The following is a 40596-nucleotide window of genomic DNA, read 5'->3' on the forward strand; positions in this document are numbered from 1 at the left end:
ATACTGATTTTAAATTTTGATTGCGTATTTATATTTTTGTTTTATGGACTACGCAACAGCAATATCAGAAAGCCCCGACACATTAAAAGAGTTGATGGGCAAACAAAAACTAACGATTCATCGGGATCGCTTGCAGTATCTCTATGCTCTGAAGACGCAAGAAGTAAAATCTCAAAAGTCAGCAGGAGCATTAATAGGTCTGAAAGAACGTCAGAGCCAAAATTTATGGCAATTATACAGACAAGGAGGGCTTACCCTTCTTCTGGATTTGAGTCGTCAAACCTATTTCGGCAAACTCAGTAGTGTTCAAATGAGTCTTTTACGAACTTATTTAAAGACTGACCAAGCCAATAGTTTAGCCGATATTCAAGAGTGGCTTGAAAATAACCTGCAAGTAACTTACACCCTTGGTGGTATCAGTTTACTGTGCAAAAGGCTCAAAATCAAACTAAAAACAGGTCGTCCTAGCAATGTCCGTCAAGACAAAGAAGGCATGGAAGCTTTTAAAAAAACTTCCATGAACTGACCAGTGATTATAAACAAGCCGTGTTTTTTGAGGACGAAATGCGATTTGGCACTCGTACCGAAAACAAACGAAAATGGACACCACAAGGGCATCGGCCGCAGGCCCCCGTGAAAATAGGTTATGAGTTTTCATATCTTTATTTAGCCCTCAAGCCATATACGGGAGAGGTTTTTGCGATGATTTTGCCTTACATGAACATGGAATGTTTTGCCCTATTTATCAAAGAATTTAACCAATGCCTTAACCGAACTACTTTGTTGATTGCTGACAGAGCAACAACCCATCAAAGCAAAGTAACAAAAGATACTTTAGTAGTTTTACAACACTTGCCTACGGCCTGTCCCGAGTTGAACCCTGTTGAAAGGTTTTTTCAAGAGATGAGAAAAGAACTTGCTAACAAAGTTTTTGACACTATCCAACAAGCACAAGAGCGTGTCTGTGAGGCCCTAATGAAGGTTGCTGACAACTTAGAAAATGTAATTAAACTTACTAAATACCCTTACATCAAAATACGCAATTAATCTTTAAAATTAGTATTATGTTTTTATTACCCATTTAATTAGTTATGAAGGCGGGGGAATTAGTATTCTTAATACTCATAGGTAAAATATTACTTCCCAAACAATCCTTTGAAAAAACTTTTTAAAGGTTCTATTTTACTATTTATTATACTGTTTTGTGTATTCAAATACTGTCTTAAACGCTGTCCACCTTGACGTGAGGCGTAGAGTGCTTGAGGGCATCCTTTAAGTTTTACCGTTTGCTCCCCATGGTCATACGTTTGTAAATAATCAAGATTGATACACAAGCTATTACTGATTGAAAAAAAGCGTGCATCGTTTTGAAGAATATCGACATACTGCCCTAGATTTCTGTTGGCCACTACAGCATGAGTATTTGAAGCCAACCAAAAGTTGGTCATACTCGCTTTCGCTTCCAAATAAAGTATATCCGAAAGCTCTATCATCTGAATCTTACCCCCAATGAGCGTAATTGCGATTCGTTCTGAGTTTTTTTGGGGGGAGTTGAGAAAATCTATTAAAAGACTTAATTGTTCATAATTTTGGATGGGCTCTTTCTGCTTTGCCACTTTTACCACTGCTGCTTGTAATTCTTTTGCGCTAAAAGGTTTTACTAAGAAATCAACCGCAGCATATTTAAAGGCCTGAGTGGCATTATTGAAGTCATAATGTCCAGTCATAAAAATAATACTTAGTGAATCTAGTTGGTTTTTATGACGCAATTGTTCCAACAATTGATAACATGAACCTCCCGTAATCTGCACATCTGTCAGTAATAAATCTGGATTTGTCTCAACGACTACCCTAATAGCTTCGTTCATCTCAGAAGCTACACCAACAACCTCTACATTAGGGCATAATTGTGTTAAAAACGATAAAACATTGTCTCGTTCAGCAGAATTATCTTCAACAATGACAGTTCGTAACATACGAAGTTCTTCCGAATTAGGGGACTCATTTAATAGTAACTCTATATTCATGAGTGGATGCTGTTTAGACATGATTTATACGAATAGTCACAATCGTGCCTGAACTTTTTATTGCATCTTCGGTATGTATTTCAATCTGATAGCCCAAAAGATTCAACAAATGTGCACGCTGCATAGTAAGTGTAGTAGAAACAGAGTTTTTTTGTTGAGGTTTAATCTTCTGAAGTTCAGCCGCCGCTTGACGGCCTATCCCATTATCCTCTACTTTGCAAATAATGGTTTCATCAGGAAGAGTAAAGAAATTAACTTTTAACATTCCCAAACGTGAACTGTTCAGAAGTCCATGAACAATGGCATTTTCGATATAGGGCTGGATTAGAAAAGGAGGCAAACGGTAATTATCTGTATTGACCGAACCTTCTATTTCAAATCGAGTTTCAAAACGTCCTTCGTACTGTAATTGCATTAGTTGGATGTACATTTTCAGCAATTCAATTTCTCGTGAAAGCGAAATTTCTTTTGCAAACGGGGTAGTTTCATCTTTGAAAAGTGAATCTTCTAGGTAAGCGCGTGTAAGCCTACCCATTTTTATTAAATTATCGCTTGCTTTTTCTGCATCATGGCTTAAGATCAACTTTTGAATGGCTGCAAGCGTGTTAGAAGTAAAATGTGGATTCATCTGCGATTGAATCGTCTGAGCTTGAAGCAATCGCATTTGTCGTTCCCGTTCTTCCACTTGTTTTTGTTTAATAAAAAGCTGATTCGATTTTCGAGTATCTCTCCACCATAATATGCCAAGTATAGCCGTCAAAAAAAGTCCAACCAAACTAGCGTACCAATAAAAATTGGGAGATTTCCAAAAATAAACCGAAGTTGTGAACTGAACGCTACTGATGCTTGATTGAGTTGACTCTAAAGTTCCTGTACACGAGCGAACTTGTAAGGTGTGCGTACCATTAGGTAGGTTTGTTAAATTGATTTCATCATTTTCTGTCCAGGGCGACCACGTTTCGTTTTCTCCCAGTAAACGATAGCTAAATCGCGAGCGGAAGGGCCTATCTTCCCCAATAGATTCCACTTTTACCCTTACATCGTTTTCACCAAAGGCAAGTTTGATAGGAGCATTATTTTGATTAAAAGAGACTCTCTCGTCGTTAACATGAGTAATGAACGTTCGTAAGGGTTTTATGGTTAAATCCAATTTTGTTGGATCAAAAAACGATAAAACAGAACTTGAGGTAATCCAAATACGTCCACGAGAATCTCGGTAACTACCCAGCTGACCTGGCTCTAAGCCCATAAACCCATTATGATGATTGAAGCATTTCATTATCACACGACCTTCTTGGTTAAATCGTTTTAAATCTAATACATATAAATTATACGCATCGGCTATCATCAAGTGGTCATTATCAATTTGTTCAATACATTGTATAAGTTTGGAAAAATACCCTTCTAGCACCAATTCAAAGGCATCGGTTTTGGGGTTATAACGGCAAACTTTACCTCGTCCCCCTAACCAAACTGTCCCTTGCCAATCCGTGTACAACACTCCACCGCCCTTTACAGGGAGCTTACTATTGGCTTTGGTGTACGCTTTAAACTCTTTCTTTTCAGGGTTATAACGCTCGACTCCTAACCCAGAAAACCAATAGTCCCCATCTGTAGAAACCGTTGAACTCATCACAAGGTCATCAAACAAGGGGGATTGTCCTCTAAGCGAATCCGTGCGGAAAGGGGGAGTCGTCTCTATCGTATATACATGTTTGTTACTTGCCGCAATTATCTTCCCTCGTTTTTTGTCCTCGCTAAGGCAAAATGCAATACTATTAATTTTACTTGGTCGAAAAAATAACCATTTTGTTCCGTCATACCGAAAAACTCCATTAGCTTCTGGCAACCACAAAGCACCCTTTTCATCCCTGATTGCCCGATAGTACCATTGGTTTTTGAAGTGAAAAAGAGATTGGTAAGGTTTGGGAAGAGTTTTTCGGTGTCGTTCTACAAGATTCATCAAAGGGGTAGAAGAAAGATTGACCAGTGTGTCTCCATCGTATTTTTGAATTCCTAATTCATAATTTAAAAAGAACAGGTTTTTCTGACCATCTTCTACTACACTCCAAGCATTGGGTACCTGCTGATTCGTAAAACTCCGAAACCCATTGATTGATATTAATTTCCACAACCCTTTCTCGGTAGGCAAATAATAGGGCACCGTGTTGTACTGATTAAGAAATGACAAATTATGAGCTAAAGGTGGGTTTTTCCCCATATTAAGTACCTGCTTACTGTTTGCTGGAATATAATACAGTGTTTCTTGGTGAGTAAAAAAATAAGGGAATTGAAGCGTGTTTTGAATGTTTATTCCTTTGGAATCGATTCGTAAAAAGGGAACAACTTTGTGCTGACTGTCCCAGTAACTATGGACTTGTTGATTAGTAGATTGATTAATAATAATGACTTGATTATTTAAAAGATCAAATGCTAGTGCCATTTCAGGCTTTGGCGTGAACTGATTAAGTTTTCCATGACGATATTGATATAAAATATTATTTATATCAAGTAGATAGCTCTGACTTTTAGAATGATACAACGCTCCTAATAATGATCCTTTGGGTAAATTAGGAAGTCTAACAGGGAGTATTGTATCACCTTCTACTTGATGTAATTGATGATTGATAACCATTTGTATCGCACCTTTAGGCCCTTTAATAATCGTCCCCAACCCATCTGAAGAAGGCAATAACCACTTCTTGAACGTTTTTCCGTCAAAACGTGCCAAATGTGTCCCTGCACTTACCCAAAGGTATCCTTTCTCATCTTCATCAATATCAAAAACAGGCCCATTCCAAAAACCTTCTTTCTCGGTGTAGTTTTCAAAAGTTTCGCCGTTGAACTTACTTAGTCCAAACCACGTACCACACCATATATACCCTCTACTGTCTTTGTGTAAGCACAAGACCTGATTTTGTAATAGACCTTCATGGGTAGTATATTTTACAATAGGGAAGTCTTGAGCGAGGCATTGCCCCACCCAAGTAAAACCTAACCCAAACATCCACAATAAATTAATGATAAATTTCATCTTTTTTGCCTATGTATAGCAAGAGTAAATATTTTTCGTTTAATCTTTAATTATGACCTTTATTTTGGTTTGTTTTTCGCATCATTTGTAGGGAATATCGTATTCAAAGTAATTAGTAGAGAACTGAAAATAACCTAAAATGTGCAGTTTATTCGAAATATCTGCCATCTGTCTGACAAAACCAATTTAGTACTTCTTTTACTTTGTATGTTTAGGTCGTTATTCTTTTTTGACCTATACAAGATGACTGCCCAGCCAGAAACTCGACCACTTTCTTCCGATACTTATCTACAGTTATGTAGGCTTTCTATAGCTATTACCCAAATTGTTTTTTTACGAGGATGTAAAAATTACACATTCTGTCATCTTATTGATGGTCAGATACTACTCTTAAGCAAAACTCTCAAGTACTATGAACAGTTACTGACTCATCAAGGTTTTGTACGACCCAACAAGTCATACCTGCTTAACACTAGATATGTTTTGGAATATACTCCCATTGAGATTGTTATGTGTACCCACGAGCGCGTGGGAATTTCGAGGCGAAAGCGTAATCGAAACAGTGATTTTTATACAGTACTACAAACAAAAATAGTCTAATGGTAAAAGAAGCAAATCCTATTGCAACAAACAAGCATAATTATGTCTTTTTACAACGATTTTTATAGCACCAAGAAAAGAGAAAAAACTAGCTATGTTAGCCCGTTCTATAAAATGCCAAGGAATTGGTTTCACGCAAATATTTGAGACAACAGGTCTCCAACCAGAAATTATTCAAAGTCTGTAAACACGTTAACTGCATGAATATGAGAATTTTATTTTTTGTACTAGTACTCTTTATGGGGAGCCTAAATGCAATGGGTCAGAACTCCTCTATTTGTGGAGTAAACGAATTTAGTAGGTTAGAAGCAAACGCGCGTAAGATGGCTGCTACTCAATTTTCTGCCGCCGACCCTAACACTGTATTTACTTTGCCCGTTGTATTTGTGGTATATCATTTAGGTGAATCAGTTGGTACGGGTTCTAATCTTTCAGATACCAAACTCAACGACGAACTGGCTAAACTCAACGATGCGTTTCGAGCAAGAGGGGCTTTTACAGGGCTGAACGATACCAAAATCCAGTTTGAACTCGCCAAATACGATGCTAATTGTAGTTCTACCTCTGGAATTGTGCGCGTTAATGCCAGTGGTGTAGCTGGGTATGCGGCCAATGGCTTGAATAACAGTGACAATACAACGCTCCAAGCTTTACGGGCGCTTCACTCTTGGAACAACCGCGATGAATACATCACTATTGAACTGGTGCATAAACTCAACGGCGCAGCAGCATACGCTGGGTATTTGAGCGGTTACTTAGTAATAGATGCCCAAGCCTATTGGTATGGGTTGACTGCACACGAAATGGGGCACTGTTTGAATCTAAGGCATACCTTTGAAGGAGACAACGGCGGGACTCAGTGTCCTCCCAATACCGACCCCGATACACAAGGGGATTTAATCAGCGATACCGACCCTCATAAATCAACAACCTTTTGTTTGAATGCTGCCAATTCCGAAACGAGCATCAACGAGTGCTCGGGCGTAGCATTCGGTAAACTATTGCGAAATTTTATGTCCTACAATGGTCCTTGCTGGGACCGATTCACACCTAAGCAGATAGAACGGATGCGTAATTCATTGGTGAGCTATCGCTCCCAATGGCTTGCCTCCAAAGCTTTAACGGGACTTACCTCGCCCCCTGTTGTTAATGCCGTGGAGCGCTGTGGGTCTGGAGTGGTTACATTTACCGCTTCTTCCTGTTCTGGTACTTACAATTGGTATTCGTCAGCAAGCGGGGGGAGTTCGTTGGGGACATCTGCCACTTATACGACTCCATCACTTACTACCACCACCAACTATTACGTCACTTGCACTACTACTACCTGCGGCGAAAGCCCGCGCCAAGCCGTAACGGCTACGATTCGCCCTGCTGTGGTAAGCCAAACCGCCTGCACACCCACGGCTACCAATGGATTGAGTGTTTACTTCGGAATTTCGGAGTTTTCGTTTGCGAGTCTCAATCGGACAGGTGGACAATCTACCAATGCGATTGGAAGTAATTACGGTGATTACACCTGTTCAGTAGCCGTAGTAAATCTACAAGCGGGAAACAGTTACCCGTTTACCATTAAATCTTTGTATAACAACACCGTACAAGCCCGTATTTACATTGACTTTAATAATAACGGCCTATTTACCGACGCGGGGGAATTGGTCTATAATGGTACTTCTTTTTTAGCAACTCATACAGGTAGTATTGTTATTCCTACCACTGCCACCACCAATACGGGCTTGAGAATGAGGGTAATGATTGACCAGGTGGGCATTTCTCCTTGTAGTCTTACGGGTTCTGTACAATACGGTTCAGGGAGAGCCGAAGATTTTGCCGTGCTGATTGCTCCGTCGTCTTGTACTCCACCTGCTGCGCCTACTATCAACTCGGTCAGTATCAACAGTGGCCAAACTGCTACACTGACGGCGAGCAATTGCAGTGGCAGTGTCAAGTGGTACGATGCCACCACGGGAGGAACACTGCTCTTCACAGGTAACCCCTATGTGACGGTAGCTTTGAGTACCTCCACCACACACTATGCAAGTTGTACGCTCAATAATTGCGAAAGTACGACACGCGGAATCTGTACGGTGACGGTTTCGACGGGTACTTGTACTACACCTACAGGAATGCAATGGAGCAATAGAACTACGCAATCCTTTCAGCCTCGTTGGCAGGGTATAGCAGGGTATAATTATGTAGTGCGTTATCGAATTCAGGGCAGTACCGCTTGGACAGAAACCGCCGTCATTCCCTGCACTTTTACAGGAGTTTTATCAACAACACTCCTCAACCTCGTTACAGGCAGTACCTACGAATGGCAAGTGAAGGCAATATGTAGTACTGGGAATGAAAGTGCTTATTCGGTTTCTACACTTTCAACCATTGATACCGCCAGCCCTCCTTGTGCATCTACCCTTACCCACAGCACTGCTACGCTTCCCGCAGGAGTTTATCAGGCATCACAAATTATTGCAAGCCAAGCCAATGTGGTGAATAATACGAAATACTTTGCAGGGCGGGCGGTCTTGTTACAACCTGGATTTAAAGTAAACAGCACTCAGCCTTTTACAATAACAATAGAAGGCTGCCCTAGTCAAGCCCCCGCATTACAGTTTACGGGGACATCGAATTTTACGGCCAATGGCCAAAACTATACCTCCTATGGTTTGAGTGTTTCCAATCATTCCGTTTTTCCTAATTCGTTGTTTGCTGCTGCGCCAAGTTTGCCCCTTTGCGGAACGGCTACCAATACCGCCCGAACTTGGGTGTATGTCTATGATGCGACTACAGGGCAGCAGTTGAGCTATTTCTGTACACTTTCAAACGCAGCCTCAATGACTGGTCTTGCTTTTTCAAGAGTTACTGGGATATCCGCCCCCGCATCCGTGTATGTTGACGTATATGATAGGCTATTAAATCTGCGCTATGTTTCTAATGCGGTGACGATTCCTTAGAGGGAGATAATTGAGATGGTCTAATAAATCGGCACAGTGAACTTGCTTAACTTGCAAGATCATGCAATCTAAAAGACAATCCCTCAAACGTCGTAAATACGACGCAGATTTTAAGGCAGAAGTCCTTAAAATGATTACCAACGGCCAGAGTGTGGCCTATGTATCTCAGGCTTTGGGTATAAGTGAAGCACTGATATACAAATGGAAACAACGTACCAAAGGGGAAGAAAAACAACTCCTGCTCGGACAGATTTCCGACACACTTCTGGAGAATCAACGTCTTCAACAACGTGTTCGGCAGTTAGAAGTTGAACGTGATATCTTAAAAAAAGCCTTGAGCATTTTCAGTCAACAGACTTGAGACAACGATATGAGCTGGTAAAATGTCTGGCTGGGGACTTCAGCGTTGAAACTCTTTGCTTAGTCTTGGGCTTAAGCCGCACAGCTTACTATCGGTATCTGCGGGGTGCCAGCTATCAATTAAATGCTGAAAAAGAAAACAATCAGCAACTGGTGGAACAAGTTTTTGCAAAGCATAAACGACGATATGGCAGTAGGCGAATTATAGCCGAGCTGAAAGACAAAGGGTACTTAATTGGCCGTTATCAAGTAAGGGTAATAATGAAACGGGTTGGTTTACAGGCTATTCAGCCAAAATCGTTTGTGCCGCGGACAACTGATAGCAGGCATGGAAAAGGTTACTGGCCAAATTTGCTTTTAGGGCAAACGTTGCCCACAGCTCCTAACTTGGTTTGGGTCAGTGACATCACTTATTTGCCACTGATTAACGGTTAGTGGGCATACTTAGCAACCTGGATGGATCTTTTTTCGCGCAAAGTAGTAGGATGGCGAGTGGGTCAAACCATGGAAGATGAACTGGTTATTACTCCGCTGCGCAGTGCTTTACAAATGCGACAGCCTTTAGCAGGATTAATCATTCATTCAGACCGAGGTGGGCAATATGTATCTACTGAGTTAAAAGAATTGATAAGTTTGTGGCATATTAGGCCCAGTATGAGCCGGGTCGACGATCCTTACGACAATGCTTTTGCCGAGTCGTTATGGAGCCGCTTAAAGGCGGAATTATTGGAGGGTGGAGCATTTTTAAGTGTCCATGATGCACACACAGAAATCTTCGACTACATGGAAATATACTATAATCGGATAAGAAAGCATTCCTCGCTGGGATACAAAAGCCCTGAACAATTTGAAAATGAGCATTATAAAAACCTGACAAATTCACTGTGCCGCTAAATTGAACCACCTCAGACATGAAAAATTTAACTCAAAATAAGACAAAAATCTGTGCTTGAAGTCTCTAACTTTCTATCATTTACGTGTCCAATAATTAGCGGTTAGCACAGTATTTGGCAAGTTGGCAATTCTATTAAGAAGCTTGAAGTGGCTCTCAAATGACAGAGACTGTGAAATCTAGTCCGCTAAAAAGTTATACCCTAATTTGTGTCCAACTTTTAGCGGGCTGGAAAGTTTCAAGATAACTCTGACAAAGCCTTTCGGATGTATGACGACAGAGGTTGTTATGTTTGGGCAAATCGACGAAAAGCAGTTCAAGTGCTATAAGAATAATTTTATTACTTATGATAAGGTTTAATTATCATAGATAATCTGTAATTTTGAAAAAAACTAAAAATTATGACCCGAGAAGAACTTGAAAAGCTTATCTATGTAAAACACCCCTCCTTGCAGATACGAGAGAATCAAATAGATTCCTTATTATCAAAGGGTGATGATAATTTCGATTTTTGGCTGCTGTCTATGAATTTCGGGAATGCTTGCTATCGTTATATGAGCCTTGCCAGGGGTGAAGAGACGATAGAAGATTTTGAAGAATGGCTTGAAGGGCTTCCCGAAAATATAAGAAAACATTTTGAAGAGCAAGGATTTGAAGCATCTAAATCCGCTTGGCCTTTTCGCCGTCATGTGATGGAACGGCGTGATATTGGGATGGATGAATATATCAAAGGCTTATTACATCCAGCAGATTGGGAAAAATGGAATGGGTACAAAAAAAGTGATGGTGATGAACAGTGAGGTATTGAAAACTGAGAAAGGCTTACCTTTGCACGTCGGGGAGGTGCTTTCCCAAAAAATGGCTGACTACGCCCGTAAGGGTTTAGAGGGGTCTGCCAACACCCAACGCGCATATCAATCTGATTTAAAGTATTTTAGGATATGGTGTTCGGAGAATGGTCAAGTTGAAATGCCTGCCTCTGCGGCTACCTTGGCCGCTTATGCGTCACATTTAGCTGATACTCATAAGTGGGCAAGTATCAACCGAAAATTGGCGGCAATTCGTAAACTTCATGAATTGAGCAACTATGATTTACCAACCAAAGACAGGGCTTTTCGAGCAGTAATGGAAGGAATCAAGCGAACGAATGGTGTGCGCCAGAAGCAAGCTCCTGCGTTTAAGATGAGAGAGCTCAAAAATATTTTACGCGAAATTGATACCACGACCAATGCAGGGCTACGGGATAAGTCCTTGATTTTGTTGGGATTTGCTGGGGCCTATCGACGTTCAGAGTTGGTAAGTCTGAATATTGAGGACATACATTTTAGTGACGATGGCGCGGTTATTTCTTTATCTAAAAGTAAAACGAATCAATATGGGGAGGCCGAAGAAAAAGCTTTTTTCTTTAGCCCAGAAGCCGATTTTTGCCCCATTCGAACGTTAAAAAACTGGATAAGTCGTTTAGAATACACAACTGGTCCTTTGTTTGTGAGGGTGCGTAAAGGCGATAAAATTACAGACAAACGTTTAAACGATATGACTGTTTATGAGACAGTTAAGAAGTATTTTGGAGAACGTTACTCTGCTCATTCGCTGCGAGCATCTTTTATCACGATTGCCAAAATCAACGGGGCAGATGATTCGGAAATCATGCGGCAAAGTAAACACAAAACGAGTTTGATGATTCAACGATACACCCGGATCGAAGACATAAAACAACACAATGCAGCAACGAAATTGGGACTTTAAAGGGAAAGCGAATTAGTTGAAAGCAGGAAAATTTAATTTAGACAGTTCTACATATATATCATCTTCAGTGTTAAATATGCCGCCTGTTTTGTTCTTTCGAATTCGGTAAATCTGGTCAACCTTCATCTTAATTTCATCAATTTGATAAAGATTGTCAGGATTTAATCTAACTCCCAAGCTGATACTGTCTTCATCAATAAACACATTGGCAACTGCATTTTTGTGAATATAGATGTTGGCTAAATACCAACGTTCGTTAGCTTTTTCTGTTGAGGTATGTTCATAATAATTGGCCATGAGCATATAATGATTTGATTCATCGCCCAAATCATTAAGCATCTTTTGGAGTATGGCTTGTAATTTTAAGTCAGTCATATTCAAAAAGCGAGCGCGTATCTTTTTTACAAAGTACGCAGATTTATTTCAACATGATGAACATTTTTTTATTTCTTCAATAATTTTCCCTTTAATTGCTCATTTTCAAGGACGTACCGTTGCAATTGTCCTTTCAGGTACGCATTTTCGGAAAGCAGAGCTGAAATTATCTTTTCGGTTTCGTCGTATGGAACGGCTTCTTCTGATTGTTTGGTTTGATTGGCATATCCCCGACAGGTACCGCAGCAATACTTAGCAGTAGAACAACTGGCAAAGTAAACACAAAACCAGTTTGATGATTCAACGTTATACCCGAATTGAGGACATCAAACAACACAATGCTGTAACAAAACTGGGGCTTTGAAGGCCTTCAGAATTGATTATTCAACTGGGACTCACGATTTAGCTTGTTTTATTGAATTCTCAGTGGCTTCTAAAGTCCACTCCGTAGCACGCTCAGAACTGCAAGATTATTTGCCATTCATCCCACTTTAGTATTAAACGTGTATAAAAAATGCTACTTTTTATACACGTTTGACAGTTCATGTATAAAAAAATCGTAAATTTATACATGAAATAAACAGGTTGAAATGAGCTATCGAATCAAAGAGCTGCCGAATATCGGAGAGATAGAAACAAAAAAGGTACTAAAAAAGTCGTTGCAAGCCAATAAAGCTTTGGCCGAGCTTAAGGGGATATTGGCTACCATTCCTGACCAAAATATACTAATCAACACCTTATCATTGCAGGAAGCCAAAGACAGTTCGGCCATCGAAAATGTCATAACCACTCATGACGAGCTCTTCAAAGCGTCACTTGATTTACAGGTTTCGGCTGCCGCCAAAGAAGTACAGTCCTATGCGTCCGCACTCAAAAGAGGCCATGATCTGGTGCGACAATACGGCTTTTTGAGCACCAAACATTTATTGCATATTTTGGATATTCTCGAACCGAACAACGGTGCTATCCGACGTTTGCCAGGAACAGTACTGAAAAACCAACAAACTGGTGAGGTAGTTTATATGCCTCCACAGGACTATGACGAAATCATTCGCCTCATGTCCAATTTAGAGCAATTTATAAATAATGATGAATTGGCTGATTGGGATTCTCTGGTTAAGATGGCCATTATTCATTTTCAATTTGAAAGCATCCACCCTTTTTATGATGGGAATGGTCGTACAGGACGGATTATCAACTTATTATATCTCGTGCTTAAAGACTTGTTAGATGTTCCAGTGCTATATCTCAGTCGTTATATTGTTCGCTATAAAGGGCAATATTATCAAAAACTCCAGGCTGTTCGAGATGATGACGACTGGGAAAGTTGGATATGTTTTATGTTGGAGGCGGTTGAAAATACGGCTCTTTATACCATTGATTTAATCAAAGCGATTCGGGTATTATTGGAAGAAACAAAAGTCTGGTGTCAGGAATCACATCCTAAAATTTACAGTAGAGAATTGCTGGATAATCTCTTCAAACATCCCTACACAAAAATTGAGTTTGTGATGCAGGATTGTCAGGTTACCAGACTTACAGCTGCCAAATATTTAGAGATTTTCGCGGAAAACAATTTACTGACGAAAGTAAAACTAGGCAAAACCAATTACTTCATTAATCAAAGGTTAGTAGAGTTATTAATGCAACAATAAAACAGTAAATGGTCATTTCAACGAATCACACATTTGTGGCTAAGATTGACTATTTATTTTTTGAAGCTGCTTTCTTAATTGGTCATTTTCAGTTACATACCTTTGGAGCTGACCTTTGAGATAGGCATTTTCAGAAAGCAAAGCGGAAATCATTTTTTCAGTCTCGTCATATGGAACAGCCTCTTCCGATTGTTTAGCTTGATTGGCATATCCCCTACAAGTTCCACAACAATATTTAGCCGTAGATCGACTAGCAAAAAAAGGTGTTCCACACCAAAGGCAGGTTTTCTCAAAAACTTTGGCGTTGTATTTGAAATCAGAGCGGTCTAGTTTTGGCATGAGATATAACGATTATATATATGTAAATATAAGATTGAATTTTTTGTTTTCAAAATTATATCGTTATAATTTCGTTATTAAATCAATATAATACAACAACTACAAATGATAACTTTCTCCTAAAATGAAAAAAATAAAGTGGTCGAATTTCTGATTTTCCCAATCACCTTTTTAGTAAAAATTGAAGAGACTACCGTTAGATAACTTTCATTACCGCTTAATAAATTATTATGTCTTTTTAGATAAATATCACTTAGCTTGAGGTTACATTTCATTTATACCCGCAAGCAATCATGAGTGAAAACCAAAAGCAGGGGGAAAGGCAAGAGAAGGCCAATGTAGTAAGTACGTTGTCACAAGAGCGTTCTACAAAGTCAAATGCCATAGAAATACCTCAGATAACGCTGCCCAAAGGCGGGGGAGCATTGAAAGGTATTGATGAGAAATTTCAGGTAAATGCGGCTAATGGAACGGCCTCTTTTGCCATTCCCTTGCCTTTGTCTCCTAATCGCAATGGTTTCACTCCGCAGCTTTCGCTGTCCTACAATTCGGGGGTAGGCAATGGCCTGTTTGGCATTGGTTGGGAGTTAGATTTGCCCTCCATCCAACGTCGAACCGATAAAAAGCTACCTCGTTATTTTGATAGTAATGATATACAAAAAATCGCAGCTGAAGATAGTTTTATGTTTTCGGGGGCAGAGGAATTAGTGCCTTTGCTGGAGTTAGATGGAGGGCAATGGAAAGTAAAACAATTTTCAGATGACACTACTAACTGTATTATTCGTCAATATCGCCCCCGAATTGAAGGCGGTTTTTCAAGGATTGAACGTATTTTTGAAAAGAACTCCAATACCTATTATTGGAAAGTAACTACCAAAGAAAACATCACTACCTTTTTGGGGCTAAGTACTGCTTGCCGCATTGCCGACCCCACTGATGAGTCAAGCGTCTTTCAGTGGCTACCAGAATTTGCTTACGATGATAAGGGCTCTTGGGTATGGTATGAATACAAAGAGGAGGATTTGGTAAATGTAGCAAACGAAGTGAATGAGAAAAACCGCTTTGAGGGCATTGCGAAGTTTACAAACCGCCACCTAAAGCGCGTAAAATACGGTAACACCGTTGCCAAATACGTGGAGGATTCTCCTTATAAACCTGCTCTGCCTGTAGGTGAAAGCTACTTTTTTGACTTAGTTTTTGATTATGGTGAACACAACGAAACTTTTCCTAAGGTAGAAGGGTCAGAAAAATGGGGTGCTCGGAACGATGCTTTTTCGTCATATCGGAGTGGTTTCGAGCTGCGTACCTATCGCTTATGTAAGCGGGTGCTCATGTTTCATCATTTTTCGGAATTAGGCAATGAACCTACATTGGTACGTTCTTTAGATTTGGAATACAAAAAGTCGCGTATTTATGGTGGCATAGCACAAGAAGAGACCGAAGTAACTTACCTCAAAGCCTTAGAACAGTGTGGGTACGTTAAAAATGGGGCAGCTACATACAGCAAAAAGTCATTGCCTAAACTGACATTTGACTACCAAGAACTGAACTGGAACAAGGACGTAAAAACCGTAAACGATGAAAGCCTGATTCACGCTCCAAGCGGCCTGTCGGGGAATTACCAATGGGTGGACCTGTACAACGAGGGAATCAATGGTCTATTGACCGAACAGGCCAATGCCTGGTTTTATAAGTCAAATTTGGGGATTGTCGAAACAGACGAATTGCATTTTTCGCAAGCTCAGTTGGTGATGTCTAAGCCTTCCTTTTTGGGTTTAGGCAATGGTTCGCTCCAACTACAAGACCTAAATGCTAATGGTGAAAAACAGCTGGTGGTGAACAGTGGCGGCATACAAGGCTATTTTGAACTGAAAAACGATGGCGAATGGCAACCGTTTCGTACTTTTTTGAAAAATCTAAATTTGGACTTAAAAAATCCCAATGTCAGAATGTTAGATGTCAATGGCGACGGCAAACCCGAAGTGGTTCTGTCTGACGAAGGCGCATTTTGGTTTTGGGAAAATGAAGGCAAAATCGGCTACGATGCCCCCGAATTAGCCACAAAGCCCTACGATGAAGAACAGGGTGCTGCTGTTGTCTTTGCCGACCAAGAACAGCGCATTTTTCTGGCCGATATGACGGGCGATGGTATGACCGATATCGTGCGTATTCGCAATGGCGAGGTGTGTTATTGGGCCAACAAGGGATATGGCCGTTTTGCTCCCAAAGTGACGATGCGCAATTCGCCTGTTTTTGATCATTCAGACTTATTCAACCCCGCTTACATTCAACTTGCGGATATTAGCGGAACAGGGGCGACGGATATTATTTATCAGGGGAAAAACACCTTTAAAGCATACTTGAATTGCAGTGGAAATGCTTGGACTAACGGCGAATCCATTGAGCCTTTTTTCCCGACCGAACAACCGAATCGGATAACCATCACGGATTTGCTGGGCAACGGAACAGCCTGTATTGTGTGGTCGTCGGAAATGCCTGCGTATGTCAATGCACCTATGCGCTACATGGACTTGATGGGGGGCAACAAACCACACCTCATGAAAAGTCATGCCAATGGCCTAGGCAAAACGACCACCGTAGCCTATAAAAGCTCTACCTTTTTTTATTTAAAAGATAAACTGAACGGCACTCCCTGGGCCACTAAACTGGCTTTCCCTGTGCAAGTGGTTGCCAAAACGATTGTAACGGATAGCGTTACGAATGTCCGCTTTTCTGCTGAATATTCGTATCATCATGGCTATTATGACCATGCCGAAAGAGAGTTTAGGGGGTTTGGTAGGGTAGAGCAGCGCGATACGGAGGAGTTTGAAGTAACCGACTTTACCAATTTAACGACAAGTGAGCATCATCAACCGCCTGTTTTGACAAAAACGTGGTTTCACACAGGAGCATTTGTAGATAGAGAGAGAATTTTAAACCAATTCAAACAGGAGTATTGGTATAAAAATGACGCATTGGCGTTGGCTGGCGTTCCAGAACATGAACTGCCCGATGCCGTTTTGTTGGCAGCCGATAATTTAGGAGGTTTTGGCATCAATACCATCAGTTCCGAGGAATGGCGCGAAGCCTTGCGTGCTTGCAAAGGCATGACACTGCGTCAAGAAGTGTTTGGTTTAGACGCTAAAAAACGCATTACAGACGAGCAAAAAGCCAAAAACTACATAGATGGCAACGCTGATTTTGAGATATTTAAAAAAGAGGCCGTCCAAAAAGAGTTAATTCCTTACCATGTAGCCACGCACAATTGTGAGATACAGTTGTTACAAGCACGAGGAAGAAGTCGCTACGCATCGTTTATTGTCAAAGAAAGTGAGGCCATTACGTTTACCTATGAGCGTGACCACGAAGACCCGCGCATTGCCCACACTTTGAACCTAGAAACGGATGAGCTGGGTAATTTGCTGGAAAGTGTAAGCATCGTTTATCCAAGAAAAAAAGAAGAACCACTTTTACAAAATGCACCAAGTGACAATGATGCCGCAAGACGTGCTAAACAGCACGGCAAAGACGGACAGAAAAAGACTTGGATTACGTTTGCTAAACATGATTTTACCAACGATATCATAGCACCTGCCAATTACTATCTTCGTAAAAATTGGCAAACACAGACCTACGAATTAACAGGAGTAAAGCCACAGGCGGTTTATTTTAAAATTGCTGATTTTAAGAACAAAGTCAACGGTTTTCAAGAGATTGAATATCAGCAAATTGCATTAGGAGCATTTCCTCAAAAACGTTTGATTGAACACATCAAAACCAAATTTTATGATGCAGATTTGAACCTACCTTTGGCCGATGGGCAAATGGCGACACGTGCCGTACCTTATGAAGCGTATCAGTTGGCTTTTACCCCCAATTTAATCAATGACATTTTTACGCCAAGTGCATCGTCAGCCCAATTTGAAGTAACAGAAACGGATTTGTTGGCGGCAAAATACTTGTCACTCGATGCGAAATGGTGGATACAATCAGGCACAGTCATTCATAAACGCAATGGAGAAAATCTTAACGATTTAAAAAATCGCTTTTTTGCTCCTGTGGGCTACATTGACCCTTTTGATAGCAAAACCGCCGTTGAGTACGATACCCGTCACCTTTTTATGCAAAGGTCTCTGGCGTACATTGATAAAACTACCAACATTTTCAATGAAATAAAGGTTTTACGTTTCAATTACCGCACGTTGTCGCCTGATGTTATGCAAGACATCAATGATAACATCAGTTCGGTCATCGTTGATGAACTCGGTTTGGTAAAAGCAACTGCCATAGAAGGCAAAGACACAAACAACGACCAACAAGGCGAAGAAGCAGACAACCTCAACGGCTTCAAAGAACATACCGACCAAACGGAAACGGATTTAATCAAAGCCTTCTTTGCGAAAGCAAAAGTTGCGCTACCCAATATTTGTGCTTACAATGACATGCAAGCGTTGGCGTGGCAATTACTCGGCTCGGCTTCGGCTCGTATGGTTTATGATTTTTCAGCGCAGCCTACGGTTGTGGCGAGTATTATCAGAGAGCAACATGCCAACGTTAATGTGCAAAGCCCTTTGCAAATCAGTTTTGAATACACCGATGGCATGGGCAAGGTGGCGATGAAAAAAGTACAAGCCGAGTCTGGTATCGTCAAGCTACCCAATGGCACAGAGATTAATACCGACAATCAACTTCGTTGGATTGGTAACGGGCGTACGGTATTGAACAACAAAGGAAATCCTATCAAACAATACGAACCGTATTTCTCGACGACACCTGCTTATGAAACTAACCCTCTACTGGTAGAGCAAGGCGTTTCGCCAATCTTATACTATGATGGGGCAGGGCGAAACGTAAGAACGGAGCTGCCCAACGGCACATTTACCAAAGTCGTTTTTGATGCGTGGAAACAATTGACTTACGATGCCAATGACACCATAGAGGAAAGCATTTGGAAAAATGACCCCAACAATGCCACAGCTTATGCCAAAAGCAAGAGTCATGCAAATACGCCTTCATGTATTATTTTGGATAGTTTGGGCAGACCAACGCTCGGAATTGGCCACAATAAGTGGCTTGACTCCAATGGGAATCCTAAAGAGGAAAAATACTTTACCTATTCTACTATTGACATAGAAGGCAATGCACTTTCGGTCACCGATGCACGGGACAATACGGTCATGGCATGGCGTTATGATATGCTGGGTCATAGAGTGATGCAAACAAGTATGGATGCAGGTAAGCGTTGGATGCTCAACGATGCGGCAGGGAAACCAATCCGTGCTTGGGACGAACGAGGACATCAGTTTATTTTTGAATACGACAATGCGCATCGCCCTACCAACCACTTTTTGGTAGAAAATGGCGTTACCAAACTCATTTCACAAACCGAATACGGCGAAAATGCCCTTGACAATAAGCGTCATAATTTACGAGGTACTGCTATCAAACATTGCGATGGCAGCGGCGAGACGCGCACCATTAGTTGTGATTTTAAGGGCAATGCTTTGAAGGCACAAAAACAAGTGCTACAAGAGGCTAAAACCAAAACAATAGACTGGAACACCGCTACGCTTGAATCAACGGTTTATACCCAAATCACCGAATACGACGCCCTCAACCGTATGCAGCGGCTATACAACTGGCATTACGACAGCCGAGTAACCGTGTATGAACCCACTTACAGCCCTCGTGGTGTGTTGCAGAGTGAAGATTTGATTGTAAATGCCTCAAAAAATACCTCAGGTTATACAGGAGGTACAAGGCAAACGGTGGTAAAAGACATCGTTTATGATGCCAAAGGGCAACGGATGCGAATGCGCTACGGCAATGGGACAACCACTGACTACAGCTACGAACCACTCACTTTTAGGTTGTCTAATCTAAAAACAGTAGCCCCTTCATTGGGGGCGGGGCTGCTTCAAGACCTTGCTTACACCTATGACCCCGTAGGCAATATTGCCGAAATACAAGATAATGCTTACAAACCCGTGTTTTTTAGCGGCGCGAAAGTACTGCCTCAAAACTCTTATACGTATGATGCGCTTTACCGACTAATAACGGCTACGGGTCGTGAACAGGCTAACTTGGGCTTACCACAACAAAAAGACTCAGTTTGGCAAGCCCGTACATTTGCCATTAGCGACAGCACCTTGCAAGGTTATGAACAACTTTATGAATACGACAGCGTAGGTAATATTTTGAAAATGAGGCACATTGCTGGCCTTGGCTCATGGACCCGCAACTACCAATATGCTCTTAATAGCAATCGTCTTTTGGCTACCGAAATGGGGAGCGCATTGAGGTACGACTCGTATGTAGATGTACCCACGCTTTCGGATAAATATGAGTATGACCCACACGGCAGCATCACAAAAATAGGCGGTGGGCTCGGCAACCGCATGACCTGGGATTATCGAGGCATGATACAACAGTATGACCTCATCGGCGGTGGTACTGCTTTTTATCAATACAGTGACCAAAAAGAACGTAGCCGAAAATTAATAGAAAACGGCAACATCATCGAAGAACGCCTCTACCTCGGAGGCATGGAACGCTACCGCCGTTGGCGCAGTGGTGCACTCGAAGAAGAGATAGAAACACTTCACGTTTTTGAAGGCCAACAGCGAATCTTGATCATAGAAAATGTATTGCAAACCAATAACAACCGCCTCAACACAGGCGTGTTAAAGAGATATCAATACAGCAATCATTTAGGCTCGGCTTCCTTAGAACTGAACGAGACAGCAGACATCGTTTCTTATGAAGAATACCATCCTTACGGCACTACTGCCTACCAAGTCAAAAACGCTGCTGTAAGGGCCGCCGCCAAACGCTACCGCTACACGGGCATGGAGCGGGATGAAGAAAGTGGCTTTTCGTACCATACGGCAAGGTATTATTTGCCGTGGCTGGGGAGGTGGGCAAGTGCTGACCCGATTGGAGTGGGCGATGGGGTGAATGTATATGGGTATTGCAAAAGCAATCCTGTTAATTACATTGATACAAATGGAAAGGACGGAATCAAACTAAGAACACCTATCGGATACAAAACAGTTAGAATTACTGAAGATGAATATACAAATGCAAGGTCGGCTGGAATTAATGAAAGAAAAAATCCAGACGGTTCATATTCCGCAGATATGCCTATATATGCCTCAGAGGATACCCCTTCTAAGCCAAAAATTCAGCCTAAGCCAAAAACAGAACCAAAGCAAGAAAAAAAAGAAGATACTTGTATGTTAGGCTGTTCAGTTACTTTGGATGAAGCTTTTAACCACTCTAAATCAAAAGAACTTTTAGAAGAGGTGTTTGAAGGAGATTTCTATGATGGAGAGCCTACCTTATTAGGGGTATTTGCAAATGTCGTGATTGGTTTAATACCATATGCTGGGCAAGTAGCAGATGCAAGAGATACCGCTGCTGCGACTAATAATGTTACAAAAACACCAAAATCGGGCGGGTCTTGGGCTATGTTAGGGGTTGCTGGTATTGCATGGGTACCTGGTATAGGAGATGCGGCAAAAGGTTCTAGTAAGTTAGCAAAATGGGCGGCTCATGTTGCGAAGTGGACTAGTAAATGGGGAGATGAGGGTGCTGAAATAATTGGGAAGGCAATAAAAGATAGAAGTAAATTAAGAGCTGCAATGAAAATTGGAAAAGGGGTTGAAAAAGAAGCTCATCATTTAATCCCAATTCAAGCACTCAAAGAAAGTGAGGTTGTTCAAGCCGCTCTACTAAAGGGATTTGACATAAATGGTGTTTTGAATGGTGTTGAATTAGCTAAAGATACACACTTGGCAGGGCATGGTGAATGGAACCAACTAGTAATACAACAATTGGATCATTGGGCAAAGGAACACCCAAACTTTACAGGAGAACAAGCAAAAGGATTTTTAGAGAACACTTTACTTCCAAGATTAAGACAAGAATGGAAAGACGTGAATAAACTTTAAAGGTATTTCGCCTTGCGTGGCATTCCCGTTGAAAGTAAATCTACTGCCTTGCGTTGGTGTTTGCTCGCACCAACACAAGGCATAACTAAAAAAATGGAATAACTATCAGAAAATATCAATCTCTCTATCTTAAAGATATTCAATACTTGATTACGACAGCAAATCTTAAACCCTCAACATCATGCCAAGTACATCAAACAACCCCTTGCCCCCTTTTTTGTGGCCGATTTGAAATCAGCCACAAAGAAGGGGGGCAGGCGTATCGGGCAAATTGGGAATTGCAGAATAAGACGGAGATAACACATGTATTCACTTATAATTTCCCGCAAGATGCTGAAATAGCATTTGTAGAAAAATATGAGGCATATCGAAAAGAACTGGAAATAGAAGGTTCACTTAACTGAAATCGAATTTAAAAACATTCAAAAAAGATAATTCATCATTCTTAAAACTAGACCATTATGCCTGAAAATCCAATCATCAAAGCTTTGCATATCAATATGCAGGGCGAAGAAGTTAAAAAAATGCAAAATGACTTAGCTAGGATAGCTAAGGTAACAATACCCACAGCGGAGAGTGACACGGGATTTTTTGGTATCGAGACTACTAAGGCCGTTTTAGAGTTTCAAAAAGTCCATAACTTAGCTACTACAGGAGTAGTAGATGCCATCACACAACAAAAAATAACTGAAGTAGCCAATGGCGATAACCTCAGAAAAGTAACAGGGGCTATTGCTTTGGGTGCAGGCGTAGCTACTCAAGGGCTAAAAGTAGTCGCTTACGATAAAAGCATCGGTGGGCAGGCTGTGCCTTTGGGCGAAGCAACTCTCAATCCCGACGGTACTTATATCCTCCCCTATACCGCAGACAAGTTAGGATCAGGCAAAACACAGGCAGATATTGAAATCAGGCTAGTAGATGTTGCCAATGCGGGCAACGTTTATGCCAGCTCGGGAATCTTGTACAACAGTGGCAAAGAGGCCGCCATAAATATGGCTATACCCAGCGCAAAACTCCCTCAATTATCAGAATACCAACAACTGACTCAGGAACTGCAGCAGCAACTCGGTGCGGCTTCGCTCAAAGATATGATAGAGGATGAGCAGCGTCAGGATATTTCTTACCTTGCCAACAAAACAGGCTGGGATGCTCGCATGGTAGCCATGGCGGTACAAGCTCAAAAAGAAAGTGCCGCTACGGGGCTTCCTGCCGAGTACTATTATGCAATGTACCGTACGGGTATCTCCTTAGACAGTGCTGCCTTACACCAAGTACAAAACAATAACGCAGAGGCCATTTGGAAAAAAGCCATAGATGCCAACATCATACAGGCCACTCCCGCAGAACTAATTAAAAGTAAAGAGACATTTAGCAATGCTTCAATAACGTATTATTTAGACAAAAACCCCACTATCGGTGTATCATCCTTCAAAGATATTTTAAAAACAACGGCGGTTTCGGAAGGAAAACAAGTAGAATTTGCCCAGTTTTATTACGAATATGGTACAGATAGAACCAAATTTTGGGACGATGCTAAAATGAAATTTGGAGACTTTTCCGATAAAATTCAGCTACATTCAAAACTGGCTTTTCTAACACTCAACAATGCTCCATTGATAGAACGCCTAAATACGGAAGTCCAAAATTTAGGCTCTCCAGTCGATTTAGTAAAAAATGGTTTTTATAAGCCCCAGAAATGGGAGAGCATCGTGGCCGACAACATACTCCCTAAAGACGTAAGCAAAGCAGACTATGCCAATATGATGGCAAACGAATTACGTTTGGCTTATCCCACGGCTGTTTTTGCCGAACAAATAAAGGAAGAAGTTTTTAACCTACGCAATAAAGCCAACAAACAAGCCACCTATCAGTTTTTATCGGACAACCATGAGAAATTTATCATAGGGGTAGATAGCGTAAAATCGTTTGAACAGGACCACGGTACGATAGCAGATGCAGAGGTAAGAAAAGAGTTAAAGCACTTGACTACCCTCTACCAAGTGAGCCCCAACGATAAGGTAATGGAGGTACTGGCAGCCCATAAGCTCAACTCTGCTCGCCTGATTGTCCAATACAGCAAAGCAGAGTTTGTAGCAAAATTTGCGGAGCCAATGGGAGGCAAAGCTATTGCCGAACTAACCCATAGCAAAGCCCAATCTATTACGAGCCTGCTGAGCAATGTACATACGACTATCTTGAAAGAGCAGGCGACCATACCATTAACGGCAACCACTGCACCATCTATGCTTTTTGAAGACCCGATTGCGAAGAGTATTCGAGAGAGTATTACGATGGAGGAATTATTTGGAAGCTTAGATTTTTGCGATTGCGAATCGTGTCAATCAATCTTTAGTCCTGCGGCTTATCTGGTAGATATTCTGAAATTTTTAGACTTAAAAAAAATAGATAGCGATGGAAACGAGGTCTTACCTCGCACTTACAATTTAGAAAACCCGATTGATGTATTATTGGAACGCCGCCCCGATATTGAACATTTAGAACTAACATGCGAAAATACCAATACAGTATTGCCTTACCTGGACATTGTAAACGAAATATTGGAGTATTGGGTAGCCAAGAATCACGATGTTCCCACTAATCAGGTCTTGACACATCTAAAAGATTTTAAGGGAAATAATACAGTAGAGGGTGAAACTATGGAAGAGCTTTTGGCAAAGCCCAAGTTTGTCGATAGTATGGTTTATGATACCATTCTTTCCAAGCCTGTATATCCAAGTCCATTGCCTTTTAATTTCCCTTTGGTAGCATTACGTCAATATTACGATAATTTCAAGATTCCCTTAGCCAAAGCAATGGAAGCTTTGCGTAAAGACGATTCTCCCACAACTTGGGAGGCTGTCTATACCGAACAACTTGGAATTTCGCCTGAAACCCATAAAATACTAACTGATCATAATGCCCATAAGCTTGGTGTTTTATTTGGTGAGGCAGAGGATATTACTATCGCCGAATTTAACGCCAAAATAGCCAATGCCCGTTCTTTTACCAGAAAAATGGGTATTTCTTTCAGCGATTTGGTTACTATACTCAAATCAACATTTATTAATCCCGCTGCAAAACTGATACCCCTCTTAGAAAAATTGGATATCAATTTTGAACAGATGAAGGCATTAAAAGAAGGGAGTATTACGTTCGGCACACTCAATATTACTGCCGATGTTACGCTATATGGTGGCGATATTGAGAAATGGCTAAAAGATAACTACGATGCCACTATGAGCTTGATACTTCTGACGGGTACAGACAAAGATTTTGGAAAATTAGAACTTAAATATGCGTTACCAGATACGACTAAAAACGCCTTGAAAGAAGATGACTATGTACGGTTGTATCGCTTCATCCGAGTTTGGAAAATAACAGGTTGGACGGTACAAGAGGCTGATGTGGTGTTTAGTGCATTTTATGACGCAACAAAGACATTGGATGAAGGCATAAAAGAAATCATTATTCACATTGCTCAAATCAAGAGATTGCAGGAACTATTGAAACTTAGAGGAAAAGCAGCCCTGAGCGAATTAGTAAAGCTATTGAGTCCTGATTCTGGTATTTTGGCAAAAAAAACGCTTTTAGCCAAACAACTCAAGCTAAAAGAAGAAGAGTTAGATACTTGGATAACTTTTACAGGCATCGATCCATTTGCCAAATTGGGAATTGTTACCCCTCCCATGGCTGACTTTGTAAACCTGCTACAGCTTTTCAAACAAAACAATATCAAATTAGACCTTTTAAAATACCTTCTGAAACATGAAGACACCGTAGGTAAATGGGGATTAAAGGCGGATAAAGTGGCCAGTATTTGTAGAGAGCTAAAGGGGACTCTATCAAAAATAGAATTAGAAAACACCTTGCGGGGCAATATTGATGAGAATCAATTTGTCGAAAGAATGAAGATTGCTTATGGCGATGTGCTTACCAACAGGTTTATTAATTTAATAAAAAATAAAAAACGTACATTTTCAACCGAATATGACCAAGCCGACGACAATTTAGTAGCTGGTTTAACGGGATTGTTGTATAATCCTGCTCAAAAAACGCTTAGCTGGGCGGGGTTCATGAGCAATGCTCAAAAAACTACACTCGACAATGCCGCCAATAGGGTTGTGGAGGCGGCACAGAAAACTAAACTTAAAGATGCAATCCAATTGCTCTTTGATTTATCAACAACAGAGCAAGCAGAATTTGAAAAAGAACAGACTGCTTTTGAAAAAGAAAATGCTTTCTTGAAAAGCGCATTGCAAAATATGCAAAATGCAGCCAAGCTTTTTGAACCCGACGATACAACAGCTACTTCAACCCTAGCAGCAATTAGTGTAGATATAAAAAAAGTGCTTAAAAAGAGAGCTATTCAGCAGTGGCTGATGACTTCATTGGGTATAGACGCTGAGATAGCAACCTTATTATTGGAAGATAAAGACATAGCAAACGCTGCTAATCAAACTGCCTTGGAGGTAGTTCAGTCCATAGAAAACCTTGAATTAGGAACAGCTAATGACCTTCTCGAATTTTATATGGAAGTACCCCAAAATGATAGTTATAATTTCTACATTAAAGGAGGGCAGGGCAAAATCATCATTAACCAACTAGAACACCTAACTGAAGACAGTGGTAATGGTTTTGTTTACAATAGTGATAAAATTGATTTGAAAGCGGGACAACTTTACCACTTTCAAGTAGCCGTAACCGCAGGGGAAAAAGCTAAACTTTTTTGGAGTAGTATGAACATGGCAAAGGTAGAGATCCCTGCAAATGCACTCTATGCCCCTTCAACTGTGGGCGCTATCGAAGCCATTTACACTAAGCTTTTTAAAGTCAATCGACTCATTAATACATTATCTCTTAGTGCCACCGAAGTTTCTTTCTTTGCCAAAGAGACCATTTATCTAGATAGCAATAAAAGTATTTTCAATGCTTTAGAAGATAAAGCATTAGCAACAGCTGTAATAAGTAAATACTTAAAAAATCTTAGAAAAGTAATTGTTTACCAAGAGATTAAAAGGGCTTGTAAAATCAATGATGATGAGTTGGTACGATTGATGAAACACCCTGATGAAACGGCTGAGAATAGCTCTGTGCCTTTACTTACTCAAAAAATGGCTTGGCTAAAATCAGAAAAAGATACCTTGTTGACCTATTTTGGGAAAGGGAATAATGACCTAAAAGATAGTATACTATGGTCCCAACTGCACCAAGTCATGCAGCTACAGAAAGAAAGCAGTATTTCCATTTCTAACCTGATAAGTTGGACAAAGACCAACCCTAAAGTAGCCGAAATAGATACCATAAGTGATACGTTGGAAAAAACCTATGAAGCAAATGATTGGTTAGACACGCTCAAGCCCATCAATGATGGGCTGCGGATGGCAAAACGAGATGCCTTGGTTGCGTTTATTTTACAAAAATTAAGCACAAGGCAGGAAACAAAACATATCAATAGTGCGAACAAACTATTTGAGTTTTTCTTGATTGATGTTGAAATGTCATCTTGTATGAAAACCTCTCGTTTGCGCCAAGCTATTTCCACAGTGCAATTGTTTGTGCAGCGTTGTTTGATGAATTTAGAAAAAAAAGTATCTCCAGATTCCATTAATACAAAACGCTGGGAATGGATGCGACGCTATCGCTTGTGGGAAGCCAATCGAAAAATTTACATCTATCCCGAAAATTGGCTCGAACCCGAACTACGCTTAGACAAATCATCTATATTCCGAGACTTGGAGGGTTCTTTACTACAAGCTGATATCAACGATGAAATGGCCGAAAAAGCACTTTATACCTACTTAGAAGAATTAGATCATATCGCTAAGTTGGAAATTGTAGGAATGTACATGGAGGAACAAGATCCTAATACTCAGAACGACGATATTATTCATGTCATTGGGCGTACCAATGGCGAGTCACGTAGATACTATTACCGCCGCTACGAATATGGATATTGGACTGCCTGGGAAATAATCAATCTAGATATTGAAAATACACCAGTGTTACCTGTTATTTGGCGAAATCGCTTATTCTTATTTTGGCTCAATGTTATCCCTAAAGGCGAAGATGGGAAGCCAGTAAAAGTAGATGGTGGTAAAGTAGATGGCTCTGTTATCCTTGAAGCAAAATCTACCATAGAAATAAACCTTTCATGGAGCGAATATTATAAAGGGAAATGGCAGCCTCGTAAAACGTCTAATCTTAATGAACCAATGAAAATCAAAGGAGTAAGCAGAGGTAGCTTTAATAGAGACGCTATTCAACTACGTTCCTCTTTGAGTTCGTCTTTTGAAACTAATGGACAGAGGCATCTAAACATTTCTCTAAATCTTGGTGATTTTGGTGGTGCTTTTGAATTATACAATACTCATACTAACCCAATAATACTTGAGAGTTTGAGTCAAACCTCTAACATCAATACATCTAAAACTTTGGAAGTCATTAATAGAGTCCTAAACAATTTTTCATATTCAAAAGAAACATTTGCCGAACAAGTATTTAAAAGTGGGTTATCAAAAGTAGCTATGCCCTTTTTTGTTGAAGACCGTCGGCACGTATTTTTTGTAGAACCTAATGAAAGGAAGTGGACTGTAAAAGAATGGGACGGATTAGGTTGGTACGTACCGCCAATAATATCTAAAGTACCTGATTTAAGCATATTTAAAGAAATTCCTAAATATGATAAAGGCAATATAGATCCAAGTCCTATCCAAGAAATCAGGCAATCTAGTATTTCTAAAATACTTCCAGCGGACAATATTATTGGAGAATTAGTGCAACCAAATGGAGTACGATTCGGAATTGAAGGATCTATGTTAGCTAAAAAAATCATTCAACTTTAAATTTAACATATCATGTCAAAATTAGATACGTTGAAAATTGGTTTTCACGAAATAGTAGACGCCCGAGTCTCGTATTCACGTTTTAAAGAAGTAGAATACCGCAAGACCTCCTATAAATTTTATAATCATTTTCACCCATTTACGGCTGAAATGATTGAACAATTAAACAAAAAATCCATTGCTGGACTTTTTGATGTCTATTTTCAAAGTGAATTAGAAAAAAGTTTAGGGGCGCAAGATTTTTTTGCCCAATATCAACCCCAAAACGTTACATCAGGTACCGACCAGATAGAGGTTCTTCAACCTTATCCAAAGAAAACGATCGACCTTAGCGAAGATGGCCCCTATTCTATTTACAATTGGGAATTGCTTTTCCATGCGCCTCTTACGCTTGCTAATCATTTGTACAAAAATCAACGCTATGACGAGGCAGAAAAATACTTGAAATTGATTTTTGACCCAACGACCAATGAAGTTCCAGACCCTGCAAATCCTGCTAAAAGATTTTGGAAATTTAGTGTGTTTAGAGAAGCCAAGATGCAGCCTCTACAAGTGCTTTTGGGACAATTAAGTGATAGCTCTGACAATGAAATTAAAATTCGTACACTTAAAAGTATAGAGGCTTGGAGAGATAAACCATTTCAACCCCATGTGGTGGCACGTACTCGTTTTTTATCCTACCAGTATAAAACAATCATGTTGTGGTTGGATATTTACATTACTAGGGGAGATAGTTTTTTTAGGCAATTTACGCCCGAAACGGTTGATATGGCATTAATTAACTACGTCCAAGCTTCAAGTCTTTTGGGTCAAAGGCCTCAAAAAACACCCCAAAATGGCAAGAAAAAACCTGAAACATTTCATTCACTCCGAAAGAAAATAGATGCCTTTGGTAATGCTATGATTGATTTAGAAGCGGATATTCCACTAAATCGACATACTCCCAACCTGTCGATTTCAGATGAAGAAGAAAGTAATACCCTATTCGGAGTTACCCAAACACCTTATTTCGGAATTCCGCAAAATGATAAACTACTCAAATATTGGGACGTAGTTGAAGACCGCTTATTCAAAATCCGTCATTGTATGAATATAGATGGTGTAGAACAATCATTGGCATTGTTTGACCCGCCTATCGACCCAGGTATGTTAGTGAAAGCTGTTGCAGCAGGCCTTGATATTGGAAGTATTATCAGTGGATTAAACCAACCCTTGTCAATTGTTAGGGCAGCTTTATTGACGCAAAAAGCCTTAGAGTTTTGCAACGAAGTAAAAGCGCTTGGAAGTGTGCTATTGTCGGCGATTGAGAAAAAAGAGGCAGAGAAACTGACACTTTTGCGACAAGGACACGAAATGCGCCTGCTACAATTAGCGCAAGATGTTAAATACATGCAATGGAATGAAGCCAAAATTAGCACCGATTCTCTATTGAAATCGCACAAAGCAGCATCTTTAAAGTACAATCATTATCAAAAATTACTAGGAAAGGCAATGATTGTAGTTGACCTTCAAAGTAAAATAGATAGTACAAGGGGAGAAAACCCAATCAATAAAGAAAGCTTTGACGCTTATTATCAAAAATTAGTTGAAGACTATACTGCAATTACGAAGGATATTACGGATGAACTATATCGGGAAGAGGAGACAGGGTCTGTAGAATCATTCAAACTAAATGCTCAAAATGTTATAGGAACGATTCCTTTTGGTAGTATTATTTTGCCCACTACTGCTGATGGGGCTAATTTAGGATTAAATTCAAGAGAAAACATAGAGTTGAATTATTTTATGCCTATTGCTCATGGACTAACAAGGGTATCAGGAATAATAGATACATTGGCAGGTGGTTTAGCATTAATTCCTGAGTTTGATGCACATGGAACTCCGTTAGGAGTGGGTGCTGCAACAGGTTTTGGGGGTAGAGAAATCTCTACAGCTGCGGCTTCCCATGCAAAGGTTATCCGTATTCTAGCAGATGAATTTAATTACATGAGCGGGCGAGCTTCTAAATTAGCGAGTTATCAGCGCCGAACAGAAGATTGGGTTTTACAGCGTAATCTTGCGGCTAATGAATTAGCCCAAGTAGGGAGGCAGATTATGTCATCATTATTAAGAGAACAAATCACGAAAAAAGAATACGAGAACCACATCGTCCAGGTTGAAAACTCCCAAGCAGTAAACGAATTTTATCAGAATAAGTTTACGCAAGAAGAGTTTTATAATTGGATGCAAAATGAAGTAGCCAGTATTTATTTTGATGCCTACAAGTTTGCTTTTGATACAGCTCGCAGGGCCGAGTTAACCATGAAACGGGAATTGATGCGTCCTGAACTAGACGAACAAGATTTTATCAAGTTTGGCTATTGGGACAGTACCCGTAAGGGATTATTGGCAGGAGAAAATCTTTATGCGGATATTAGACGTATGGAAATGGCATATCATGATAACAATCGTCGAGAATATGAAATAACCAAGCATATTTCTTTACTGCAATTGAATCCTTATGCCTTGCTTCAACTTAAAATAGATGGTAAATGCAATGTAGAAATACCTGAGTGGTTATTTGATTTAGATTCTCCAGGGCAATATATGCGGCGCATTAAAACGGCAAGTTTTTCAATTCCTTGTATCGCTGGTCCCTACACAAGTGTAAACTGTAAAATAGCACTGACTAAGAGCTCAATACGTACTTCAGCCCTGTTAAAAGATGATGAATACCTAAGAGATAAAAATGGTGATGATAGATTTGTAGACTATTATGGAGCTGCCCAAACCATTATAACAAGCAATGCTCAAAATGATAGTGGGCTCTTTGAAACTAATCTAAGGGATGAACGATATCTCCCATTTGAGGGAGCAGGAGTGATAAGCTCATGGACTTTAGAATTAAATAACGAAAACCGACAATTTGACTATAACACTATTTCTGATGTAGTATTTCATATTCGATATACTGCTCGGGAGGCAGGAAGGTTGAAGTTAAAGACCCAAGAAGAAATAACTGCTCTTTTTGCAGAAGAAAACAACAATACGCTCTTTCGATTATTTAGCCTAAGACACGAATTTCCAACCGAATGGCACAGACTTACTATACAAGGTAACGTTACCGATGGAGTTTTAGAATTAAGACAGGAGCATTTTCCTTATTTTACGAATACCTCCAATATACAAAGTATTAAAATCAATAAGAGCTTTGTTTTAACCAAGGGAAATGAACTGACATTAGCAAAATCAAACCTAAAGATTGATGAAATGGAGGTAACTATACCCGCTATTTTAGGTCAGGAAGGTTTTAAGGACGTATTGTTTATTGTGGAGTACACGGTAAATGAATGAGTTTTCTCGGGGTCTAAAAAAGCTATTGAAGCTTTCCTTTATGGAGACACAAATGTGCTTACTGACCGATGGAAACTAGACCAAAAAGGAGCCTTATTTAGAGAATGAGAACTCTGCAATTTGGCTCCTTTATGAATGAGCGATCCCTATGGTTTATGCAGCTCAACTTGAGGTTAGTGCGGGGCTAAAACGACCATCGCTCCAGCTTTTTGCTTGAGGCAGAAAGTGGGATTGTTTACTCCACTTTTATGATTGTGGCTTGCCGTCCAATCATAAACCAATGATTATTTGCCTGCTTCCAAATATTGGTAAAACGGCGGGTAACGGTCTTGCTAGCATGTTGTTGGACCCACTGCGGTTTGGTGATTTCCTCCCCCATAACCATCGCAATGTTGTCGTTGAAAGTAGTTTTTTCGATGTTTCGTACAAATGAGCTATATGCCAAATTACCAGTGCGTAGTTGCATTTTAGAACCCTCTACCGTTCCAAGACGATTCGCAGGAGTATTTACCACCATTTCGTTCGACCAAATTTTTCCGAATAAAGTTGCTGAATCTCCGCGTATAGTAGCTTCACGTTCGAGGTTTTCAAGACGGAGAAATTCGGCTTCGCGCAGGTCGATTTGGGCGTAAACAAACATAGTAAAAGCTATGAAAACGAAAGTTAAAAATATTTTTTTCATTATGACCGCTTAGGGTTTATTCAAAGGCTCAAATATGTATAAAAACAAAAATGGAAATAAACACAAGCCTGCTACCAACGGCCAATTATGCCAGCCAATAGTGTAAGCCATGTAAGGCTGGGAAAGCCAATTTTTGATACTTTGAAGCATCCGTTAGGGTCAGGGAACAAGTTTTCTTGCACTCAAAAATATTATTTGATAGCTAAAACCACAAGCTCTCTGTACCTGAATTGATTAAACGGCGCCACTAAATGAATTCCTGAGCTACTGTTAACCGCTCTTGTTTTGATAGACAGTTTTTTTGAAGAGAGCGTCCTTGACTCAAATTTCGAGTCGCAGCGACAGCCCGTTTCTTTTTCAGCGACCAGCTCACTTTCAAAAGTTGGTTCTCGCGTAAAAGATGATGGTATTCTGCTCGTCTGATGCCACTTTATACCTCTGTTTTAGGTTCGCCCGCCGTAATACCGTGTTGGCTGACAAGTCTTCTATCCTTCGTTTCAAAGAAGTGAATTTAAATTTTACACTAGCCCGCGCGGCTAAATCAGCACATCTCATACTAGCATTACCCGACCTGCCAACTTGCCAAATACTGATTAACCAAAAGCATTTGACGGCGTGCAACTTCCAACTCCACGCCATCAATCATTTGTATTTGTTTTATTCTTTTACACTTAGGTAATACAATATAACTACAGTTGATAATAAGCCCTTTTCGTATCTTCAAAAAATGAGACGGCAGAGTTGGTTCATAGAATGATAAAGTTTTTGAAGCCAGCACCTGAATGCTATTTTTGAGAATAAATGCTGTATAATTCCCTCTGCCCTCTACTCTTAAGATTTTATCAAATGGAATCACAGTCTTATTTCGGTTTAAGTAAATAGCGGACTCAGAACAAGGGCGTAATGATGTTTGCATATTTTGAGATGTTTAATTACAGACTTATACCCTCAATCCCTCTTTTTGTAATGTATGTTCTATATTTTTTATGCAGTAATGCAATATTTTAAATATTTTCGCCCTATACATGATAAATTACCCCACTAGAAGTATAATATGAGTACAAGTATTAAGCGAGGGCTTTCAGATGGTGATATTGTCGATGGAATTTTAGCAGGCGGAAGAAAACGAGACAAAGCGATTGAAGCTATTTATACACAAAATCGGAGTTTTCTAATCAAATTCCTGTCAAATCGCTCAAATACCAAAGACTATGTTAAACAGCCTGAAGATATTATTTGGGAAGCGGTAGAAGCTTTAGTGCATAATATTATTGAGGGACGTTATGTTCCTCAATCAAGTACATCTCTTTCGGCATATCTAACTACGATTTGTAAAAATTTATGGCATAAATTTCTAAGTCAGGAGTCTAACCGTGAAGACCGAGACGATAAATTTGCAAAAGAAATTTATGAGGACGAACCAGATATTAGTGTTTTACTAACTGAAAAAGAGAGGTGGGATAGGTACTTAGCCATTTTTGAAAAAGCAGGGAAACACTGTAAACAAATTTTTACACTGTGGTTAGTTGAAGGAATGAGTGGTAAAGAAATGTCAGACATACTCATATCGGAAGGAAAACTCAAAAGCGAACAGAGTGTTAGGAACGCAAAAAGCGACTGCCTCGAAAAAGTGACATCCCAGTTGATGTCCCGATAATTTACAAAGACAATGAAACGAACTGAAGCAGAAATTCAACTGATAAGTAGCTATCTTCTAAATCAACTTACGGAAGAACAGAAGATAGCGTTTGAAGAAAGAATAGCGTCTGACAGCATTCTACAAGACGATGTCACCAAATTAAAACTTCTAGCTCAAGTCACAGAACGGCAGCTACTAAGGGAAAAAATCCAACAAATTCAAATAGCTAAATTTGCAGAATGGGCCAACGAAGAAACCGAGGAAACAACGACTGAAGTAAAAGTTATACCACTAAGAAATAGGTGGTTATTCACTAGAAAGCTAAGTGCTGTAACTTCTGTAGCATCTATCGCATTCGTTATCAGTTATTTGTCATTTAGCGATGTAACTTATGAACCCATGGCTTTTTCAGAACGAAGTAATAATCATGTGATGAATGACCCTGTATTAGAGAAACTTAATAAAGCAGTCTCGTTAGTACAACACGGAAATTCTCATGAAGCCACCTTGCTTTTTGATCAAATCGAAAGGCTTCCCAATATACACCCTTATTACCGCGATGCGGCTGCATGGTATGAAGTCGTAGCTCTACAAAAAACAGGTAAAAACCAACAAGCAAAAGACTTATTAGAACAAATTGAATCCAACCCTAGATTCCAATTTAACATACCAACAATTGATAAATGGAAAGTAAAGTGGAAATTGTTGTTTTAATTTTTTTGTTTTCTCCACAAATAATACCCGCTTGCAAGCCCTATCAAAATACACAATACGACAAACCATTTCCAATGGCTCTTTGCTGTGGTTTCAATAGAATCTGTTCTACCGATGAGTATTAAATTTGCCCAGTAATAGGGATGGTCATACCTTCGAGCAAGGTGAGAACTCAAAAAGTCCAGCTTAGCCCTTTGTAATGCCTGATCAATCGTAAGCCCCTGATTAAGATAAACATGCAATTTTGTTGAAATATAAGCTGTTACGTCATCATTGGCGTTCCAAAGGGTCGTAACTACCGAACGGGTACCTGCATACGCAAAGGCCCTCGCAAGTGACATTACGCCTTCTCCTCTGTGTAACTTCCCTGCTCCTGTCTCGCAAGCACTCAAAACAACCAGTTGAGTATGGCTCAAATTCAAATCATACAATTCATTGGTAAAAAGACGGTATTCATTGCTGTCAGGATAGAAGGCTATAAATGAGCGCATAGGGTCATTATCATTGGTAAGCGCATGTGTGGCAAAATGAATAATACCGTGATTTCGATATTGCTCCAAGAAGTGTTTTTTGGTAGCTTCTTTGGCAAGATACACATCACCACCAATCTGTTTTACCTCCCCTTCAGACGCAGGAAGTGGTACAAGAGGATTATCTCTAAAAGCGCCTTTGTTGAGTGTTCTACCCACAAAAGGAGCAATTGATAACCTTGAAGAATAAGGCTTTGTTTTAAGAGAGTCCAATAAAAGGCTCACCGAATAAGCGTAACTAATCGCGTATTTTTTTAGTAAATAATCATCAGGTTTAACGGCTAATACTTCAAACGGCAAATAGTTCAACTCTGTATCTCGCACAATAATTAACCGCTTTTTGCTTGAAATCAAGGGTATAATGGGTGTAATCAGATTAGTATAAAGTTTTGCAGAAGATTGTTCCCCTTCATACATTTTGCTTCCTGGGTTTTGGCTTAACAATGTCCTAAATTGCAAAATTGATTTTCGGAAACTACTATCAACGCCTTGAACTATTACCTGTGAATGTTCACGTGTTAAAACCAATATATAAAGTTGAGTAGGTGTCAAAAAGTATTCAACTAAGGCCGCATCATTACTAAGAAGTTGCTGTTTGATGTAATTTTGGTTAAACGAATGTGTAGCGTATTTAAGCTGAAAATAGGCAGGAAATTCTCTCTCAAAGCGTTCAGTAAGTAGTTCTAATTCAAGTTCTTTATCTAGCAGCTGTACTTTATACTTCTTTGTATTGAGGCTATCAATTTGCTGAATTATGGCTTTTAAACTTGCTATCTGTTGAAATAATCTTTTCTCCTTGGCTAGTAACTTAGCAGGAATTGTTTTAGGCTTGAGATCGGCGTCTCTAGTAATATCTGAGAGGGTCGCAGCCCGACTTTTTTCATAAAAATCAAAAATAAGATTTTGGTAGTGAAGTTTATGAGTACGCTTATACATCTCATAAGCAACCTGAATAGCTTGTTCATAAACTGAGTAGTGATTTTCGGTAAAGAATAATTTCGCTTCTGGAGATTGATAACTAAGTCTCATTTTGTCGGCTAACTTTATAGCTAACTGATAAGTTTCCAAAGCTGCTTCTAAATCTTTTTCTTGGTGGGTTTGGCTGTGCAGTTGGCTGAAAGCACTGGCTTTACCTAGAAGGGATAGAAAAAATTCACGCTCGACTAAGATATTATTCAAATCTGGGTTTTGATAAAAATCCTCACTTACAAAGTATCTATGGCCTGCTTCTAGGGCTTTCTGGTAAAATGCTAATGCCTTTCTTGGTTGGCTTTGTATAGTGTATAATTGAGCCATTTGACCCAAAATATCAGCAGTTTCTAAGCCTTTGGGGTTATTTTTTTTACTTATTTGCAACGATAACTGGAAACTATCAAGTGCCTTTGGTAATTGTGAAATCGCTTTATAATATACACCTAAAGCACGCCAGTAACGTTGTTCAAACTGTAAATTTGCAGTGGTTTTACCCTCAATTTGGTTTAGTTGGTACTTTTTCCAGGAAACATTAATAGTTTTGAAAGCTGCTTGAAAATTTTGTAAGGCTAGATAGCACTCCGCTAAATTGAGCCATACCCGTTCCGCATTGCTATTAATACGGCTAGTTAAGGCCCGTTGGTAGTATTTTAACGAGGTATCGTATTTTTTTTGATAAAATAAGCTCAACGCCATGTTATTGTACAATACCCCTATATCAAAAGTTGAGACACGGTGTGATATTGAGAGTGTTTTTTGAAAATAAGTATCTGCCAGCTTAAAATCGTTCTGATGTAAAGCTCGCAGGCCTCGATTAAGAAAATGGTAAAGAGCTTCATCGCGGGTTTGAACCAGTTTACTTTTTTCAATAAGTGCTTCTGCTTTATCAGCAAAATAATCAGCCGAATCACGTTTATAAAGTCCATCATAAAAAATGGATAAATAACTCACAATACGAAACTCGATCGTATCATTTTGAAATTTTGGAAGTAAATTCAAAGCACTACGGCCTAATTGCACTGATTTTAAAGTATTACCCTTGGTCAATTCTAGGGCAGCTAAGTCGGTAAGGGCAAAAGCAACTTCTGCAAACTTTTTCTGTTGACGTCGTATTTCAACTACTTGGTGATACCATCTTTCTGCATCTTTGATATTCCCTTTTAAGAAACTAGAATCTGCTTTACGTTTATAATTAACAGCAACATTTTGTTGTGCTATAACCGCTAGGCTATAGCACAACAAAACAACCATTAATAATCTGTATTTAGTTTGCACGTCTATATTATTTAATTCCCTTCTTCTTTGTCATTTACTGACGGGTCTGGTGTATAGCCAACATTAACAGGGCAAACAGGGCATCCAAGCATGGTTTGGCCAGAGAAGTCTTTATTTGAACTAGGTATAAAAATCTGAATAGGCAAAGCAAATTTGGCACCTATGCCTTTAAGTTCGTACTTGATATAGTAAACCTGATTGCGTTTTGGTTTCACTTTGGCTGTTGCAGGCAAATCTACGAATCCTATCACTGGGTATCCTCCGATTGGGGCTGTTTTTTTACCAACTTTAATCTGCTGATAATCAGGCTTACCCATTCCCACTTTTATGACCGACGATGCCCCTTCTGTCCACACACGGCTTTGGAAAACAGTAGGAACTTTATTGTAATCCAAGTGTACTAAATAGGCTTTACGGAGCATAGGATCGCTTGCTTTGTAATGTCCTTCCAATATGGTATAAAAGTAATTCTTACTGATATTTGGTGCTACATAAATGAGGTCTGCGGTAATCATAGCTACTTGCTTCCCATTAATAGCTACTACCTTACGGTTATGTCCCCATAAGTCAATGTTCATCATACCATAAGAAGTAAGATTGTTGAGATTAAAAAACATATCCTCTTTAATCTTACTGTTAGTTTGGCCTTGTGCTGCCTCTACAGCAGCCATAAACTCATTGACATTAAAAGGCTTAGGCAATTCTTCCGTTATATACAACTTTATTTTATTTCCTTCAACAACATAGAAAGCATTGCCAGAATTGGCTTGTGCTAATTTTACGCTTTTGATGGGCTTTTGAAGCCAATCAGTTGTTGACTTAGCATCAATTTTTACGTTAACATATTTGATTGAAAGTTGTTGGTTTGGTTGTAACGATAAAAATCCTGTTACAAAAAGTGCAATAATTGCCAATAATGTTTTCATTCGATTGGTTTTTTTTTACTTATACGTTAGAATAGAAGTTATGTAACCAATTCTTGGTTATTTTTTTAATGCCACTTTTGGCGATACTCTAATGCGCCTCAAAAGATATTAAACAGTAGGCATTTTTTGGGGTAAGTAAAGGAGGCTATCCCTTTTAAGACAGCCTCTTTTACGCTCCTTTGGCATAAAAACACCTACTCTCTACAAGCTTTTCGGTATCGGCTCTCACAATCTTTAAACCCCTAGTAGGGGCATATCAGCCATTATCTTACTTCGTAAACTTTAATGGGGCAATAGGGATCTTATTAGCCTTCAAAAATTCATTAATGGCCAACACCATTCGTACCTTTTGCTTTTCGTCGGCTGTTTGATAGGCACTCATGAAATCATCATTGATACCAGTAGCAGGGTTCACTACTCTACCATATTGCATACTTTCCATAATTGGTGGCAAGTTGTAGAGTCCACCAGGATTGGCCAACGGAATCGCATAACTGTAATTATCCAAATCACCAATCTGATTAATAGCAGGGTTAAAAGAAGGCGTAAAATCATTTGGTAAAATAGTTCCTCGTTGCTCGGCAGTTAATAAAACGTTGGCATTAGTAGTGAGGTAATTTCCTGTCAACTTTGTGCTACTTCCGGTTGCCCCACTTCCAGCACTTAACTGAGGTTCTGATACACATGATTGGAAAATTTCAACGTATCCTCTTATTTCTAGGTTGGCGTTTTCTCTTATGGTATCATCAAGTACGTTCGGAAGCAATTGAAAAGACCCTGTTTGGTTTCTTTCTAGTTTTACGGTAATAAACCCTGCCTTGGCTACAATAAAATTGTTGATTTCGCTCCGAATTTCGATTGGTCCATTGAGCAGACCTGCTTGAATTGCACCAGTAGCTTGCCCGCCCGCAATATCATAGGCATACAGGTAGTTATTGCCCATGATAGGATTTGGAGCAAGTATCCCAGTTATTGGATTAAGTTCTCTATTGGCTACCAAATAGCCTGGATTACGGGTAGTAATTGTAGAGTCCGATAGGTCATCAGTACTAAAAACAACCCTTATCTTTAAGTACAGCCGTCGATTCGTTTGATTAGAGATAGTTAAAAAATAACCCTGAACGGCTCTACGAGCAATAGCATTTGTATCAATAAAATTAGGATTGGATAGAACTCTTGGGGCAATTCTCTTAATCAGCAATTCAAAATTTGATACTAACATAAAATTCTAATTGTTTTCGTTTTTTACCTACTCTACAAGCTTTTCGGCATCCGCTCCCATGGTCTTTATGCCGCTAATGGGGTCTTGCTTGAACAAAGCAGTAGCTAGCCCCTTGATTTTTGAAGGAGAACACGACTTTGGGTAATACTTTTTTATTAAAACTCTGGGTAGTTTTGCCGTTTCGTACAAAAACCGTCACTTGGAGATAGCTGGCTGATCAATTGTCTTTTCAATTTGTTTTCGATAGCGCTTTACACTCGACATACTGATGCCGGTTAAACTGACTGTTTCAGCTGCCGATAGCCCACGCTCCAGTGCTTTCTTAACTTTGGCAAACTTGTCGGCATCCAGTCCGGCAGGGCGACCAATGTGTTTGCCTTTGGCTTTTGCCAGCAGTTGCCCCGCTCTGGTTTTTTCCAGAATACTCTCCCTATCATACTCGGCCAGTGCTGCAAAGATTTGCAAAACCAACTTGCCCGCCGGCGTGCTGCTGTCAACACCAAGATCTAATGCCTTGAAGTGAATAC

24 protein-coding genes and 2 pseudogenes are annotated in these 40596 nt (G+C 39.9%); 16 read left to right on the forward strand and 10 right to left on the reverse strand.

The window, feature by feature from the left end:
• Positions 1 to 43: 43 nt before the first annotated feature.
• Both K339_RS0108005 and K339_RS0108010 read left to right on the forward strand, forming a co-directional pair.
• Entirely contained in the window at positions 44 to 526 is a 483-nt protein-coding gene (locus K339_RS0108005) for a helix-turn-helix domain-containing protein (protein ID WP_028523146.1), read from the forward strand.
• A gap of 20 nt (positions 527 to 546) precedes the next feature.
• Entirely contained in the window at positions 547 to 1047 is a 501-nt protein-coding gene (locus tag K339_RS0108010; protein WP_157607516.1) for an IS630 family transposase, read from the forward strand.
• An 89-nt stretch (positions 1048 to 1136) separates the two neighbouring features.
• Here the strand turns inward: K339_RS0108010 and K339_RS0108015 are convergent, their stop codons facing one another.
• Together K339_RS0108015 and K339_RS0108020 are read right to left on the reverse strand one after the other, a co-directional pair.
• Positions 1137 to 2027 (reverse strand): LytR/AlgR family response regulator transcription factor, encoded by an 891-nt coding sequence (locus tag K339_RS0108015; protein ID WP_169731826.1) that lies wholly within the window; start codon positions 2025 to 2027, stop codon positions 1137 to 1139.
• Positions 2028 to 2040: 13 nt separating this feature from the next.
• Positions 2041 to 5061, reverse strand: coding sequence for a sensor histidine kinase (locus K339_RS0108020; RefSeq protein WP_028523149.1), 3021 nt, complete (start codon positions 5059 to 5061; stop codon positions 2041 to 2043).
• A 243-nt stretch (positions 5062 to 5304) separates the two neighbouring features.
• On the opposite strand from K339_RS0108020, the gene K339_RS38085 reads away from it, so the two are divergent.
• From K339_RS38085 to K339_RS0108045, 8 genes and pseudogenes are all read left to right on the forward strand, one after another.
• Positions 5305 to 5661, forward strand: a complete 357-nt coding sequence (locus tag K339_RS38085) for a LytR/AlgR family response regulator transcription factor (RefSeq protein WP_169731827.1) — start codon at positions 5305 to 5307, stop codon at positions 5659 to 5661.
• 323 nt (positions 5662 to 5984) lie between these two features.
• Positions 5985 to 8612 (forward strand): Ig-like domain-containing protein, encoded by a 2628-nt coding sequence (locus K339_RS35815; protein ID WP_028523150.1) that lies wholly within the window; start codon positions 5985 to 5987, stop codon positions 8610 to 8612.
• A 61-nt stretch (positions 8613 to 8673) separates the two neighbouring features.
• Positions 8674 to 8973 (forward strand): transposase, encoded by a 300-nt coding sequence (locus K339_RS0108030; RefSeq protein ID WP_028523151.1) that lies wholly within the window; start codon positions 8674 to 8676, stop codon positions 8971 to 8973.
• Positions 8970 to 9407 (forward strand): IS3 family transposase, encoded by a 438-nt coding sequence (locus K339_RS37835; RefSeq protein WP_157607518.1) that lies wholly within the window; start codon positions 8970 to 8972, stop codon positions 9405 to 9407. The genes K339_RS0108030 and K339_RS37835 overlap by 4 nt, the downstream gene beginning before the upstream one ends.
• Positions 9408 to 9419: 12 nt before the next feature.
• A pseudogene (locus K339_RS37840) lies at positions 9420 to 9866 on the forward strand (IS3 family transposase); the annotation flags it as partial.
• A gap of 252 nt (positions 9867 to 10118) precedes the next feature.
• Positions 10119 to 10193: pseudogene (locus K339_RS38090) on the forward strand (DUF3885 domain-containing protein); the annotation flags it as partial.
• A 72-nt stretch (positions 10194 to 10265) separates the two neighbouring features.
• Complete coding sequence (locus tag K339_RS35820; RefSeq protein ID WP_051397876.1) at positions 10266 to 10664, forward strand: hypothetical protein; 399 nt, start codon at positions 10266 to 10268, stop codon at positions 10662 to 10664.
• Positions 10630 to 11613 carry a tyrosine-type recombinase/integrase gene (locus tag K339_RS0108045; RefSeq protein WP_028523152.1) on the forward strand — a complete coding sequence of 328 codons (984 nt, stop codon included), beginning with the start codon at positions 10630 to 10632 and terminating at the stop codon, positions 11611 to 11613. The genes K339_RS35820 and K339_RS0108045 overlap by 35 nt, the downstream gene beginning before the upstream one ends.
• Positions 11614 to 11625: 12 nt before the next feature.
• On the opposite strand, the gene K339_RS0108050 is transcribed toward K339_RS0108045, so the two are convergent.
• Positions 11626 to 11988, reverse strand: coding sequence for a hypothetical protein (locus tag K339_RS0108050; RefSeq protein ID WP_028523153.1), 363 nt, complete (start codon positions 11986 to 11988; stop codon positions 11626 to 11628).
• Positions 11989 to 12578: 590 nt separating this feature from the next.
• Between K339_RS0108050 and K339_RS0108060 the strand changes: the two genes are divergently transcribed.
• A complete protein-coding gene (locus K339_RS0108060) occupies positions 12579 to 13643 on the forward strand; it encodes a Fic family protein (RefSeq protein WP_028523155.1) in 1065 nt (354 codons plus the stop codon).
• A 39-nt stretch (positions 13644 to 13682) separates the two neighbouring features.
• On the opposite strand, the gene K339_RS0108065 is transcribed toward K339_RS0108060, so the two are convergent.
• Entirely contained in the window at positions 13683 to 13982 is a 300-nt protein-coding gene (locus K339_RS0108065) for a hypothetical protein (RefSeq protein WP_028523156.1), read from the reverse strand.
• A gap of 293 nt (positions 13983 to 14275) precedes the next feature.
• Here K339_RS0108065 and K339_RS32930 point away from each other — a divergent pair, with 293 nt between their 5' ends.
• The 3 genes from K339_RS32930 to K339_RS32935 all read left to right on the forward strand — a co-directional run bounded on the left by K339_RS32930 (position 14276) and on the right by K339_RS32935 (position 32109).
• Positions 14276 to 21934 carry a SpvB/TcaC N-terminal domain-containing protein gene (locus K339_RS32930; protein WP_051397877.1) on the forward strand — a complete coding sequence of 2553 codons (7659 nt, stop codon included), beginning with the start codon at positions 14276 to 14278 and terminating at the stop codon, positions 21932 to 21934.
• Positions 21935 to 22395: 461 nt separating this feature from the next.
• Positions 22396 to 28776 (forward strand): neuraminidase-like domain-containing protein, encoded by a 6381-nt coding sequence (locus tag K339_RS0108075; protein WP_028523157.1) that lies wholly within the window; start codon positions 22396 to 22398, stop codon positions 28774 to 28776.
• Positions 28777 to 28788: 12 nt separating this feature from the next.
• A complete protein-coding gene (locus K339_RS32935; RefSeq protein WP_051397878.1) occupies positions 28789 to 32109 on the forward strand; it encodes a Tc toxin subunit A-related protein in 3321 nt (1106 codons plus the stop codon).
• Positions 32110 to 32344: 235 nt separating this feature from the next.
• On the opposite strand, the gene K339_RS0108085 is transcribed toward K339_RS32935, so the two are convergent.
• Together K339_RS0108085 and K339_RS0108095 are read right to left on the reverse strand one after the other, a co-directional pair.
• The gene (locus K339_RS0108085; RefSeq protein WP_084332143.1) at positions 32345 to 32791 is read right to left on the reverse strand and encodes a nuclear transport factor 2 family protein; all 447 of its coding nucleotides are present in this window, start codon (positions 32789 to 32791) and stop codon (positions 32345 to 32347) included.
• A gap of 562 nt (positions 32792 to 33353) precedes the next feature.
• Positions 33354 to 33707: a LytTR family transcriptional regulator DNA-binding domain-containing protein gene (locus tag K339_RS0108095; protein ID WP_084332144.1), complete on the reverse strand. Its 354-nt coding sequence runs from the start codon at positions 33705 to 33707 to the stop codon at positions 33354 to 33356.
• 138 nt (positions 33708 to 33845) lie between these two features.
• On the opposite strand from K339_RS0108095, the gene K339_RS0108100 reads away from it, so the two are divergent.
• Complete coding sequence (locus K339_RS0108100; protein ID WP_028523160.1) at positions 33846 to 34448, forward strand: RNA polymerase sigma factor; 603 nt, start codon at positions 33846 to 33848, stop codon at positions 34446 to 34448.
• 12 nt (positions 34449 to 34460) lie between these two features.
• On the forward strand, positions 34461 to 35144 hold the full coding sequence (locus K339_RS0108105) for a hypothetical protein (RefSeq protein ID WP_028523161.1): 684 nt from the start codon (positions 34461 to 34463) through the stop codon (positions 35142 to 35144).
• On the opposite strand, the gene K339_RS0108110 is transcribed toward K339_RS0108105, so the two are convergent.
• The 4 genes from K339_RS0108110 to K339_RS32940 all read right to left on the reverse strand — a co-directional run.
• Positions 35141 to 37921 (reverse strand): CHAT domain-containing protein, encoded by a 2781-nt coding sequence (locus K339_RS0108110; protein ID WP_157607521.1) that lies wholly within the window; start codon positions 37919 to 37921, stop codon positions 35141 to 35143. The two genes, K339_RS0108105 and K339_RS0108110, sit on opposite strands and share 4 nt — an antisense overlap.
• A gap of 11 nt (positions 37922 to 37932) precedes the next feature.
• A complete protein-coding gene (locus K339_RS0108115; protein WP_028523163.1) occupies positions 37933 to 38847 on the reverse strand; it encodes a hypothetical protein in 915 nt (304 codons plus the stop codon).
• 268 nt (positions 38848 to 39115) lie between these two features.
• Positions 39116 to 40069 carry a hypothetical protein gene (locus K339_RS0108120; RefSeq protein WP_157607522.1) on the reverse strand — a complete coding sequence of 318 codons (954 nt, stop codon included), beginning with the start codon at positions 40067 to 40069 and terminating at the stop codon, positions 39116 to 39118.
• Between the two features lie 195 nt (positions 40070 to 40264).
• Positions 40265 to 40596, reverse strand: a 332-nt coding sequence (locus K339_RS32940; protein WP_037299646.1) for a recombinase family protein, incomplete at its 5' end; no start/stop codon positions are given.

The organism is Runella limosa DSM 17973, from assembly GCF_000482465.1.
In the GTDB taxonomy this organism is placed as follows: domain Bacteria; phylum Bacteroidota; class Bacteroidia; order Cytophagales; family Spirosomataceae; genus Runella; species Runella limosa.

What these genes read in the sequence shown, in the direction of transcription:
- K339_RS0108065 (WP_028523156.1), bottom strand. Translation starts at nt 13,982, where the DNA reads ATGCCAAAACTAGACCGCTCTGATTTCAAATACAACGCCAAAGTTTTT.
- K339_RS0108075 (WP_028523157.1), top strand. Translation starts at nt 22,396, where the DNA reads ATGCCTGAAAATCCAATCATCAAAGCTTTGCATATCAATATGCAGGGC.
- K339_RS0108085 (WP_084332143.1), bottom strand. Translation starts at nt 32,791, where the DNA reads ATGAAAAAAATATTTTTAACTTTCGTTTTCATAGCTTTTACTATGTTT.
- K339_RS0108045 (WP_028523152.1), top strand. Translation starts at nt 10,630, where the DNA reads ATGGGTACAAAAAAAGTGATGGTGATGAACAGTGAGGTATTGAAAACT.
- K339_RS0108115 (WP_028523163.1), bottom strand. Translation starts at nt 38,847, where the DNA reads ATGAAAACATTATTGGCAATTATTGCACTTTTTGTAACAGGATTTTTA.
- K339_RS0108060 (WP_028523155.1), top strand. Translation starts at nt 12,579, where the DNA reads ATGAGCTATCGAATCAAAGAGCTGCCGAATATCGGAGAGATAGAAACA.
- K339_RS0108050 (WP_028523153.1), bottom strand. Translation starts at nt 11,988, where the DNA reads ATGACTGACTTAAAATTACAAGCCATACTCCAAAAGATGCTTAATGAT.
- K339_RS0108030 (WP_028523151.1), top strand. Translation starts at nt 8,674, where the DNA reads ATGCAATCTAAAAGACAATCCCTCAAACGTCGTAAATACGACGCAGAT.
- K339_RS0108005 (WP_028523146.1), top strand. Translation starts at nt 44, where the DNA reads ATGGACTACGCAACAGCAATATCAGAAAGCCCCGACACATTAAAAGAG.
- K339_RS32935 (WP_051397878.1), top strand. Translation starts at nt 28,789, where the DNA reads ATGTCAAAATTAGATACGTTGAAAATTGGTTTTCACGAAATAGTAGAC.
- K339_RS0108120 (WP_157607522.1), bottom strand. Translation starts at nt 40,069, where the DNA reads ATGTTAGTATCAAATTTTGAATTGCTGATTAAGAGAATTGCCCCAAGA.
- K339_RS0108105 (WP_028523161.1), top strand. Translation starts at nt 34,461, where the DNA reads ATGAAACGAACTGAAGCAGAAATTCAACTGATAAGTAGCTATCTTCTA.
- K339_RS35820 (WP_051397876.1), top strand. Translation starts at nt 10,266, where the DNA reads ATGACCCGAGAAGAACTTGAAAAGCTTATCTATGTAAAACACCCCTCC.
- K339_RS0108020 (WP_028523149.1), bottom strand. Translation starts at nt 5,061, where the DNA reads ATGAAATTTATCATTAATTTATTGTGGATGTTTGGGTTAGGTTTTACT.
- K339_RS35815 (WP_028523150.1), top strand. Translation starts at nt 5,985, where the DNA reads ATGGCTGCTACTCAATTTTCTGCCGCCGACCCTAACACTGTATTTACT.
- K339_RS0108015 (WP_169731826.1), bottom strand. Translation starts at nt 2,027, where the DNA reads ATGAATATAGAGTTACTATTAAATGAGTCCCCTAATTCGGAAGAACTT.
- K339_RS32930 (WP_051397877.1), top strand. Translation starts at nt 14,276, where the DNA reads ATGAGTGAAAACCAAAAGCAGGGGGAAAGGCAAGAGAAGGCCAATGTA.
- K339_RS0108100 (WP_028523160.1), top strand. Translation starts at nt 33,846, where the DNA reads ATGAGTACAAGTATTAAGCGAGGGCTTTCAGATGGTGATATTGTCGAT.
- K339_RS0108095 (WP_084332144.1), bottom strand. Translation starts at nt 33,707, where the DNA reads ATGCAAACATCATTACGCCCTTGTTCTGAGTCCGCTATTTACTTAAAC.
- K339_RS38085 (WP_169731827.1), top strand. Translation starts at nt 5,305, where the DNA reads ATGACTGCCCAGCCAGAAACTCGACCACTTTCTTCCGATACTTATCTA.